Annotated in this window: 48 protein-coding genes and 1 pseudogene; 32 read left to right on the forward strand and 17 right to left on the reverse strand. The window is 66.0% G+C overall.

All coding sequences use genetic code 11. The features are described 5' to 3' along the window. Positions 1-56 precede the first annotated feature (56 nt). Positions 57-935 carry a formyltetrahydrofolate deformylase gene (gene purU / locus WA965_RS26215; protein WP_526448211.1) on the forward strand — a complete coding sequence of 293 codons (879 nt, stop codon included), beginning with the start codon at positions 57-59 and terminating at the stop codon, positions 933-935. 47 nt (positions 936-982) lie between these two features. Here purU and WA965_RS26220 read toward each other — a convergent pair whose 3' ends face one another. The 5 genes from WA965_RS26220 to WA965_RS26240 all read right to left on the reverse strand — a co-directional run bounded on the left by WA965_RS26220 (position 983) and on the right by WA965_RS26240 (position 9,624). After that, on the reverse strand, positions 983-2,059 hold the full coding sequence (locus WA965_RS26220; protein ID WP_526294286.1) for a zinc-binding metallopeptidase family protein: 1,077 nt from the start codon (positions 2,057-2,059) through the stop codon (positions 983-985). Next, on the reverse strand, positions 2,052-2,984 hold the full coding sequence (locus WA965_RS26225; protein ID WP_526294285.1) for a transglutaminase-like domain-containing protein: 933 nt from the start codon (positions 2,982-2,984) through the stop codon (positions 2,052-2,054). Before WA965_RS26225 ends, WA965_RS26220 begins: the two co-directional genes overlap by 8 nt. Beyond that, positions 2,981-5,674: a circularly permuted type 2 ATP-grasp protein gene (locus tag WA965_RS26230; RefSeq protein ID WP_526294284.1), complete on the reverse strand. Its 2,694-nt coding sequence runs from the start codon at positions 5,672-5,674 to the stop codon at positions 2,981-2,983. Before WA965_RS26230 ends, WA965_RS26225 begins: the two co-directional genes overlap by 4 nt. Beyond that, positions 5,674-9,078: a transglutaminase family protein gene (locus WA965_RS26235; RefSeq protein ID WP_526448212.1), complete on the reverse strand. Its 3,405-nt coding sequence runs from the start codon at positions 9,076-9,078 to the stop codon at positions 5,674-5,676. The genes WA965_RS26230 and WA965_RS26235 overlap by 1 nt, the downstream gene beginning before the upstream one ends. A 72-nt stretch (positions 9,079-9,150) precedes the next feature. Continuing rightward, on the reverse strand, positions 9,151-9,624 hold the full coding sequence (locus WA965_RS26240) for a winged helix-turn-helix transcriptional regulator (RefSeq protein WP_526294282.1): 474 nt from the start codon (positions 9,622-9,624) through the stop codon (positions 9,151-9,153). A gap of 95 nt (positions 9,625-9,719) precedes the next feature. On the opposite strand from WA965_RS26240, the gene WA965_RS26245 reads away from it, so the two are divergent. Continuing rightward, a complete protein-coding gene (locus WA965_RS26245; protein ID WP_526294281.1) occupies positions 9,720-10,901 on the forward strand; it encodes a thiolase family protein in 1,182 nt (393 codons plus the stop codon). A 75-nt stretch (positions 10,902-10,976) separates the two neighbouring features. On the opposite strand, the gene WA965_RS26250 is transcribed toward WA965_RS26245, so the two are convergent. Continuing rightward, entirely contained in the window at positions 10,977-11,426 is a 450-nt protein-coding gene (locus WA965_RS26250) for a nitroreductase family deazaflavin-dependent oxidoreductase (RefSeq protein ID WP_526294280.1), read from the reverse strand. A gap of 191 nt (positions 11,427-11,617) precedes the next feature. Between WA965_RS26250 and WA965_RS26255 the strand changes: the two genes are divergently transcribed. The 9 genes and pseudogenes from WA965_RS26255 to WA965_RS26295 all read left to right on the forward strand — a co-directional run bounded on the left by WA965_RS26255 (position 11,618) and on the right by WA965_RS26295 (position 23,257). Beyond that, the gene (locus WA965_RS26255; protein ID WP_526294279.1) at positions 11,618-15,895 is read left to right on the forward strand and encodes an AAA family ATPase; all 4,278 of its coding nucleotides are present in this window, start codon (positions 11,618-11,620) and stop codon (positions 15,893-15,895) included. 91 nt (positions 15,896-15,986) lie between these two features. After that, positions 15,987-16,838, forward strand: coding sequence for a hypothetical protein (locus tag WA965_RS26260; protein WP_526294278.1), 852 nt, complete (start codon positions 15,987-15,989; stop codon positions 16,836-16,838). An 18-nt stretch (positions 16,839-16,856) separates the two neighbouring features. After that, positions 16,857-18,038 (forward strand): polyprenyl synthetase family protein, encoded by a 1,182-nt coding sequence (locus WA965_RS26265; protein WP_526294277.1) that lies wholly within the window; start codon positions 16,857-16,859, stop codon positions 18,036-18,038. Next, positions 18,035-18,493 (forward strand): hypothetical protein, encoded by a 459-nt coding sequence (locus tag WA965_RS26270; RefSeq protein WP_526294276.1) that lies wholly within the window; start codon positions 18,035-18,037, stop codon positions 18,491-18,493. Before WA965_RS26265 ends, WA965_RS26270 begins: the two co-directional genes overlap by 4 nt. After that, on the forward strand, positions 18,490-18,768 hold the full coding sequence (locus WA965_RS26275) for a hypothetical protein (RefSeq protein ID WP_526294275.1): 279 nt from the start codon (positions 18,490-18,492) through the stop codon (positions 18,766-18,768). The genes WA965_RS26270 and WA965_RS26275 overlap by 4 nt, the downstream gene beginning before the upstream one ends. Further along, positions 18,765-19,787, forward strand: coding sequence for a hypothetical protein (locus WA965_RS26280; protein ID WP_526294274.1), 1,023 nt, complete (start codon positions 18,765-18,767; stop codon positions 19,785-19,787). The genes WA965_RS26275 and WA965_RS26280 overlap by 4 nt, the downstream gene beginning before the upstream one ends. Continuing rightward, entirely contained in the window at positions 19,780-20,184 is a 405-nt protein-coding gene (locus tag WA965_RS26285) for an SCP-2 sterol transfer family protein (protein ID WP_526294273.1), read from the forward strand. The genes WA965_RS26280 and WA965_RS26285 overlap by 8 nt, the downstream gene beginning before the upstream one ends. After that, positions 20,181-22,723 (forward strand): annotated as a pseudogene (locus tag WA965_RS26290) (FAD-dependent oxidoreductase); the annotation flags it as partial. The gene WA965_RS26285 and the pseudogene WA965_RS26290, both read left to right, overlap by 4 nt. Before the next feature lie 270 nt (positions 22,724-22,993). Then, positions 22,994-23,257, forward strand: a complete 264-nt coding sequence (locus WA965_RS26295; RefSeq protein ID WP_526448214.1) for a hypothetical protein — start codon at positions 22,994-22,996, stop codon at positions 23,255-23,257. Here WA965_RS26295 and aspS read toward each other — a convergent pair. Then, positions 23,254-25,035 carry an aspartate--tRNA ligase gene (gene aspS, locus WA965_RS26300; protein WP_526294272.1) on the reverse strand — a complete coding sequence of 594 codons (1,782 nt, stop codon included), beginning with the start codon at positions 25,033-25,035 and terminating at the stop codon, positions 23,254-23,256. The two genes, WA965_RS26295 and aspS, sit on opposite strands and share 4 nt — an antisense overlap. A gap of 121 nt (positions 25,036-25,156) precedes the next feature. Between aspS and WA965_RS26305 the strand changes: the two genes are divergently transcribed. Continuing rightward, positions 25,157-25,663, forward strand: a complete 507-nt coding sequence (locus WA965_RS26305; RefSeq protein ID WP_526294271.1) for an SRPBCC family protein — start codon at positions 25,157-25,159, stop codon at positions 25,661-25,663. A 5-nt stretch (positions 25,664-25,668) separates the two neighbouring features. On the opposite strand, the gene WA965_RS26310 is transcribed toward WA965_RS26305, so the two are convergent. Next, entirely contained in the window at positions 25,669-27,153 is a 1,485-nt protein-coding gene (locus WA965_RS26310) for a carboxylesterase/lipase family protein (RefSeq protein ID WP_526294270.1), read from the reverse strand. Between the two features lie 74 nt (positions 27,154-27,227). Here WA965_RS26310 and ypfJ point away from each other — a divergent pair, with 74 nt between their 5' ends. Next, on the forward strand, positions 27,228-28,121 hold the full coding sequence (gene ypfJ, locus WA965_RS26315) for a KPN_02809 family neutral zinc metallopeptidase (protein WP_526294269.1): 894 nt from the start codon (positions 27,228-27,230) through the stop codon (positions 28,119-28,121). Next, entirely contained in the window at positions 28,114-29,745 is a 1,632-nt protein-coding gene (locus tag WA965_RS26320) for a DUF885 family protein (protein WP_526294268.1), read from the forward strand. Before ypfJ ends, WA965_RS26320 begins: the two co-directional genes overlap by 8 nt. Here the strand turns inward: WA965_RS26320 and WA965_RS26325 are convergent. Then, a complete protein-coding gene (locus WA965_RS26325; RefSeq protein WP_526294267.1) occupies positions 29,742-30,626 on the reverse strand; it encodes an acyl-CoA thioesterase in 885 nt (294 codons plus the stop codon). The two genes, WA965_RS26320 and WA965_RS26325, sit on opposite strands and share 4 nt — an antisense overlap. Positions 30,627-30,733: 107 nt before the next feature. Here WA965_RS26325 and WA965_RS26330 point away from each other — a divergent pair, with 107 nt between their 5' ends. The 8 genes from WA965_RS26330 to thpD all read left to right on the forward strand — a co-directional run bounded on the left by WA965_RS26330 (position 30,734) and on the right by thpD (position 38,799). Beyond that, on the forward strand, positions 30,734-31,360 hold the full coding sequence (locus WA965_RS26330) for a TetR/AcrR family transcriptional regulator (protein WP_526294266.1): 627 nt from the start codon (positions 30,734-30,736) through the stop codon (positions 31,358-31,360). Between the two features lie 124 nt (positions 31,361-31,484). Further along, positions 31,485-32,714, forward strand: coding sequence for an amidohydrolase family protein (locus WA965_RS26335; RefSeq protein ID WP_178358461.1), 1,230 nt, complete (start codon positions 31,485-31,487; stop codon positions 32,712-32,714). A gap of 47 nt (positions 32,715-32,761) precedes the next feature. After that, positions 32,762-33,922 carry an acyl-CoA dehydrogenase family protein gene (locus WA965_RS26340; RefSeq protein ID WP_526294265.1) on the forward strand — a complete coding sequence of 387 codons (1,161 nt, stop codon included), beginning with the start codon at positions 32,762-32,764 and terminating at the stop codon, positions 33,920-33,922. Continuing rightward, positions 33,919-35,184, forward strand: coding sequence for an acyl-CoA dehydrogenase family protein (locus tag WA965_RS26345; RefSeq protein WP_526294264.1), 1,266 nt, complete (start codon positions 33,919-33,921; stop codon positions 35,182-35,184). The genes WA965_RS26340 and WA965_RS26345 overlap by 4 nt, the downstream gene beginning before the upstream one ends. Before the next feature lie 507 nt (positions 35,185-35,691). Continuing rightward, complete coding sequence (gene ectA, locus WA965_RS26350) at positions 35,692-36,165, forward strand: diaminobutyrate acetyltransferase (RefSeq protein ID WP_526294263.1); 474 nt, start codon at positions 35,692-35,694, stop codon at positions 36,163-36,165. Between the two features lie 8 nt (positions 36,166-36,173). Beyond that, on the forward strand, positions 36,174-37,463 hold the full coding sequence (gene ectB / locus WA965_RS26355) for a diaminobutyrate--2-oxoglutarate transaminase (RefSeq protein WP_526294262.1): 1,290 nt from the start codon (positions 36,174-36,176) through the stop codon (positions 37,461-37,463). A 35-nt stretch (positions 37,464-37,498) separates the two neighbouring features. Next, entirely contained in the window at positions 37,499-37,891 is a 393-nt protein-coding gene (locus tag WA965_RS26360) for an ectoine synthase (RefSeq protein WP_526294261.1), read from the forward strand. After that, on the forward strand, positions 37,888-38,799 hold the full coding sequence (gene thpD, locus WA965_RS26365; protein ID WP_526294260.1) for an ectoine hydroxylase: 912 nt from the start codon (positions 37,888-37,890) through the stop codon (positions 38,797-38,799). Before WA965_RS26360 ends, thpD begins: the two co-directional genes overlap by 4 nt. Before the next feature lie 13 nt (positions 38,800-38,812). Here the strand turns inward: thpD and WA965_RS26370 are convergent, their stop codons facing one another. Both WA965_RS26370 and WA965_RS26375 read right to left on the reverse strand, forming a co-directional pair. Continuing rightward, entirely contained in the window at positions 38,813-39,820 is a 1,008-nt protein-coding gene (locus WA965_RS26370) for an Rv2578c family radical SAM protein (protein WP_526294259.1), read from the reverse strand. A 71-nt stretch (positions 39,821-39,891) separates the two neighbouring features. Beyond that, positions 39,892-40,179 carry a hypothetical protein gene (locus WA965_RS26375; protein WP_526294258.1) on the reverse strand — a complete coding sequence of 96 codons (288 nt, stop codon included), beginning with the start codon at positions 40,177-40,179 and terminating at the stop codon, positions 39,892-39,894. Positions 40,180-40,300: 121 nt separating this feature from the next. Between WA965_RS26375 and helR the strand changes: the two genes are divergently transcribed. Further along, positions 40,301-42,475: an RNA polymerase recycling motor ATPase HelR gene (gene helR, locus WA965_RS26380; protein ID WP_526294257.1), complete on the forward strand. Its 2,175-nt coding sequence runs from the start codon at positions 40,301-40,303 to the stop codon at positions 42,473-42,475. 10 nt (positions 42,476-42,485) lie between these two features. On the opposite strand, the gene WA965_RS26385 is transcribed toward helR, so the two are convergent. After that, complete coding sequence (locus WA965_RS26385; protein WP_526294256.1) at positions 42,486-42,905, reverse strand: Rv2576c family protein; 420 nt, start codon at positions 42,903-42,905, stop codon at positions 42,486-42,488. A 268-nt stretch (positions 42,906-43,173) separates the two neighbouring features. Between WA965_RS26385 and urtA the strand changes: the two genes are divergently transcribed. From urtA to WA965_RS26415, 6 genes are all read left to right on the forward strand, one after another. Next, the gene (gene urtA / locus WA965_RS26390) at positions 43,174-44,439 is read left to right on the forward strand and encodes an urea ABC transporter substrate-binding protein (RefSeq protein ID WP_526294255.1); all 1,266 of its coding nucleotides are present in this window, start codon (positions 43,174-43,176) and stop codon (positions 44,437-44,439) included. A 58-nt stretch (positions 44,440-44,497) separates the two neighbouring features. Further along, positions 44,498-45,382: an urea ABC transporter permease subunit UrtB gene (gene urtB / locus WA965_RS26395; protein WP_526294254.1), complete on the forward strand. Its 885-nt coding sequence runs from the start codon at positions 44,498-44,500 to the stop codon at positions 45,380-45,382. Next, positions 45,379-46,503 carry an urea ABC transporter permease subunit UrtC gene (urtC, locus tag WA965_RS26400; RefSeq protein ID WP_526294253.1) on the forward strand — a complete coding sequence of 375 codons (1,125 nt, stop codon included), beginning with the start codon at positions 45,379-45,381 and terminating at the stop codon, positions 46,501-46,503. Before urtB ends, urtC begins: the two co-directional genes overlap by 4 nt. Then, entirely contained in the window at positions 46,500-47,339 is an 840-nt protein-coding gene (urtD, locus tag WA965_RS26405) for an urea ABC transporter ATP-binding protein UrtD (protein WP_526294252.1), read from the forward strand. Before urtC ends, urtD begins: the two co-directional genes overlap by 4 nt. Beyond that, entirely contained in the window at positions 47,339-48,031 is a 693-nt protein-coding gene (gene urtE, locus WA965_RS26410) for an urea ABC transporter ATP-binding subunit UrtE (RefSeq protein ID WP_526294251.1), read from the forward strand. The genes urtD and urtE overlap by 1 nt, the downstream gene beginning before the upstream one ends. Positions 48,032-48,133: 102 nt before the next feature. After that, positions 48,134-48,688, forward strand: coding sequence for a hypothetical protein (locus WA965_RS26415; RefSeq protein ID WP_526294250.1), 555 nt, complete (start codon positions 48,134-48,136; stop codon positions 48,686-48,688). Positions 48,689-48,731: 43 nt separating this feature from the next. On the opposite strand, the gene WA965_RS26420 is transcribed toward WA965_RS26415, so the two are convergent. Beyond that, on the reverse strand, positions 48,732-50,078 hold the full coding sequence (locus WA965_RS26420; RefSeq protein ID WP_526294249.1) for a cation:proton antiporter domain-containing protein: 1,347 nt from the start codon (positions 50,076-50,078) through the stop codon (positions 48,732-48,734). Between the two features lie 284 nt (positions 50,079-50,362). Between WA965_RS26420 and WA965_RS26425 the strand changes: the two genes are divergently transcribed. Next, positions 50,363-51,751: a DUF2254 family protein gene (locus WA965_RS26425; protein WP_526448213.1), complete on the forward strand. Its 1,389-nt coding sequence runs from the start codon at positions 50,363-50,365 to the stop codon at positions 51,749-51,751. A 3-nt stretch (positions 51,752-51,754) separates the two neighbouring features. Here WA965_RS26425 and WA965_RS26430 read toward each other — a convergent pair whose 3' ends face one another. From WA965_RS26430 to WA965_RS26440, 3 genes are all read right to left on the reverse strand, one after another. Beyond that, complete coding sequence (locus WA965_RS26430) at positions 51,755-52,270, reverse strand: DUF421 domain-containing protein (RefSeq protein WP_526294247.1); 516 nt, start codon at positions 52,268-52,270, stop codon at positions 51,755-51,757. 44 nt (positions 52,271-52,314) lie between these two features. After that, positions 52,315-53,136, reverse strand: coding sequence for a SigB/SigF/SigG family RNA polymerase sigma factor (locus WA965_RS26435; protein WP_526294246.1), 822 nt, complete (start codon positions 53,134-53,136; stop codon positions 52,315-52,317). Between the two features lie 248 nt (positions 53,137-53,384). Further along, positions 53,385-53,558: a hypothetical protein gene (locus WA965_RS26440; RefSeq protein ID WP_526294245.1), complete on the reverse strand. Its 174-nt coding sequence runs from the start codon at positions 53,556-53,558 to the stop codon at positions 53,385-53,387. On the opposite strand from WA965_RS26440, the gene WA965_RS26445 reads away from it, so the two are divergent. Continuing rightward, positions 53,551-54,009: a copper chaperone PCu(A)C domain-containing protein gene (locus tag WA965_RS26445; protein WP_526294244.1), complete on the forward strand. Its 459-nt coding sequence runs from the start codon at positions 53,551-53,553 to the stop codon at positions 54,007-54,009. The two genes, WA965_RS26440 and WA965_RS26445, sit on opposite strands and share 8 nt — an antisense overlap. A 15-nt stretch (positions 54,010-54,024) precedes the next feature. Here the strand turns inward: WA965_RS26445 and WA965_RS26450 are convergent, their stop codons facing one another. Next, the gene (locus WA965_RS26450; RefSeq protein WP_526294288.1) at positions 54,025-54,426 is read right to left on the reverse strand and encodes a lipoprotein LpqH; all 402 of its coding nucleotides are present in this window, start codon (positions 54,424-54,426) and stop codon (positions 54,025-54,027) included. Positions 54,427-54,617: 191 nt separating this feature from the next. On the opposite strand from WA965_RS26450, the gene WA965_RS26455 reads away from it, so the two are divergent. Beyond that, positions 54,618-54,953, forward strand: coding sequence for a hypothetical protein (locus tag WA965_RS26455; RefSeq protein ID WP_526294243.1), 336 nt, complete (start codon positions 54,618-54,620; stop codon positions 54,951-54,953). Positions 54,954-54,956 lie beyond the last annotated feature (3 nt).

Below are 54,956 nucleotides of genomic sequence, written 5' to 3' on the forward strand. Positions count from 1 at the left end.
GCCATGCCCGTGACCGAATCTAGAGTGAACTGGTTCAACTCAAGCGAGGCGACGTGGTGGATGACGACGGCGGCGAGACGGTCACCGATGTCGGCCGGTTACTTCTGCGCTGCGCCGATCGACCCGGATTGGTGGCGGCGGTCAGTGATTTCCTGGCCCGTGCAGGTGCGAACATCGTGTCCCTGGACCAGCATTCCACCGAGCAGTCCGGTGGAACCTTCGTGCAGCGCACGATTTTTCACCTCCCCGGGTTGGCAACCGCCTACGACGAGCTGACACGTGAGTTCGCTGCGCGGGTGGCCGTCCGGTTCGACATGGACTTCGCATTCACCGAGGCGTCGAACCCGAAGCGGGTGGCCATCATGGTGTCCAAGGAGGACCACTGCCTTCTCGACCTGCTGTGGCGCAAACGTCGTGGTGAACTGGACATGTCGGTTGTGATGGTCATCTCCAACCATCCCGACCTGGCCGAACAGACACGCTCTTTCGGGGTGCCGTTCATCCATGTCCCCGCGACCGAAGGTGGACGCGCAGAAGCCGAACAGCGTCAACTCGACCTGATGCGGGACAACGTCGACCTGGTCGTGCTGGCCCGCTACATGCAGATCCTCACTCCCCAGTTCCTCGAGGCAGTCGGATGCCCGTTGATCAACATCCACCACTCCTTCCTGCCGGCGTTCATCGGTGCAGCGCCCTATCGGCGGGCCAGGGAGCGGGGGGTCAAACTGGTCGGCGCGACCGCTCACTATGTCACCGAAACCCTCGACGAAGGACCCATCATCGAGCAGGACGTGGTGCGGGTGAATCACCGCCACGATGTCGGCGATCTCAAACGCCTGGGCGCCGACGTCGAGCGGGCCGTTCTGTCACGGGCGGTCCAGTGGCACTGCGAGGACCGCATCATCAGGCACGGCAACCAGACCATCGTCTTCTGAGCTGAACGTGGCGCTCATCGCGGGCAGGTGACCCCTCGGCCGCGACGCTAGCCCTGCGTTTGCTGCTGGCCACCGGAGGCCACCGCGAGTTTGGTGGGATCGGAGGTCACTTCGTCGATGACGGTGTGGATGAACCGCATCTTCTCGAGGACCGCGGGCGGCAGGACGAACGGATAGAGGTCCCCTCTGCCCATCGATCGATTCACCATGTTCAGCGCCCACGCCAGCGGCAGCCACATCTCGATGATCATGTCGAATCCACTGGGACCCAGCGTTCTACGGTCGAAGGTCGCCCCTGCCGGAGCCATTCCGAAGGCAGCTGCGGTGTCGAGGGTGTCGCGGATGTGCAGGTAGTGGGCGAACGTCTCGGCCCAATCCTCGGCGGGGTGCATCGTCGCGTAGGACGAGACGTAGTTGTTCACCCAGCCCGCAGGCGCACCCTCGCTGTAGTGCCGATCGAGCGCGGCCTGGTAGTCAGCCTCGGGGTCACCGAACAATTCGTGGTAACGCTGCAGGTAGTCGTCTGAGGTACCGATCAACCGGTACTGGTAATAATGCCCGATCTCGTGCCGAAAGTGGCCCAGCAGCGTCCGGTACGGCTCGTCCATGGAGATACGCAACTGCTCGCGGTGGACGTCGTCGCCCTCGGCGAGGTCCAGTGTGATCAAACCGTCCTCGTGGCCGGTGAACACCTTCTCGAACTGGCTCGACAGCAGGTCGAACGCCAGTCCGTACTGCGGGTCCTCGTCACGGCCGACGATCGGCAGCTTCAACTCCTGCAGCTCGGCGATCAGCCTGCGCTTGGCCTTCTCCGCGGCGGCGAACGATGCCAGCGCGACAGTGTCCGCGTCGTTGGGCCGGGTGCGGGTGAGTGCGCACGAGACACAGAGTTGCGCGACCGGACTCCGCTCCACGATCCAATTGCATTTGGCGAGGTGCAGATTCGCGCACAGCCGGTACTGGCTTGCGTCGACGGCCCCCGCATGTTCACTCTCCGCTGGGGGCGCGATGACCAGGAGCGCCATGTCGTCGAGCGAAAAACCAAGAGAGCTACCGCAGTTGAGACAGACCGAATTCTCGAACGACAACCGCTGACCACAGTTCGGACAATTGAAGTCACGCATTGAGCACTCCCCCTTCGTAGGGCGCGACATCGACGGCGACGTTGATGACGCTGCTCTCCGAGTCGGTGTAGATGATGCCACGAAGCGGTGGGACGTCCGCGTAGTCTCGCCCGAAACCGACCGTCACGTACCGCTCGTCGACCATCTGGTCGTTGGTCGGATCCAGCCCCAGCCACAGATTCTGTGGCGTCCACACTGCCGCCCAGGCGTGTGTCGCGTCGATGCCGACCATGCGTTCCTTCCCCGGTGGGGGGTCGGTCGCCAGGTAACCGGAGACATAGCTGGCGGCCAGACCGTTTGCGCGCAGACAGGCGATCGCCAGCCGCGCGAAGTCCTGACATACCCCTTCACGCGCCGCCAAAACCTCGCTGACCTGAGTGGACACCGTCGTCGAACCCGACCGATAGGTGAAGTCGGTGTAGATCCGCGATGTCAGGTCACGCAGCACCTCGATCAGCGCCCGGCCGGGGATGAAGCTCGGGGCCGCGTACGCGCGCAGTTCGTCGGTGATCTCGGGGGGCTGCAGATCGAGGGTGAACTCAGTGGCCAGAGCGCCATCGGTGCCCACCGGACGCGCGATCTCCCAGGGCGCCCGCGCCGACGGACCCTGATAGAGGTCCGGCGGGGGTGAATCCACCTCGACCACCGACCTGCTGGTGATGCTGAGCTTCCGGTGTCGCTCGGTGACGTGGAAGTACGAGCTGAGGTTGCCGTAGGCGTCGCGACTGGTGGAACTGTCGGCGGCCTCCGGCTCGATCACCAACTCGTGGAACAGGCACCGCTGGCGTGCCGAGTCCCGCGGGGTCAGGAAGCCGCGGCCATACGAGCTGGTGACCACATCGGAGTACCGGTAGACGGTTCGATGGGTTACCTCGTAGCACCGGCTCGTGCCGGAGGCGGTGGGTCCATCCGGAAACGCGGTCACGGAACCAGGCGGCGTTCGTCGGGTCCCCACAGCGGCTGCATGCCGCCCGGAAGCGACAGATGGGTCGCGGTGATGACGCCGGAAAGCTCGCGCAGATCCCGGTGGATGCCGGCGAGGAGGCCGTCCAGTTCTGCGCGCCCGCCGTCGGAGGTGACCTCTTCGAGTTCCGCCGGTTCGATGCGACGCAGCCTCATGGCGATCTCGTCGACCATCCGCTCGGTGCGCGACGAACCCGTCGCTCCGGGCAGCGACTTGAGGTTCGTCCGTAGTCGTTCCAGCTGGTAGACCAGTGACCGCGGATTCTCCGCGTCGAACAGCACCAGCTCCGCCACGCCCGCAACACTAACCATGCCCGGATTGCGCCTGCGGTAGATGACCAACGATTCGCACGCCACCAGAGTGGACTCGGTGATGGTCTGCTCGGCGTCGGGCAGCCGCGCCTTCGTCAGGGTGGCCCGCAGCAGCGCCGTCACCGCCTGGCCGCGCTCGATCCGCTTGCCGATGTCCATCATCGTCCAGCCCACGTCGTGGACCATCGATTCGGCGACCACCCCGGAGAGCGCGAGCATCCCGGCGAGGGTGAGGGTGTTCGTCGACGACAGGAACGCGTCGCCCTCGGCCTGCGAATCCGGCGGTGTGTCGGGACCGTGCAGCAGGGCGCGCTCCAAGGCGGACAACACCATCCAGGTGTCGTTGGACATTTGGTCACGAACCGATCGTGCGGCCAGGCTGAGGCGTTCCACGGACTGCGCCAGCGAGCCGGAACGGTTGCGATCGGCCGTCAACGACCACAGCGTGGTCGGGGCGGTGGCCACCATCTCGACGTAGTCACTGCCGGCGCCGGTGTCGGTTCCGGTGATCCTTCCCAGCGCGGTCAGCAGTACCGGGACGCATTCGCTGCCGGCCATCGCACGTCGGTAGCGATACTCGTGATAGCGCTCGCGGGTGACCGTCAGGAGCCGCGCCATGTTCTCGGCACGCTCGGCGTACCGACCGATCCAGAACAGATCGGACAGCACGCGCGGTGAACTGATCTCGTGGGTGGGGCTGGAGGTGACCAACGCGGGCAGCTCAGCGCTGACGTCGACCTCGGGCGGCTCCACCGACGTGGCGGTCAGAATCTTCTCCGCCGTCACGCGTGTCGGCGTACGCACCCAGATATCCTTGGCAGCAAGGGTATTGAGGCGGTACGCCGCGGTTCCCGGGGCCAGCAGATAGCCCAGACCACCGATCATCGGTGCGTAACCGCTGTGCTGGGCCACGGTGAAGAGCCGCATCCCGACGCTCGATGACGACAACCCTCCCGGCCGGTAATCCGAAGGTGCCGAGGAGAACTGGGGCAATTCCTGCCCCACCCACTGCCACGGATCGGACTCGATACGCGCCGCGAGCAGATCACGCTGCGCGGCTGACAGTTCCGGGCCGACGATGGGTTCGCTGCCGCCGACCGGTTTGATCAATAGCGACGCCAGGTTCGCCAACAGATGTGAGCGCTCCACGTCGACACCGCCCCAATACAGCGGCGCGGTCGCCAGTAACGGTGTCTCGTCGAGCAGCAGTTCGGCCAGTTTCGGTAAAAACCGAAGCAGCCCAGGGCTTTCCAGCACTCCACTGCCCAGAGTGTTGACCACCGTCACCGCGCCCCGGCGCAGCACCTCGACCAGGCCCACCACTCCCAGTCGGGAGTCGGCACGCAGGTCGAGCGGGTCGGCGAATTCGGCGTCGACTCGGCGCAGCACGACGTCCACCCGCCTGAGGGTGCCCATCGAGCGCATCCACAGTTTCCCGTCGCGCACCACCAGGTCAGCACTCTCGACCAGCGGCAGACCCAGCACGCCGGCCAGGTAGGCCTGGTCGAACGCCGTCTCCGAGTGGATGCCGGGGCTGAGTACGACGACCACCGGCTCCTCGGCCGATTCCGGAGCGGCGTCGATCAGCGCCAGTCGCAGCGCCTGCGCCCAAGGAGAGGCGGGACGGGGTCCGATCTGCTCGAAGAGGTCGGGAATGGCATGGGCGACCACGCGCCGGTCGGCCAGCGCATAGCCGGCGCCCGAGGGTGCCTGCGTCCAGTCGGCGTTGACGAGGAACTCCCCCGACGCCTCTCGACTGACGTCGCACCCGTGCAGGAACAGCTGGTGGCGGCCCGGCACCTCGATGCCTCGCGCGGCACGCACGTAGCCGGGATGGGCGAACAGCAGCTGCGGCGGGAGCACTCCGCTGGTGATCGAACGGCGTTCGCCGTAGAGGTCGGTCAGCACCGCGTCCAACACCCTGGAGCGTTGCACCAGACCGGCTTCCAGGGTGTCCCAGTCCGTCGCCGAGATCACCAACGGCAGCGCATCGAGCTGCCAGGGCCCCGGCATGGCCGCGCCATCGCCGTTGGTGATCGCATCACCGTTGTGATCGACCTGGATGTAGGTGATCCCGTCGTTGTCGACGAGGCTGCGCACCAGGGCACGCAGGCGGTCCAGGCCCCCGCGGCCACGCTCGCGTGCGCAGTCGGCCAACTCCTGCCAGGCCGGCCGGACTTCTCCTGCCGCATCGACGAATTCGTCGTAGCCGGGTGCTGATCCGTGTCCGGTGGGCTGCACATCGAAGAGCGCCTGCTGGGCTCGCATGGTGCGATACGGCGCCAGCGGGTTGTCGAAGTCGATCGCCCCGACTCCCGGACCTGTTGCGGGAAATGCCATTACTGCAGCACGGTACGCACTCGCCGCAGATCCAGGATCCCCGGCGCGCCCACATCGGTCGACTGGCGTGCCTGCTTCTCCCGCAGGCCTGCCAGGTCCACCTTTCCGGGCGTGAAACCGCTGGCCTCGAACCGGCGACCACGGCGCGATTCGGCCTCGACGGCGTTGACTGGTGGCGCGTCGTAGGACCGTCCCCCCGGATGCGACACGTGGTACGTGCAGCCTCCCCGGGACACCCCCGAGGCGGAGTCGATGAGTTCGAAGTGCAGCGGCCCGTCGACGGTGATCGTCGGGTGCAGCGCGCTGGGCGGTTGCCAGGCGCGGTACCGCACGCCACCGACCTGCACGTCGGGATTGTCGGTGGCCAGCATCGGAATCGGATGCCCATTCACGGTGACGATGTAGCGCTGCCGATCGGCACCGATGAGCCGCACCTGGATCCGCTCCACCGACGAGTCGACGTACCTGGCGGTGCCCCCCGCGGTGGATTCCTCACCCAGCACGTTCCACGGCTCGATCGCGCCGCGAAGCTCGATCTCGACCCCGCTGAAGACCGCGGTCCCGATCCGGGGGAAACGGAATTCGGTGAAGGGGTCCAGCCAGCTGGTGTCGAAGTCGATCCCGTGCGCCCGTAGGTCGGCGGCGACATCGGCGATATCGCTGATAATGAAGTGCGGCAACAGATATCGACCGTGGAGGTTCGCGCCGTGGCGGATCAGCGGGGCCCGAAGTGGTTCGTCCCAGAACCACGCCACCAGCGCGCGCACCAGCAGCGATTGCACCATCGCCATCTGGTAGTGGGGCGGCATCTCGAATCCGCGCAACTCGAGCAGTCCGAGCCGGCCGCGGGCACTGTCGGGGCTGTAGAGCTTGTCGATGCAGAACTCGGCGCGATGGGTGTTGCCGGTGATGTCGGTGAGAAGGTGCCGCAGCGCCCTGTCGACGATCCACGGAGCGGAGCTTGCGGAGCGACCATGATCCGGAGCGGAGCTTGCGGAGCGATCATGATCCGGAGCGGAGCTTGCGGAGCGATCATGTTCCGGAGCGGGCGTCTCCTCGACCTCGGAGAGGCGTGCGATCTCGGCGAAGGCGATCTCGATTTCGTAGACCGAGTCCGGGCGCCCCTCGTCGACGCGGGGCGCCTGGGAGGTGGTGCCGATGAACCGGCCGGCGAACAGGTAGGACAGCGACGGATGTCGCTGCCAGTAGGTCAGCAATGAGACGAGCAGATCCGGACGGCGCAGCAGCGGGGAATCGGCGGGGGTGATACCGCCGAGGGTGATGTGGTTGCCACCGCCGGTCCCGCTGTGGGTGCCGTCCACCTCGAACGACTCGGTGGACAAGCGTGCCTGACGGGCTTGTTCGTAGAGCGTCTCCAACTGCTCACGCTGTTCGGCGAAGCTGGCGGTCGGTGCGACGTTCACCTCGATCACACCGGGATCCGGGGTGACGGACATCGATTGCAGCCGAGCGTCCGCCGGGGGCCCGTAACCCTCGATCACCAGGGGGCAGCCGACCTTGGCTGCGGCGCTCTCGATTCGCGAGATCAGGTCGACGAAGTCGTCCAGTTCCTCGGTCGGCGGCAGGAAGACGTAGAGCAGGCCGTCGCGGATCTCGCCCACCAGCGCGGTGGTGGGCATCGGGTCGTCATCCTCCACCTCTGCGTCGTCGGCGGTGCCGGTCGACAGCGGCGGCCGACTCTGGAGCGGATCGGCGTCGAACGTCACCGGCGGCGGTTCCCAGCTGATCGATTTCAGGGGCAGTCGCAGCCCGGCCGGGGAGTCACCGTCCAACAGCACGATGCGGCCGCGGCGCAATCGCCAGTCCGCACTGGCCCAGCCCGACCCGTCGTCACGGCGATGCAGCGGCAGCACGTAGGCGGCAGGCTCGGCGACCGGCGCCTCCAGACTGGCCAGCAGCGCAGCGCGGCCGCTCGGGCTGTCCGATTCGAGGTCGTCCTCCTCGGCGACCGGATCACCCTCCGGCTGACGCACCGCGGCGGCCAACCTGCTCAGCGGGTCTTCGTACGCGGCGCGGACCTGGCTGGCAGGGAGCCCCAGCCCGTCGGCGATGGCATCGAGGAGTTGGCGGCCGGCGTCGGGGGGAAGCGCGATCGGATCGGGCTTCTCGGGCCACGGATCAGCCAGGAGCGCTTCGTCGGTCCACAGGGGTTCGCCGTCCGTGCGCCAGTGCAGCCCGATCTGCCAGCGCGGCAATGGCTCTCCGGGATACCACTTGCCCTGGTTGCGCTGTACCAACCCCTGCGGCGCCCAGATCTTCTTCAGCCGCGCCGCCAGGGCAGAGGCACGAACCCGCTTGTGCTCGCCATCGGCGTCGGTGGTCCACTCCGGGTCGACCTGGTTGTCGATCGAGACGAAGGTGGGTTCACCCCCGACCGTCAGCCGCACGTCACCGTCGGCCAATCGCTGGTCGACGACGGCGCCGAGCTCGTTGATCTGGGCCCATGATTCCTCGGTGTAGGGCAGCGTGACCCGCGGGTCCTCGTGGATCCGGGTGACGACATTGGTGAATTCCAGCGTCGTCTCACACGGCTCGGTCGCGCCGGTGATCGGCGCCGCGGATTCCGGATGCGGGGTCGCCGACAACGGGATGTGTCCCTCGCCGGCGAACAGCCCTGAGGTGGGGTCCATCCCGATCCACCCGGCGCCCGGGATGTACACCTCGGTCCAGGCGTGCAGATCGGTGAAGTCGGCGACCGGACCCGACGGGCCGTCGAGGGCCTCGACGTCTGAGGTCAGCTGAACCAGATATCCGGAGACGAAGCGCGCCGCCAGGCCAAGCTGCCGCAGGATCGACACCAGCAGCCACGCCGAGTCCCGACAGGATCCGATTCCGGTGCGCAACGTGAAATCCGGTGTCTGCACGCCGGGTTCCATGCGGACGCTGTAGCCGACGTCGGCGTTGACCGCATGGTTGAGCGCGACGAGGAAGTCGATGGTGCGGGTGCCCGGAGGGACCGAGAAGTTCTGCACCCACGCTTCGGCGAGGTCACCCGGACCCGAGCCGCCTCCGCTCTCGTCGACCGGTCTCAGGTAGGGCTTGAGATCCTCGGCCAGCGCCCGTGGGTATTCGAACCCGACACGTTCGGCGTAGTCCTCGATGAAGAAGTCGAAAGGATTGATCACCTTCAGATCGGCGATCAGTCCGACGGTGATCGTCAGGCTTCGGGTGCGCGTCGGGAAGACGAGACGGGCCATGAAGTTGCCGAAGGCGTCCTGCTGCCAGTTGACGAAGTGATCGGCGGGCTCGACCTTCAGCGAGTACGCCTCGATCGGGGTACGCGAGTGTGGCGCCGGCCGCAACCGGACGACGTGCGGAAAGACCTCGACGAGACGGTCGAATGTGTAGCTGGTGCGGTGCTCCAGCGCCACTTTGATACCCATAACGTCAAATCCCATCACACCGGCGACGGCGATGCAGATCGCACTCGCCGTAGCCGGCCCGCCAGGTGGACCCTATCGGGAGCGCGTCACCCTCATTCCGAGTTCTTCCGGCGGCACATCGTGCCCGTCGGCGCAGCGCATGACGACCGCCGCCTCCGCTCCGCAGCCCTCATGAGTCAGCCGCAGCGGCGCCGGGGCGGGCAGGTGTCGCTGACCCCATTCGAACATCGCCCACACCACCGGCATGAAGTCGGTGCCCGCCTGTGTGAGGACGTACTCGTCGCGGCTGCGCTGCCCGGGCTCCTGGTAGGGCCGACGCTGCAGCAGGCCGGCCTCGACGAGGTCGGCCAGGCGGGCGGCTGCCGCGGCCTTGGTGATGCCGACTCGGCGCCAGAAATCGTCGAAGCGGGTGGTGCCGTAGTACGCCTCGCGCAGGATCAACATCGCCGATTTGGCACCCAGCACACCCATCGTCTTCTCGATCGGGCACTGCCCCACGGCCGACCACGAGTCCCGATCGGTCAGTACGCCCTGCAGCATTGTCATGGAATTCACCCTCCCGCTGAGTTGTTGTCACTATACCTAGATGCTATAGCTGAGTATGCAAGGCAATACTCAGCGGTGAGATTCAGGAGGCAGTGATGATCGGATCCACAGGTCGCGACGCGGTGATCGTCGCGGCGGTACGGACACCCATCGGCAAGGGCAAAGCGAACGGAGCACTGCACGACGTGCTGCCCGTAGACCTGCTCGCCCACAGCCTTCGCGAGGTGGTGAACCGCACCGGCATCGATCCCGTTCTGATCGACGACGTGATCGCGGGCGCTGTCACCCAGGTCGGCGATCAGTCGGTCAACATCGCCCGCAACGCCCTGCTCGGCGCGGGGTTCCCCGAGACTGTTCCCGGCACGACCGTCGACCGTCAGTGCGGCAGCAGCCAGCAGGCGATCCACTTCGCCGCGCAGGGCGTCGTCGCCGGCGCCTACGACGTGGTCATCGCCGCCGGCGTCGAGTCGATGTCGCGGGTTCCGATGGGATCGAGCGTGCTCCCGGGAAGCGACCCGTTCGGTGCGATGGCGCAGCGATATCCGGAAGGCCTTGTGCCACAGGGCATCAGCGCTGAGCTGATCGCCGCCAGATGGGGTCTGTCGCGAACCGAACTCGACGAGTTCTCCGCGCGTAGCCACGAGAAGGCCGCGGCCGCCACCAAGGAGGGCCGTTTCGACAACGAGCTGGCGCCGATCGCCGGCCTGAGCACCGACGAGATCATCCGCCCCGGGACCACAGTCGATACGCTCGCGGGGCTCCGGCCTGCGTTCTACAACCCGGCCTACGAGTCACGCTTCCCCCAGATCAATTGGGAGATCACCCCGGGTAACAGCTCGCCGCTGTCCGACGGCAGCGCGGCGGTGATGATCACCACCAGCGAGGTCGCACAGCGCCTGGGCCTGCGGCCACTGGCCCGCATCCACACCACCACCGTGGTCGGGTCCGATCCGCTGTACATGCTGACCGGCGTGATCCCGGCGACCGAGAAGGTACTCGCCAAGGCGGGTCTGACCCTCTCGGACATCGACCTGTTCGAGGTCAACGAGGCGTTCGCCCCGGTGGTGCTGTCGTGGGCACGCGACACCGGCGCGGACCTGGCGAAGACGAATGTCAACGGCGGTGCCATCGCCATCGGTCACCCCCTCGGAGCCAGTGGTGCCCGCATCATGACCACGTTGGTCAACGCGCTCAAGCAGCGCGGTGGCCGCTACGGCCTGCAGACGATGTGTGAGGGCGGCGGAATGGCTAACGCCACCATCATCGAACGGCTCTAAACGACCGCCGAGACTGTATTCCACGCGGCCAAGACCGCCAAAAGCGCACTCGGAATACAGTTTCGGCGAAAGTCCTCAGGCGCGGGTCAGCTCGAACAACGGGATGGCCCGGTCGGTCTTCGCCTGGTAGTCGGCGAACACCGGCGCCACCTCGATCAGCTTGGGGTAGGTGGCGTCGCGCTCGTCGTCGGGCAGCTCGCGCACGTCGACGTCATAGGCCTCGGTGCCGATCTCGATGTGCGCCCGCGGATCGGCCCGGAGGTTGTGCACCCATGCCGGGTCTTTCGGCGCGCCCGCGTAGCTCCCGATGATGAGCATCTTGTCGTCGATGGTGAGGTAGGCCAGCGGCGAGAGCCGGGGCTTGCCGGACTTGGCGCCGGTGGTGTGCAGTAGCAGTAGGGTGCCGCCTTCGAACGGCCCGCCGACCTTGCCGCCGTTGGCACGGAACTCCTCCACGACGCCGCGGTTGAAATCGTCGAGCGCCGCCGTGTCGGCTACCAGCTTGTCTTTGTCGAGTTCGGTCATGCCTTCTCCAACTATTTGTGATCGACGTCTGTTCTACCCATCACTGAATCCAAAACCGAGCTGCGATCTGACGATTCAGTCAATATGATAGGCGACCTGGTCCATTTCGGAGGGGGGCCGTCGCATGCGTGACGCCTTTCCCATCATCGCGCCGCCAGTTCGACGATTCGCACAGACATGAATCGCGCACAATGACATCGCCGTTGCTGGACATCGGTGAACACGTGGTCGGACGACAACCCGAGTTCGCCGAACTCCGCGCAGCCGTTTCGACAGCCGAACGGGACGGTGGCGCATGCGTTTTGCTGAGTGGGGCTCCTGGAGTCGGGAAGTCAGCGCTCATCCAAGCCTTGGGCGGCGAGCTCTCGAAGCGCAACTGCATATTCGCGTATGGCCGATGCCGCGACGGCGCGCCCGCTCCTTACTCGGCCGTCGCAGATGCGCTGGCCTCGACACTCCGCGCGATGAAGGTCACTGCCCCCGCTGAGCGGGAACGCTGGCGAGCGGACCTCTCCGGCGAAACCTCGACACTCGCCGGCGTCCTCGGCGAGCTCGTACCGGAGCTTCGGGAGACCCTAGGCGAGGCATTACCTGTGGCAGACCTCGATGCCGCCGAGACTCGGCGCAGACTGCACCGCGCTGTCATCCGATTTCTAGCCATCACAGCGTCGTACCGGACGGTGGTGTTGGCGATCGACGACCTCCAATGGGCCGATCGGGACTCGATCTCGCTGCTGACCGAACTCTTGACGGTGGCGCCCCGAAATGTCCTGGTCCTCGGGGCCCATCGGGCGGGTGAATTCGACTCGACTGCGAACGGTATCGCCGCCACCAGCATGACGCTCAACCCGTTGACCCGCGGCGACGTGGAGTCCATGCTCGCCGACGTAGTGGGCAGCGCCAGCGAACTGCACGAGGTAGCCAACGAATTCCAGCACCGGACGGGTGGAAATCCCCTACAGATCCAACAGCTGCTCTACCGCGCCCAGCGCGAAGGCGCTCTCATCGCCACGGGCGACGACGGACGCCCGGGATGGGATCTTCGCATCCTCTCCTCGATCGAGGTCTCGGCCACGGAGGCCGAATTCCTCCATCGCTATCTCGGGCAACTACGCCCAGCCGACCGGGCGGTTCTCGGTTCGTTGTCCTGCATCGTCGGCGAGTTCGATCTTGCCGACGCCGCAGCGGCGGCTGCAGAGCCGGCCGATATTGTGGCGCAGACACTTTGGGCCTGCCTGGAACTGCGACTGCTCGATGCCGTCGACAACGGGGGTCGACGAATCGCCAACGCGATCAGCCGTGACGTCCGGTACCGCTTCAGCCACGACCGGGTCGCTGAAGCGGCGCGGTCGGGTCTCCCCGACGATTCGCAGCGGCAGGTCCACCTGCGCATCGGACGACGGCTGGTCGAGTTGGGAGAGGACCGACTGTTCGAGGCGGCTCGGCATGTGGGCATCGGAGGCCGGGTCGCTACCGACGACAACGAACGAGTCCGGTTCGTGGAAGTACTTCGGCGCGCGGCAGCGAAGGCCCGCGCGCAGGCGTCGTTTCCACTGGCACTGGACTTCAGCCTGAGCGCACTGGCGCTCCTCGGTGAGCAGCGCTGGGCCGATCGCTTTCTGCTCGCCCGGAGCCTTCAACTCGACGCCGCCGACGCCGCCCTGCTGGTCGGTGACGTGACCACCCTGCATGCGCTCCTCGACGAGGCCGAAGCAGTGCTGCAGCAGCCGACCGATCGCGCCCGTCTCGCGTACCTGCGCATCAAAGGTCGGGTGGCAGAGAACCGTCTCCGAGAGGCGCTCGAAACGGGGCTGCAGGCGCTCGACGACCTGGGCGAGCCGCTACCGCCTGAAGCCGGCAAGCCGCGCATGGCGAATGCGCTGGTCAGGATGAAGATCTCCACGCGCCGTTGGAGCGCCCAGCAACTGCTGCGCCTCCCTCAGTGTGACGACCTGCTGGTCATCGAGCTTCAGGGCATCCTCGCCGAGCTGCGCAGCTTGTCTTATCTCGTCCGGCCGAACCTCTTCCCCCTGATCGTCCGCAAACAACTCGACCTGACACTGGCCAATGGCCACACCCCCAGCTCTCCGCTGGTCCTTGCCAGCTACGGGCTGCTGCTGGTGATGACCGGTGACCGGGCCGGCAGTCAGCGATTCGGCGAGGTCGGTCTGCTCCTGACCGAACGCAAGGAGTATCTCGAAGCACGGCCGCAGACGCTGTTCATGTACCTGAACTTCATCCGTCACTGGCGTCAGCCGCTCCGCGAAGGCCTGGACCAGCTCCGCGGCGCCGTCACCGACGCACTCGACCGGGGAGATCAGGAGTACGCGGGATTCCTCGCAGCAGTTTTGCTGGCCCAGTCATTCTGGCTCGGCCGCCCACTCGAGGAAATCGACTCCCTCGCTCGATCCCTGGTCCCCGAGATCCGCTCTCAACCTGTCCCCCGCGCACTCTGCGAAGCGGTCCAACAGCTCTGCCTCAATCTGATGGGCCGCAGCGAGGACCCTTTTCTACTCGCCGGAGAAAGCGGCTACGACGAGCGTGACGCGCTGCCGGCGGCCCGTCGCGAAGGCGACGAGGTGGCTCTCAGCTCGGCCGCCACCATGAAGCTCGGCCTGCACTTCTGGTCGGGGGACTACACCGGTGCCGTCAAAGTGGCGGATGAGGCCATCGAGCATGCCGGCGGTATGGCGGGCACCGCGATCCTGCAAGTCATATATCTGACCGACGCCCTGAGCAGAATCAACGCGGCACCGAACGACCGGTCGACCGCCCGGTCCGTACGCCATGCCTTGGCCAAGCACCGCGCGTGGGCCGCGGATGCGCCGGCGAACTACGCCGCACCGTGCGCGCTTATCGAAGGGGCGTGGGCAAGGGCGCGGGGGCACCATCGGAAGGCCGAGCTGCACCTCGACCACGCGATCGAGCTCGCCGAGGAACACCGGCTCCCGCTCATCGCAGCCCTCGCCCACGAAGAGGCCGCCACTCTCTACGCCGCGTCCGGGCGGACCAGCATGCGCGATCACATGCTGCGGCAGGCATATCAACGCTGGTCGAGCGTCGGGGTGGTATTGCGCACGGATCGCCTTGCCCGAGAACATCCCTGGCTACTGAGCCGAGATCTGGTTCAGCAGGGAACGACAGGTATCGACCCCGTCGGTGCGCATCAGCTCTCACGGGCACTGTCGGGAGCACGCACCCAGGAAAGCCTGGCGAACATCATCCTGCGTTCTGTCGCAAACACCACCGGCGCGGACCGCATCCTGCTGCTCAGTACAGCTGAGCAACTCTGGCTCCAAGCCCGTTACCTACACGGCGAAGTTTCGATTGCTGATGGGCCGTGGTCCGAAACCCCCTACGACCGAGACATCGTCCGGCGCGTCATGGACAGCGGCACCCCGTGGGCGGCGATGTCCATCCTCGTTGCGCCAATACGACTGCAAGAAAACACCATCGGGGTCATCTATGCAGAGCGCATCGGGTCAGATCAGCCTTTCACATCCGGTCACGAGGAAGCGGTCACCTTCTTGTGCTCGCAGGCTGCCGCGCCACTGGGAAACTTCCAACTCGAAGCCCGCCTTCAGGCCGCCGACGAGTATCGGCACGCCCTGATCGATGCGCAGTCGAGGTTCGTCCCGAACGAACTACTACGCATCCTCGACCTCGACGACCTTCACCGCGTTCGTGCCGGCCACCGTGTGGAGCGCGAGATGACGGTTCTCATCAGTGACATCCGCGGCTACACAACCATGCTCGAGGACATGAATGTATCGGAGGCCGGCAATCTCGCCATGGGCTTCCTGCGGGCGGTCGAACTTCCGGTCATCAGCTGCAACGGATTCGTCCAGGACGTCCGCGGCGACGAGATCGTCGCCGTGTTCGACTCGGAAGCCGACGCTGTCCGGGCGGGACTGGCCATGCTGCGATCGTTGCGCGAACACAACCGTGAGCGCTCTGCCGCAGGCTCCGAGCAACTACGCGCGGGCATCGGGATCAACACCGGCACGGTGGGAGTCGGCCTCGTCGGCGGGGTGAACCGCATGGTGCTGACGATCATCGGCGATGCGGTGAATCTTGCGGCCCGGATCGAAAGTACCAACAAGCGCTACGGTTCCGCTTTGCTGATCTCCGATGCAACCCGGCTGCGGCTCACGGAATCGGACGAGTTCGATGTCCGCCGGATGGAGCGTGTCATGGTGGTCAACCGACGCCGGCCGGTGACGATCCACGAAGTCTACAACGATGATTCAGATGACCTACGCGCCTCCAAGAGGTCGGCACAGTACGCGTTCGACGAGGCCTTTGCGCTGTTCGACGCCGGAGACATCGACCAGGCACGTGCCGCATTCGAGCGGTGCCGGCTGTTGCTGCCCGATGATCCGGTCGCGCCAATGCATCTCGCACACTGTGACGCGGTGGCGCGTGGAGAGATGACGCCCGGCCAGGAGATTGTTTTACTTCAGAAATAGTTCAGAGTTGCTGCGAAAAACAGGTGGCCACAGCTCTACCCACAGATGACGTGCTCTGTCATGATTTCAAGATCATCAAGGGGGTTTGCCGATGTACCTGACTGCCGAGCGGTTGGCGATCGCCAACCAAGCAATCATGGAGACTTTCGAGAACACCAGCATCGCCTGGCAAGCCATACCGCACTGGGACACCGGAGATCCAGGGCAGACCAGGGTCCGCGACGACATCATCACCACTCCGCCGAATCCCGGCTTCTTGAACATCGAACTCGAGCAGGTTTCTTTCGAGGTGACGCTCTTCCAGACGAGCGCTCCGACACCCGAATCGCTGACCACCGAGATCATCATGGCGACAACCACACTGGCCAAGCAGTTCGACGACAAGGTGCTTGCTGAGCTTCGAGCCAAAGTGCCAGCAACGAAGGACTTCTCTGCGGGCAATGCCCAAGGACTGCTTGACAACCTGATCGAGGCACGCGCAACGGTCGAGGATGCGGGCTATCGTGCACCGTCGTGCCTGATCACGAACACCCTGGGGCTCAAGTATCTCAGTGAGCTTAGCTCCGGCTATCCCATCACCGAGGCGCTGCTCGGCGCTGCAAACGTCAACTCGTTGCACCGGACCTCGATACTTGACGAAGCCGTGCAGGCGGTAGACGCAGCCGGAGCTCTCAAAGTTGATGGAGGCGGAAAGGCGATCATGGAACCGGGAGCCGTCTTGCTGATGATCGGCCGGCGCCAACGCATCGCGCACGGAGCAGCACCGGACGCATCACCCGGAGAAGAGCCGGTCGACATCGCCGTCAGCGTGCCACCCAGCCTCGAGGTGGTCGGCGAAGCTCCGAATTCTGAGCTGGCACTGTCCGTGCGCGTCCGCTTCGCCACTCGGGTCAAAGCCATGGACGCTCTCGTCGAACGCCGCGTAGCAACAGTGGTGCCGTGACGCCAGCCGTGATCCGACATGACCTCGACTCTGCCTGACGCAGCCGCGGTCCCCAACGCGCCCAACTCGATCGACGCATACCTCGCCCTGTGCAAAGAAGCGTGCGACGGTGAGATCACCCGGATCTATGGCACTGGCGACACATCGAGCCCACTACGGGAGCTGATCCTCGACTACCCGCGCCGGGGTGGAAAGGCTTTGCGTCCCGCACTGAGCATCGCCATGTGCCTCGGGCTCGGCGGCCACCTCGACGCGATACTGCCGACGGCGGCGACGCTCGAGCTCTACCACAACGCCTTCCTCATCCACGACGACATCGAGGACGAATCCTGGTGGCGGCGCGGCAAACCCACAATGCACATCGACCACGGCGTTCCGGTCGCCGTGAACGTAGGCGACGCCATGTTGTCGTTGTCGTTGCAGCCGCTGCTCGACAACGTCGAGCGCGTCGGCCTCGGCCCCGCCCTGCGGATCCTGCGCGCCGTCTCGCACATGACCCGGCAAACCGTCGAGGGCCAGGCTCTCGAGCTCGAGTGGGTGCGGTCCAACACCTGGCGTCTCGACGACGCCGACTACCTACTCATGGTGGAGCTCAAGACCAGCTGGTATTCGTTCATCACCCCTCTGCAGGCCGGGGCGGTTGCCGCGGGCGCACGGCCCGAACAGTTGACGCTCCTGGAGACCTTCGGCCGCCACCTCGGCGCAGCGTTTCAGATCACCGACGACCTGCTGAACCTGCGCGCAGAACCGCAGGAGTACGGAAAAGAGATCGGCGGCGACCTGTGGGAGGGCAAGCGCACCCTGATGCTGCTGCATGCCCTGCGTCGCGCGGAACCCGCCGAACGAGACCGGGCCGTGCACATCCTGGCCAAGCGGCGGCCGGCCACTGCCGGTGAACTGGGACTCACCGACGTGCTGGATCGGCTCGCCGGTCGCGGCGAACTGTCCTTGGCCGGACTGGCAACGATCAGAGAGTTCCTGGATGGGCAACACATCTCGGAACCGAAGAGCCTCGACGACATCTGTTGGCTCTATGACCTGATCCGGCGTACCGGGTCCCTCACGCACGCGAGGGACATCGCAGCCCGTCACGCCCGCGACGCCGCCGCGGTGCTGGCAGACCTCGACTGGCTACCGGCCAGCCAGCACCGGACCGCGATCGCCGGGCTCGTCGACTACGTGCACGGGCGGACGAGATGAGTCCCGAAGCCCTGATCGGCATGCTGGCCGAACTCGAGCGGATCCGGGAACTCACCATCGACCTCATCGAACAGCAGGCTCCGCAGCTGCTGCCCACTCCGCCGGTGCAGGCCACCGGCACCGAGCGCACGGTGTACGACCTGCTCATCGGAGCCCGCCGTGGCGTGCTCGGCAACCCCGCCGCGGCGCGAGTTCTGCACGACCTGCTCATCGCCGAAGGCCGCCGCTACGCCGGGACGCCTGACGGGGCGCAACTGCGCGACGCGCTGATCGCATCCGAAGCAGTGGAGAATCTGCGACGCGTCTGGGAGACGTTGAGCCTCAATGTACTCGACGGCCCCGCAGGACCCGGCGCGGCTCCCGAGGCCTGGGCGGAACTGCTCGCGGACGCCGTAGTCGGGCGCGGACTCGATGACGCGATCCTCGCGCGGCTTCGCCCCGAGGGGTTCGCATGAGCCTTACCGATCCGCATGCGGCACTGGCCGAACACAGCAGCTTCGTCGGCTACCTGCTCGGCCTGGTCGGCGTTGCACGCTCGGTGCGGACGCTCGCCGGCAATGCCGACACCGGGAGAACGGTGTTGTCGGGCGAGGCCGACGATATGGTTCACCTGCTACTCGGGCTCGCCAGCCTGGGCGAAGCGATTGAGCGTCTCGCCGAAAATGCTCCGGCGCAACCTGGTTCAGCGGCAACGCCGACGCCCGACGCGACGACGAGGTGGCTGCGATGAGCGCCGTGCTCGCCGGTAGCGATTTCCTCCGTGCACCGTTGTTGGCCACCGCCCGTCCGGAAGGTTTCAAGGAGTGGCACCACTTCGTGATCCACGGCCGAGGTCGCCACATCCTCATCAATTTCAGCCTCAACAGTGGACCATCCGGCGCCGGACAGCTTCGTCTCGCTCCCCGGGTGATCGTGATAGCGCACCACGACCGGTGGTGCGGCGCCATCGAACGGTTCGACGAAGCCGCGCTCGACGTGTCCGCGGACCTCGGTGAGCTGAGAGTCGGCAGCAATCGAATGCACGTGCTGCCCGACGGCTACCGGGTGGTCGTCGATATGCCCAATCACCACATTCGGGGCGAGTTGGACTTCGTATCGGTCAGCCGGCCTTTCGTGGTCAACAACCAGCCGATCGGGGAAGGCAGGATGAGCTGGCTGTTCGTGCCCCGGCTGCGCGCAGACGGGTGGCTGCGGATCGGCGGGCAGGAGCACCGCATCGAGCATGAACTCGCCTATCACGACCACAATTGGGGCCGCTTCCGGTGGGGCGACGACTTCGGCTGGACTTGGGGCACCGTCCTGCCCCAGTCGCCGGACGACCCGTGGTCGATGGTGTTCCTGCAGATGACCGACCGGGCACGCCTGAACTATCTGTCTCAGGCACTTTATGTCTGGCACCACGACGAACCAGCCGCGATATTCCGGCATGCCGCTGTGAGAACGCGGAGCCACGGCGCTCTCCCCAACGGCCCAGACTGCACACTGCCGCCGCAGATGCGGCTGATTCTCGACGGCCAGGCCCCCGGGGTGCCCGAATGCGTGGAGATCTCGGCCGAGCGGGCCGGTGACACTGTGCATGCCGAGTTCCGCGCCAGGTCCTACGCTCGGCTGGCGCAGCCCAGCGAAGTCAGCCTCGACCGGTCGACGGTGCTCTGCGAGACGAGCGGAACCGCCCGGGTGGCAGGGACAGTGGGAGGGGAAGCTCTGGACTTCGACGGTGCCGGAATATTCGAGTTCCTCTATGGCTGAACAGGTCTCGTCGCTGTTGCGACGCTCGATCAGACACCTCGCAGACGAGGTGCCCGACAGCTACCGGCTTCTGCTCTACCGGCTAGGGCCACTGGTCGTCGCGCTCGACGTCGACCGCGAGCTCTTCTCGTTGTCAGGTGGGTCCGAACTCGAGGTTGCCGACGGCTGCGCGCTTGCCGCAAGCGTGCGGATCAACACCTCCCGCGCAACCATCCTCGAGGTGCTGGACGCGAAGGTGGGACTTGCCGAGGCGGTGGAGGAGGGCACAGTGAGCGTGCGGGGTCCGCTCGACGACGTCCAGCGTGCGCACGACACACTGGTGGCATATGTCCACGCCGCCGTCCGGGCGCCGTCACAGCCCGGACTTCTGGGTGCGCTCCGTGAGGGGGCGCCGTGAGCGGGTACATCATGACACCGGCCTCGTGCGAGCGGCGCCCCACCGTTGCGGTGCTCGGTGCCGGCATCGCGGGCCTGACCGCCGCGCACGAGCTGGCAGAGCGCGGATTCGACGTCACCGTCTACGAATTCCGCGAAGACGAACGCAACGGGCTCGGGCCCGAGCCGGCCGGCCACTACCCGCCGGTCAAGCTCGGAGGCCTCGCCGCTTCCCAGTACTCGACCGTGGGCAGCCACGGCGGCAGTCGAGCCGAGCTCCGCGCCTTCCCGGGACAGCGAGGTCGGCCACGGGTCCCGTGCCAGGCCGTCGCGGGCGAACACGGCTTCCGCTTCTTCCCCGCCTACTACCTGCACACCTGGGATCTATTCCAGCGCATCCCCGTCTATCAATGCGTGAAAGCGGCCGGCGGCGAGGCAAGTTGGCAACCGACCGCACGCACCGTGCTGGACAACGTCAGGCGGGTCATCACCCAGGGCACCACGGTGGACGGCAAGCCGTCGCTCGTTTTCCCCCGCGAAGCGCCACGCAGCCCGGCGGAGTTCCTCAGCATCGTCGGTCAGCTTGCGGAATTGGATTTCACCGTGGGCGATGTCCAGACTTTCGTCAGCCGGCTGCTGCGATACCTCGTCACCAGCCCGCTGCGGCGCTCGAAAGAACTCGAGAACATCTCCGCCTACGACTTCTTCGTCGGTCGCGACAGTGCGACCGGGCCCCCGCGCTACTCCTACACGCCGAAATTCCACGAGCTGCTGCTCGAAATGCCGAAAGTGCTGGCGGCCTTCGACGCCCGCTGGGGGGACGCTCGCACGAACCTCACCACCTATCTCCAGCTGCAGCTGCAGATGGACCGTCGCGACAACAAGGCCGACGGCGTGCTCAACGGTCCCACCACCGAGGCATGGTTCGACCATTGGCATCGACACCTGCTCACACTCGGGGTCCGCTTCGTCCGCGGTGGAGCGGATCGCCTCCTGCCCCCCACCGTCGACCTGTCACAGCAGGCCCACCTCAGGCCGCGGGTGCAGATCACGCTGACCGACGGTACCCAGCTGAACCCGGACTACACCGTGGTAGCCGTCGATGCGCCTGCAGCCGAGAGGATTACGGCAGATCTACGGGGCGCCGGCACCGGTGGCACCGTCGCGGGACTGGACGGGTTCACCACGCTCGCGCCGCCACCCGACGGACCCCTGCAACCGGAGACCACCCGTCCCCGACCCCGTCGCGACCCCTACGCCATGGCCGAGATGGGCCGGGTGCCCTGGGACCGCTTCCAGACGTTGAGCGGTATCCAGTACTACTTCGACACCGAATTCCAGTTGCTTCGCGGCCACATGTACTACTCGAAGACGGAGTGGGCGCTGTCGTCGATCAACCAGCACGGCCTGTGGGAGAACCGGCCGAGGCTGGCCCGCGACGGCCACGTGTCCGTGCTGTCGGTGGACATCGGGGATTTCAACACCCCTTCCCGTCATCTGCTGGACGAGTTGGGGCGCGGCAAGGCCGCTCGCGACTGCACCGCAGACGAGATCGCCTCGGAGGTCTGGCGTCAGATCGTCGCCTCTCTCACCAGCAACGTCGACAACGCGCCGGAGGAACTGCTGCCGTGGCCGGCCTGGTACGCACTCGACCGGGGCCTGGTCATGGAACATGGCCCCGGCCAGGGCAGCGGCCGCGTGGTGCGGAACGAAACGCCGTACCTCGTACCGATCATCGGGGATTGGGAGAACCGGCCCGGCGGCGACCCCTGGAATCCGCACAACACCTCCTGGACCTTCGTGCCGACCGACGAATCGTGGCTCGAGGACCTCGAGCAGCGACAGGTCTGGCAGGCCCGCCACGGCGGCTACCAGGTGCACCACAACTCGGTGGTGTTCGCAGGCACGTGGACCAAGACGTTCACGCGCATGACCTCGATGGAGGCGGCGTGCGAGTCGGCGCGGCACGCCGTCAACGCCATCCTCGACCACTACGTGTGGGTGGGTTCGGGCGGCACCGATCGCCGGGAGAGAACGACTCTCCCCTGGCTGTTCCCGTACGGCTTCCTCGACCAAGGCTTGTCGAGTCCGATCCGGATGCCGACGCCGGCGGGCGACTACTGCTACATCTTCGACATCGAGAACCGCGAACCGCCCGACACCCGCGCACTGCGGATCCTCGACTCGGCGTACTGCCAGCATTCGTTGCCCCATCCCGTGGACACCGTCGCCGCACCCCCTGCCCCACCGACCTACGGAGGCCGACCATGACGTACCCACCTGAGCACAACCCTCAGCTCGTTGCCTATCTCCAGGCCTGGCGGCAGGTTCTCGAACCGCTGACGCCGGGCATCACAGCGGCAATGCCGTTTCCCGGCGCGCCATGGGGCATGCCTCCGATGCCGCCTTTTACCGCGCCAATGCCGACGGCTCCCCCACCACCCATGCCGGCCGACTACACGCAGCAACTCTTCGGCTATCTACAGGCGTGGCGGCAGTATCTCGAGCAGGCGACGGGCGCACGGCCCGCCGAGGCTCAGCGTGCCGGTGCGCAGCCGACCGACATGCAGGCATCAGACACACCTGGTGCAGGCGGTTCCGCCCAAACCGCAAGGCCGGAGGGCAGTCCCACCGTCACGGTGCGGCCAGACAACCCGATTGGGGGAAGAGCCACGGAGACCAGTCCCGGTAACTCACCCACCCCTGACTTGCCCCCGAAGGTCGTCCTAAACAGGCCTAACGAGGGCGGCACACAATCGTATGGAAACGACCGTTTCCGACGAGATGACCTGCGGCGCATTCAGCCCGATCGGCAGGACCGGAGCATCCAGGTGAACCCGGATCGTTTCGGTCAGGCGGCCGCGAGGGCACGTGGCACGTTGATGGGTATGCCGCCCGGCGTGGAGTTCGGGTCGCCTATCGGAGATCCGCGCCGACTCCACCGCGCGGCCGAGGGGCCGGAACAGCGTCCGGCCAGCTCTCCTGCCGGCGCGGGCGCGCGACCGGCCGTGCCGGGCGCACAGGTGCGGGCGGGATCACTGTTCCCCGGGCTGGCCGAACGCGCCGCGGCGAGGATCCAACGAGACGTCAGTTAGCCGCTTTGCCGAGACGGGCTTTCCGGCTTGGCGTCTATTCCTGACTCTTTGCGCTGCTGCGCCGTGATGGGCGCGGGCGCGTCGGTCAGTGGGTCGACCCCGCCACCGGACTTCGGGAACGCGATGACTTCGCGAATGGAGTCGACCCCCGCGAGCAGCGCGACGATCCGGTCCCAGCCGAACGCGATGCCGCCATGCGGGGGTGCGCCGAAGGTGAACGCGTCCAACAGGAACCCGAACTTGTCGGTGGCCTCGTCGTGATCGATGCCCATCATCGCGAACACCCGCTCCTGAACGTCGCGGCGATGGATACGGATCGAGCCGCCGCCGATCTCGTTGCCGTTGCAGACGATGTCGTAGGCATCGGCCAGCGCGGATCCCGGTTCGGTGTCGAAGGTCCGCTCGGACTCGGGCTTCGGCGCGGTGAACGCGTGGTGCACCGCGGTCCAGGCCCCCGACCCCACCGCCACGTCCCCGGCGGCGGTCGCTTCGTCGGCGGCTTCGAACAGCGGCCAGTCCACCACCCAGGTGAACGCCCACGCGGCCGGATCGATCAGATCGAGGCGCTTCGCAATCTCGATGCGGGTGGCCCCGAGAAGGGCTCGGGCGGCCTTGGGCGTGCCGGCGGCGAAGAAGACACAATCCCCCGGACCGGCGCCGACGTGCGCGGCCAGACCCGCCCGTTCAGCGTCGGAGAGGTTCTTGGCGACCGGCCCGCTGAGCTCGCCGTCGTCGCCGACCAGCACATACGCCAAGCCCTTGTGACCACGCTGCTTCGCGAACTCCTGCCATCCGTCGAGGGTGCGGCGCGGTTGCGACGCCCCGCCCGGCATGACCACCGCGCCGACGTAGGCCGCCTGGAACACCCGGAACGGGGTCTCGGAGAAGTAGTCGGTGCATTCCACCAACTCCAGCGCGAACCGCAGATCGGGTTTGTCGGAGCCGAACCTGCGCATCGCGTCGGCGTAGCTGATCCGCGGCAGCGGAAGAGGCAGGTCGTAGCCGATCAGCGCCCACAGGGCCCGGAGCACTTCCTCGGACACCGCGATGACGTCGTCGGCGTCGACGAAGCTCATCTCCATATCCAGCTGGGTGAACTCGGGTTGGCGGTCGGCGCGGAAATCCTCGTCGCGGTAGCACCGCGCAATCTGGTAGTAGCGCTCCATCCCGGCGACCATCAGCAGCTGCTTGAACAGCTGCGGACTCTGCGGCAGCGCGTAGAAAGAGCCTGGTTGCAGCCGGGCGGGAACCAGGAAGTCGCGCGCGCCCTCCGGTGTCGAACGGGTCAGGGTCGGCGTCTCGATCTCGACGAAATCATGCGAGGCGAGCACACCCCGGGCCGCGGCATTGACCTTGGAGCGCAACCGAATCGCCTGCCCTGGACCCTCCCGACGCAAGTCCAGATAGCGGTACTTCAGGCGTGCTTCCTCGCCCGCGGTCTCGTCGAGCTGGAACGGCAGTGGGGCGCTCTCGCCCAGCACCGTCAGCGACGTCGCGTTGACCTCGACATCGCCGGTGGTGATCTCCGCGTTCGCATTGCCCTCCGGCCGGATCTCCACGACACCGGTCACGGCGACGCAGAACTCCGAGCGCAGCCGGTGCGCCTGGGCCAGCACGTCACCCTCGCGGAACACCACTTGGGACACCCCGGAGGCGTCGCGGAGGTCGATGAAGATGACGCCGCCGTGGTCGCGTCGACGCGCCACCCAGCCGGCCAGCGTCACAGTCTGGGCGGCGTCGGCGGCGCGCAACGATCCGGCGGTGCGGGTGCGCAGCACGAAGTACTCCTCGAGTCAGGTTCTCAAACGACTGCTCAGTCTAAGGGGCGCGCCCGGCGCTCTGACTAGACAGCTATCGTGATCTGTCCAGTGAGGCTCAAGCTGCGAAAGGGACGGGCACATGGCCAAGCGTCATCCCTGCGAACGCGTCGATCTGGAGTTCGTCGACCGGGCGCCGTACCGCTTCGTCAGCACGGTCGACCTGGCGATCACCCCGGAACAACTCTTCGAGGTGCTCGCCGACGAGACCTCGTGGCCACAGTGGGCGAGCGTCATCACCAAAGTGACCTGGACCAGCCCCCAACCGCGGGGCGTCGGCACCACCCGCACGGTCGACATGCGCGGCGGCATCATCGGCGACGAGGAGTTCCTGGCGTGGGAACCGTTCACCCGAATGGCCTTTCGCTTCAACGCATCCACCACCGGCGCCATCGCCGCCTTCGCCGAGGACTACCACGTCCTACCCACGGCGACCGGTTGTCATCTGACGTGGATCATGGCGATGAAGCCCAGCGGCCCGGCAGGGCGGTTCGGGCTCTTCGTGGGCCAACCCGTGATGGGCCGGATGTTCCAGAGTTTCCTGCACAAACTGCGCCGGTACACCGACGAACGTTTCGGCACCGGATAACCGCCCTAGTACACCCCGTCCCACGCGGTCCGCCGGACCGCGTCGGGGTCTTCGGCGACGACGTCGCGGGCGGTGGTGATCAGCCGGGTGCGTCGGCGCGGGGTTTCGTAGACGGGCCAGTCCGCCTCCCCCACCCCCTCGCCGTGGGCGAAATCCAGCCACGCGCGCTGCATCCGGCGACCTACCGGTGGCTGCAGTCGCCGGCCGAACGGATGCAGTTTGCGGCCGATGAACGACGCATAGCTGTGCTGAACATGCACGATCTCGCTGCCGTGCGTGGCACCGAGACCCAGCATGCGCAGGCTCAGCCCGAAGTGGTCGAAACGGTACACGCGGGTGTGCGCGTACGCGCTGTAAGCGTCGGCGAACGCCCAGGAAGGGGCTCCGAACATGACGTCGGATCCCAGATCGATCAGCGCGCGGCGGCGCGGATAGTCCGGGTATGCCTGCAGCACACGCTCTTTGGCCTCCGGTGCCACCCGCGCGAAGTAGGCGTCGACCGTGGGCTGCGTCGTGGGCAGCATCGGCGGTTTGGTCCAGGCGAACATCGAAGCCTCGTGGCTGTTCGTACCGATGATCAGCGGCATCCGCGCCAACTCACCGGTTCGGGCGGCCTCGACCGGATGCCGGGGAAGCAACTCCGTGCCGTGGGTCAAGCCGTAGGCCAGTGTCGGGGTGGTGGCCGCGCTCCTGAGCTGCACCATCCCGGCCGCGCGGCGTAGTTGGCGCTGCGGCAACGCCTTGACCTGGGTTGCATCCACCCCGAGACGTCCGAGGAACTCATGTGCCCGGGCTGCCCGGAGTTCGCGGTCGGCGATCAGCGGCAGCGCGGGACTCTGCGCGATCGCCCGGTGGAACAGCCCCTCGGCCGCGGGGCTGGCGAGCAAGGCCAACACCGACGTGGCCCCGGCCGACTCGCCGAACACGGTGACCTGAGACGGATCCCCGCCGAAGGCGGAGATGTTGTCCCGTACCCAGCGCAACGCGGCCATCTGATCACGCAGCGCCAGGTTGTCGTCGAAACCGTCGCCGAGGTCGCTGAGCTCGAACCCGCCGAACACCCCGATCCGGTAGGTGATGTTGACCACCACCACGTTGCCGTTGGCCGCCAGCCGCGAGCCGTTGTACAGCTGGAACTGCCCGGCGCCGTACACGAAGGCGCCCCCGGGGATCCACACCATGACCGGCAGTGCCGCGGTGGTGTCCGGCGACCACACCGTCAGGGTCAGACACGCTTCGTCACGCACCTTCGGATCGTCACGCCCGCCGCCGACGAACGACTTGGTCTGCGGCGGCAGCGGACCGTGTTCGCGCGCATCCCGCACCCCCTGCCACGACTCGAGCGGGCCCGGCCCCAGAAACCGGCGCTGCCCCACCGGTTGCGCGGCATACGGCACACCGCGCCAGACACCGATACCGCCCTCGGTATCGCCGCGCAGGGACCCCGAGGCGGTGTGCACCACCGGGGAATGTCCGACAACAACTGCCACAGGAGAAATCGTATGTGCAAAGCTTGACCGGCCTGGGTGGCAGGCGCGGCGGCGAAAGTTGATGAGGTGGCGCAATGACCTTCAACGAGGGCATGCAGATCGACACCAGCACCACGTCCAGCAGCGGCGGGGGCCGAGGTCCCGGCCGCGGCATCGCGGTCGGCGGCGGTATCGGCGGGCTGCTGATCGTGGTGGTCGCCTTGTTCCTCGGCGTCGATCCAGGCACAGTGCTCCCCCAGCAGTCACAGATGGACACCCAGGGCGTCGAGGCTCCGGGCTTCGATCTGAGCCAGTGCAGGACCGGCGCGGACGCGAACGCCATCGTGCAGTGCCGGGTCGTGGCGACGGGCAACTCACTCGACGGGGTGTGGGGGCAGCTGATGCCCGGATACACCCGACCGCGTGTCGAGTTGTTCACCGGTGGCGTCGATACCGACGGGTGCGGCTTCGCTGACAGCGCCGTGGGTCCGTTCTACTGCCCTGTCGACCAGACCGCCTACTTCGACACTAGTTTCTTCGACACACTGGTCACCCAGTTCGGCTCCAGCGGCGGACCTTTCGCTCAGGAATATGTGGTCGCCCACGAGTTCGGCCACCACGTGCAGAACCTGCAGGGCGTGCTCGGCCGCGCCCAGCAGGATCCCGAAGGCCCCACGGGTGGCGGTGTCCGCACCGAGTTGCAGGCCGACTGCTATGCGGGCGTGTGGGCACACTTCGCGGCCATCACCAAACAGGAAGGCACCGATGTGCCGTTCCTGGAGCCGTTGAGCGACCGGGACATCTCCGACGCACTGTCGGCGGCCGCAGCGGTGGGTGACGACCGGATCCAGGAGGCGGCGACGGGACGGGTCAACCCGGAGTCGTGGACACACGGTTCGTCCGAGCAGCGGCAGAAGTGGTTCACCATCGGCTACCAGACCGGCGACCCTGCCCAGTGCGACACCTTCGCCACCAACAACCTTGGCTAGGCCCACCACCGCCGTCGACGCCGTCGCCGAGCGTTACCTCACCGCATCGGCAGCACTCGATCCCTGTGCGGCAACCGAATCAGGTATCGCCGGATACGACGACCAGATCACCGACTACTCGCCCGACGGGGTGACCGCGCGGGCCGACGCGGCCCGGGTCGCGTTGCGGGAGCTGGCCGGGGCCGAACCCGTCGACGACGTCGACGTGGTCACCGTCGCCGCGATGCGCGAGCGACTCGGGGTGCTGATCGACAAGCACGAAGCAAGTCTGGACCTCGGCGAGCTGAACGTGATCGCGTCACCGCTGCAGACGATGCGCGACGTCTTCGACCTGATGGCCACCGACACCGATGACGACTGGGCGGTGATCAACCGCAGGCTGTCGGTCATCCCGAGGCGGGTCGCCGGTTATGCCGACGGCTTGCGCGCCGCAGTGTCGGCCGGTCGCGCGCCTGCTGCGCGTCAGGTGCGGAGGGCCATCGAACAATCCGGCCAGATTCAGCATCTCTTCGTCGACATGGTCGCCGCCGCCTCTGTCGGTGACGACACCCTGCGCGACGAACTGAGCCGAAGCGCCGAGGCGGCGGCCGGCGCGTACGCATCCCTGATGACGGTGTTCCGCGACGACATCGGCCCGCACGCTCGTGACGTGGACGCCTGCGGGCGCGATGCCTACAACGTGCTGTCCCGATCGTTCCTGGGAGCGGAGGTGGATCTCGACGAGGCCTATCACTGGGGCCTCGATCAATTGCAGAGCATTGTGGCCGAACAGGATTCGATCGCGGGTCGGCTCTATCCCGGCGCTTCGGCTGCCGAGGCGCTGCGGCGACTGGACGACGAACCGCGTTACCTCATCGACGGCACCGATGCGCTGCAGCAGTGGATGCAGAATCTCTCCGACCGCGTGGTCGATTCCCTGGCCGGGCACCATTTCGACATCGCCGAACCGCTGCGCAACCTCGAGTGCCGGATCGCGCCGACCCACACCGGCGGCATTTACTACACCGGGCCGTCAGAAGACCTGACCCGGCCCGGACGGATGTGGTGGTCGGTCCCCCACGGCGTGACCACGTTCCACACCTGGCAGGAGACCACCACGGTGTTCCACGAAGGTGTCCCGGGGCATCATCTGCAGATCGGGCGCGCGGTGACGCTGGCCGATCAACTCAACCGGTGGCGCAGGCTCGGGTGCTGGGTGTCCGGGCACGGGGAGGGCTGGGCGCTCTACGCCGAACGGTTGATGGCCGATCTCGGTTGGCTCGACGACGCCGGCAACCGCATGGGAATGCTTGATGCCCAACGTTTCCGGGCCGCACGAGTCGTCATCGACATCGGAGTGCACTGCGGGTTGACTGCGCCCGACGGCGGCATCTGGGACGCCGATCGTGCGTGGACCTTCCTGCAGTCGCACAGTGCGATGGCCGAGGAGAATCTTCGGTTCGAACTGGACCGCTACCTCGGCTGGCCCGGCCAGGCGCCCTCCTATGCGATCGGGCAGCGGATCTGGCAGCAGTTGCGCGACGAGGTGCAGGCCCGAGGAGTCTCGCTCAAGGAGTTCCACAGCCGAGCATTGGATCTCGGCGGTCTGCCGTTGGACGTGCTGCGCTCAGCCGTGGCGGCTTAGAGGCGCGACTGCTCCTTGATCGAGGTGTCGACCTGTCGCAGCGGACGGATGAGGGCGTCCTGGGCGAAAGATGCGATGAGCTCGCCGTCCTGGGTGTGCACCGCCCCGCGGACGTAGGACATGCCGGCACCCACCTGGGTGCTCTCGTGGGTGTACAGCAGCCAGCCGTCCCAGCGCACCGGCTCGTGAAAGCTGACCGAGACCGTCATCGGAGCGGTCGAGACGGTCAGGTGCGCCTGGCTGGTCCCGATGCCTTCGTGTGCCCGCATCGTCGTCGAAATGCCAAGGTGTCCGGTGAAATACGCTATGAGCGCCTTGGCGAGGTCGTCCCGCTCGGGGATCGGATCGTAGTGCAGCCAGGCATACAGTTCCGGTGGACCGACCTCGTCGGGACTGTTCACGTCCTCGACGTCGACCAGGCGCAACTCACGGCCGGTCATGGGCATCGGGGACAGATGGGAGTCGACGGGGCCAGACACCTCGGGCCGGGGCAGGTGATGACGGATCACATCGCCGGTCGGCACGTCGGCGAGCACCGTCGTCGTGATGCAGCGCTTGCCGTTCTGCGTCGCCGTCACGACTGCCGTTGCCGTGGAACGACCTTCGCTGACGACATCGATGCCGAGCTCTACCGGTCCGGCACCGACCATGACGGCCCGGGCGAACACCGAGTGCACCGAGCGCACCGACTTGTCCGGAAACCGCTTGGCAGCAGCCACGATCGACTGCGCGAGGACCTGGGTGCCCTCGACCACCTGCCGCTCATCCTCGCCTGCGGGTCCGGTCTGCGCGGTGAACGTGTCGGTTTCACCGGGCCTGGCGTCGAAGAGATCGAGCAATTCCTGGACCGTCCACTGCACCTGCGCCGAATCCGTCGTCATCCTCAAGCGCCTCCCTCTCGGTAACTGTCGAGGGAACAGTAACCGAGGTTCGCCGATAGCGGTAACGTCATTACCAACACCTATCCCGGAGCGAAAGGCGGTGCGGCATGTCGGCAAAGGCTCAGCCGGAACCCGCAGTGAGCGCCGAACCCGAATCCCGCGCCAGCCGTTTCATGCGGTCGGCGCTGGCGATACTCGGCGAGACGGGACGCACCGATTTCACCGTCCTCGAGGTGGTCGAGCGCTCCAAGACTTCACTGCGGGCGTTTTACCAGCATTTCGCCACCAAGGACGAGCTGCTGCTGGCCCTGGTCGAAAGGATCATGGCCGACGCCACCGAGCGGTGGCGTGCCGAGATCGGGCCGATGAACAGCGACGACGCGTTGCGCGTGCTGTTCGAGCGCATCTGCGCACCAGCCGAATCCACCACCCAGGACAGCATCAACCGGGGATTGACGTACTACAACGATCACCTGCTCGAGACCCGGCCCAAGGAATTCGCCAAGGTTCTCGCGCCACTGCACGAACTCGTCAGCGACGTGCTGCGCCGCGGTATCACCGAGGGCGTCTTTCGCGCCGACCTCGACGTCGACACCGATGCCGCGATCATGATGCAGACCGTGCTGGGAGCACTGCCGATGCGTGAACTGGGCGCGGAGCTGAACGGGATCCCGATCGACGGCGGCCACCTGTATCGGTTCTGCCTCCGCGGCCTCGCCGCTAAATCGCCCTGAACAGCGACTATGACGGCATGAGCAGTTCTGGCATCGTTACACTCAGGCGTGGTAATGTCGTTACCACTGAAGCGGTAATGCCATTACCGCTTCGCGCAAATACGACATGTCAGGAGCCCACATCATGCCGTCTCGCATCCTCGACTATCCGGTGTTCGATGCCGACAACCACTTCTACGAGCCCAAAGAGGCGCTGACACAGTTCCTGCCGGATCACCGCAAGGGGATCATCGACTACATCGAGGTGCACGGCCGCACCAAGATCATGGTTCGCAACACGATCAGCGACTACATCCCGAACCCGACGTTCGAGGTCGTCGCCAAGCCCGGCGCCCAGGAGGAGTACTTCCGGCACGGCAGCGGTGGCAAGAGTTTCCGCGAGATCATGGGCAAGCCCATGAAGGCGATCCCCGCATTCCGCAACCCCGAGGCCCGCCTCGAGGTGCTCGACGGACTCGGCCTGGACTACACGTTGATGTTCCCCACGCTGGCATCCCTGGTCGAGGAGCGCCTCAAGGACGATCCCGAAGCCATCCTCGACATCGTCCACGGGTTGAACCAATGGATGTATGAGACATGGCAGTTCAACTACGAGAATCGCATCTTCTCCACCCCGGTCATCAACCTCGCCAACGTCGACCGTGCGATCGAGGAACTCGAATGGTGCGTGGAGCGCGGCGCCAAGACCGTTCTGGTGCGGCCCGCACCGGTCCCCGGGTATCGCGGCAGCCGTTCCTTCGGCCTACCCGAGTTCGATCCCTTCTGGGACGCCTGCGTGAAGGCCGGCATCCCGGTGTCCATGCACGCGTCGGACAGCGGATATGCGGCGTACCTCAATGATTGGGAGCCCGGCGACGAGTTCAAGCCGTTCAAACCGACTTCATTCCGGATGGTCGCCATGGGTAAGCGTCCCATCGAGGACACCATGGCGGCGCTGGTGTGCCACGGTGCGCTGACCCGCAACCCGGATCTGCGCATCCTGTCGGTCGAGAACGGTGCCTCGTGGGTGCCCTACCTGTTCTATCAATTCAAAGACGTCTACTCGAAGATGCCGCAGGAGTTCCCCGAGGATCCGATCGAGGCGTTCAAGCGATGCGTCTACGTCGCCCCGTTCTGGGAGGACGACTTCAAGCAGATGGCGGATCTGTGTGGGATCGACCGCGTCATCTTCGGCTCGGACTGGCCGCACCCCGAGGGCCTGGCGGACCCCATCAACCTGGTGAGCGACCTCGAGCGGATGGGGCTCGACGACAGCGGCGTCCGAAAGGTGATGGGCGGCAACATGGTCGACCTCTTCAAGGTCCCCAGCAAGAAGGTCTACAAGCCGGATGTGCCCGCGCTCGTCCTGACCTGACCCCGACACCGAAACATCTGCGAGCGCAAAGAGGCTGGACCGATCCCATGACCGACATCGCCAATCCGGAGCGGATGCTCTTCGCCTCCACCACCCAGGCGTTCCTGGAGAAGGAAGGCTCGCTCAGCAGTGTGCGGGGACTGCACGCATCCGGTGACGCCTTCGAAAAGGACTGGTGGCAGCGGGCGGCCGAGCTGGGCTGGGCCAGTCTGCTGGTACCGGAAGAACTCGGCGGGGGCAGTGTCTCCGGCGACGGTGTCGCCGACCTGGCGTTGGTCGCCGAACAGATCGGCCACACGGTCGCGCCGGGACCCTTGCATCCGGTCAGCGTCGTGCTGACCGGACTCGTCGACGCGCCTGGCGGGCATGAGGCGTTCATCGAAGCCCTGGTGAGCGGCGAAGCGGTGGCATCCTGGGCGGTTTATGAGCCCACCCGGCCGTTTGCTCCGCTACAGCCCGGCACGACCGCCACGCGCACCGAATCCGGTTACCGGATCGACGGCGTGAAGGACCGGGTCGAAGCAGGAACCGACTGCGACGCTGTGCTCGTGGTCGCCACCTGCGACGGCCAGATCAGGCAGTTCCTGGTGCCCATCGACACCGCCGGGATCACGGTGACCCCGCAGAAGTCCGTCGACCTGGTCAAGCGTTACGCGCGAGTGCAATTCGACGCCGTCGAGGTGGACGAATCCGCCGCCGTCGGTACCGCCGAGCAGACCCCGGACATCATCGAGCGCCAGCAGCAGATCGCCGTTGTGCTCCAGTGCGCCGAGATCGTCGGAATCCTCGACGCGGTCCTGGCGATGACCAACCAGTGGCTGTTCGACCGACACAGCTTCGGCCGGCCGTTGGCGTCCTATCAGGCACTCAAGCACCGTGCGGCCGACATGAAGATGTGGTTCGAGGCGTGCCGGGCCACCACGGCGGGAGCTGTTGCGGCGGTGTCGGCTCGTTCGCCCGAGGCTCAGAAGTTCGCCAGCGTCGCCAAAGCCTATGTGGCGGAACGCGCTCCGGCGATGCTGCAGGACTGCGTGCAACTGCACGGCGGGATCGGCGTCACCTGGGAGCACGATCTTCACCTGTATCTCAGACGGGTTGCGCTGTACCGGGCGATGTTCGGTTCCCCCGAAGACCACCACCGCGCGGTGTACGCACTGAGCGCCAAGCCGCGCGCCCGCGAAGCGAAGACGCAGGAGTCGAATCCATGACCGATACCGCGATGTCAACGCAGGCGACCGAATCGGTAGCCGACTTCGCGGCACGCGCACGGGCTTGGTTGGCCGAGAACATGCCGCGGGTCGACCCCGACAATCCCCCGTTTTCGGTGCGCGCCGAGCAGTCATCATGGGACCACGCCAAGCAACTGCAGAAGCGACTCCACGACGGCGGATTCGCGGGCATCTGCTTCCCGCGCGAGTACGGCGGTCTGGGATTGGACTACGCCTACCAGAAGGCGTTCGACGCCGAGTGCCGCCGTTATGAGATGCCACTGATTCTCAACGTCCCGACCTTCACCATCTGTGCCGCCACGATTCTCGACATGGGCAGCGAAGCCCAGAAACGCGAACGCATCTCGGCCGCGATCCGCGGCGACGAGATCCTGGTGCAGCTGTTGAGCGAACCCAGCGGTGGCTCGGATCTGGCCGGTGTCATCACCAGAGCCGACCGGCGAGACGGCACCTGGGTGGTCAACGGCGCCAAGACGTGGAGCACCAGCGCATTCGCCGGCGATTACGGGCTGCTGCTGGCGCGCACCGACTGGACCGTCCCCAAACACGAAGGTCTGACGATGTTCCTGGTGCCGTTGAAGGCTGCGGGAATCACGATGCGCCGCATCAAGGAGGTCAACGGCTCCGAGGAGTTCTGCGAAGAGTTCTTCGACGGCCTCGAACTCGATGACGACGCCGTTGTGGGTGAGGTCAACAAGGGGTGGGAAGTGGCGTCCCGCCAGCTGTTCCATGAGCGGCGCGCGGTGGGCGGTGGCTCTGAGTTCGCCAGCGGAACCGGCGCTGAGAACGCCAGTGAGATGCCGCCCGACCATGTCGCGCTGGCCGAAGCCACCGGGCAGGGCGAGGACGCCCGGGTTCAGGACCTGGCCGGCCGCGCACTGGTGCGCCGGGTGGTCAAGGATCAGCTCATCCACCATGTCTCACAAGCCATCTCAGACGGCTCACTGCCGCCCAACGCCGGCACGTTGATCCGGTTGTTCCATGCCGAGACCACCGAGTTGGAGGTCGACACCGCGCTGGCGATCGCCGGCACCGCGGGCGTGGTCGACGAGGGTGGCGATCTCGCCGGCCTGATGGACGACGTCGGCGTGCGTTACCTGTCCCGACAGACGGGCTCGTTGGGCGGTGGCAGTTCGGAGATGGCCCGCAACGTCATCGGCGAACGGATTCTCGGGTTCCCGCGGGAACCCGCCGCCGATCGAGGCGTCCCCTTCAACCAGGTGAAGCGCGGCCGACAGTAACCGGCATCACCCACCGTGCCCCGCGTGGTGGCACACCACACCCGACCGGGTGCGAACTCTTTGCCCAAGATGTGACCCAGATCATATCGACGGTGACCTTGCCGTCCATGTAAGCCGTTGCCACTCAGGTGATTTCACGCGCGAACGACCATCGTCAGGACATCGTTTCATAACGATTCGGTAACAGCACCAAAAGGGTGAGCGGCCGCCGTCAGTACACCATTCGAGCAGGTGACGGCGGTTGTCGCGGCTGTCGGACGGCCGATTACAGCGACGTCACAGCTTGATTCCAGAGATTTGCTGAAATACGGTCGATACGCCGTGAAACGTAACTGACTTATTTGATGACTTGTTCGGTGGTGAACCAAAATCTCAGTGGATGTACACAAGCTGCGTGATGGACCAGAGAGTCCGATCGCAGGCTCAGGCGAGGCGAATCGCCAAGTTGGACAATCGTATTCGTGGGAGCGATCTCTCCGTCGGCCCACCGATGCCGATGCGGTCGCCATGCGGCGCCTGGTCGGCGAAACCGAAGTCCTCGACCTCAACTCCACCTACGCGTACCTGCTGATGGCAACAGACTTCGCCGACACCAGCATCGTGGCTGTTCGCGACGGCGATCTCTGTGGGCTGATCACCGGCTACCACCCGCCGACGCGGCCGGAGGTGCTGTTCGTATGGCAGGTGGCGGTTGCCGCTTCAGCGCGAGGCACCGGCTTGGCCGCCTGCATGCTCGATGCCCTCACCCGCCGGGTCCGCGAAGATCGCCATGGCCACCCTGTCACCGTGGAGGCCACGGTCGCCCCCACCAACACCGCCTCGCGCGCGCTTTTCGGAGGTTTCGCACGACGGCACGGCGTACCGATGAGCGAGCACCCACGATTTGTGGCCGCGCATCTCGACGCCGACGAGGCACACGAAGACGAACCGATATTGCGGATCGGCCCGATCGCCGCGACGCTCGCCCCCTCACATCCGTGAAAGGACCCATGTCACTCCCCACTCTCAACGCGCCCATGTCCGAGTCCGACCTTCCCGACGTGTACGAACAGGTCGAATCGGGGGTTCGCAGCTACTGCCGCAGCTGGCCCACCACTATGGAGGTCGCCCAGGGATCCTGGCTGACCGATGCCGCGGGCCGCCGATACCTCGACTTCTTCGCCGGCGCGGGAGCGCTGAACTACGGGCACAACAACCCGGCCCTCAAGAAGCCACTCCTCGACTACCTGTCCAACGACATGATCGTGCACTCGCTGGACATGGCGACATCGGCCAAGACCGACTTCCTCGAGACGTTCGAGCGGTTGATCCTGCGTCCCCGGGGCCTGGACTACAAGGTGCAGTTCCCCGGCCCCACCGGCGCCAACTCCGTCGAGGCCGCGCTGAAGCTGGCTCGCAAGGTCACCGGTCGGGAATCGATCATCAACTTCACCAACGCATTTCACGGCATGACCCTGGGAGCGTTGTCGGTCACCGGGAACTCGATGAAGCGCGCCGGCGCAGGAATCCCGCTGGTCCATTCGACTCCGATGCCCTACGACAACTACTTCGGCGGCGCGACCGAGGACTTCCACTGGTTCGAGCGGGTGCTCGACGACTCCGGCGGCGGGCTGAACCATCCTGCCGCGGTGATCGTCGAGACGGTTCAGGGCGAAGGCGGACTGAACGTGGCCCGTGCCGAATGGCTGCAAGCCCTGGCCGAACTGTGCCGCCGCCGGGACATTCTGCTGATCGTCGACGACGTGCAGATGGGCTGTGGACGCACCGGGCAGTTCTTCAGCTTCGAAGAGGCCGGGATCGTGCCTGACATCGTCACCCTGTCCAAGTCGATCAGTGGGTACGGCCTGCCGATGGCGCTGACACTTTTCCGGCGTGAGCTGGACGTGTGGACCCCCGGTGAGCACAACGGAACCTTCCGTGGCCATAATCCTGCCTTCATCACCGCGACGAAGGCTCTCGAAACGTACTGGAGCACATCGTCGTTCGCCGAGGAAACATCAGCGAAAGGTGGACAGGTCCGAGACCGCCTCGAGCAGATCGCCGCCACCCATGAGGGCATCAGTGCGCGTGGTCGCGGAATGGCGCAGGGGCTGAAGTTCGCCGACACCGCGTTGGCCTCTGAAGTCTGCCGCGCGGGATTCGATCGCGGTGTGCTGATGGAGACCAGCGGCCCCTCAGATGAGGTGGTCAAGCTGCTCCCGCCGCTGACCACCACCGCGGCCGATCTCGATTCCGGCATCGATATCCTGGCAGAAGCGGTCGCCGCGACCCTGTCCTGAGGCGGCCCCCATCTGATCTGAAAGGAGATGAGACCTTGATCGTGCGCACCACCGCCGATATCACCGGCACCGACCGCGACGTGTCGGCCGAGAACTGGCGGTCGAAAAGGATCATCCTCGCCGACGACGGCGTGGGCTTCTCATTCCATGAGACGACGATCGCGGCCGGTACGGTCAGCGAGTTCCACTACCAGCACCACGTCGAGGCCGTCTGGATCGTCGAGGGCATCGGCACCCTGACCAATCGCGAGACCGGCGAGGAGCACCCGCTGAGCCCGGGAACGATGTACCTGCTCAACGGCCATGAACGGCACCGCGTCAGCTGCACCACACAAATGCGCATGCTCTGCGTGTTCAACCCGCCCGTCACAGGGCAGGAGGTGCACGACGAGACCGGGGCATACCCACCATCGGTGGCAGTCCGATGACCGCGCCCGCAGTCGACCGGCGCCATGACCGCTACCCCACCCGGCTGGAGCATGCCGTCGAGCCGATCGCCCGCATCGAGCCGACGGTGTGGGGCCAGGAGGCCGACGGCCCGTTGACTGACGCCGAGCTGCAATCAGCCGCCGAAAACGGTTTCCTGGTCCGGCCCCGGACCGTCGAGGAGAATTGGCTCCCGCCCCTTCGTGACGAACTGCAGCAGATCGGCACGCGCGCTGACGCGTCCGACCCGCGGATCATCCGTGAGTCGTCCGGCGGCATCCGCTCGGTGTTCCAACCGCACCTGCTCAGCGACCTGATCGCCGAGGTGGTCACCCTCGACACCGTGCTGCCCGTGGCGCGCCAGCTCATGGGTTCCGACGTCTACCTGCACCAGGCGCGCATCAACATGATGCCGGGATTCACCGGTGGCGGCTTCTACTGGCACTCCGATTTCGAGACGTGGCACGCGGAGGACGGCATGCCGTTGATGCGGGCGGTGTCGTGCTCCATCGCGCTCACCGAGAACTTCCCCTACAACGGCGCCCTCATGGTGATGCCGGGCTCGCACAAGACCTTCTACCCGTGCGTCGGTGCGACGCCTCAGAACCACCACTCGGCCTCACTGGTCAAGCAGGAGATCGGCGTCCCTGATCGGGCCACCCTGACAATGGCGGCCGACCAGCACGGCATCGAGCAGGTCACCGGCCCGGCCGGCAATGCCCTGTGGTTCGACTCGAACATGATGCACGGGTCCGCGTCGAACATCACGCCGTTCCCGCGGTCCAACATCTTCCTGGTGTTCAATTCGGTGGAGAATCTTCTGGGTGATCCGTTCCGGGCGTCTGCACCCCGCCCCGAGTATCTGGCCGCGCGGTCCGACCAGCCGTTCAGCGTCGCCGACGTCACCTGAGTCGGCGGCAGGATCAGAACAGCGTCTGCTGAGCTGCCACCACCGGTTCGGGCGGGCGCGGCCGGCTGCGGACTGACACGCCCGCCAGCCGGTGCTTGGTCAATAGTGGCGCCACCCGGTTCCTCAGTTCCTCGCGGTAGTGCGGCGGCAGATAGGCGCCGTGCCGGTAGAGCCGGCGGTACTCGGCGACGAGTTCGGTGTGGGTAGCTGCCAGCCAATCCATGAACCAGCCCCGGGTCGAACCGCGGAGATGCAGGCCGAACACCGTGGCGGACGTCGCGCCGGCGGCCGCGATCCGGCCCAACAGCGCGTCGAGATGCTCTTGCGAATCGGTCAGACCCGGCAGCACCGGCGCCACCATCACGTGACAGTCGAGACCGGCATCACGAATGGCCGAGATCAGTCCGAGACGCGCCTGCGGTGACGGCGTGCCGGGCTCGACCTGGCTGTGCAAGTCGGGATCGCCGACGGCAAGCGACACCGCCACACTGACATCGACCCGGCGTGCGGCGTCGACGAGCAGCGGCAGGTCGCGTCGCAGCAATGTGCCCTTGGTCAAGATGGAGAACGGCGTGCCGGATTCCGCGAGCGCCCCGATGATGCCCGGCATCAGCGTATAGCGTCCCTCAGCCCGCTGGTACGGGTCTGTATTCGTGCCCAGCGCAACGGTTTTACGCGCCCAGGACGGACGACGGAGTTCGCGGCGCAATACATCGGCGACGTTGGTCTTCACCACCACCTGGGAATCGAAATCACGACCGCAGTCGAACTCCAGATATTCGTGGGTGGGCCGGGCGAAGCAGTACCGGCACGCGTGCGAGCACCCCCGGTAGCCGTTGACGGTGTACTCGAAAGGGAGCATCGACGCCGCGGGGATCTTGTTCAACGCCGACTTACACAACACCTCGTGGAACGTGATTCCCTCGAATTGAGGGGTCCGTACGCTGCGGACCAAGCCGATGCGTTGCAACCCCGGTAGCGCGCCGTCGTCCGCGCTGACTGCCTGCCGATCCCACCGCATGACCTATGCGAACATATGTTCGATCTCATGTCAATCGGCGGCGCGTGCGGGCATCCCCGGATGCCACCACGTCAGAGGTGTGGTGCCTCCTTGATCGTACTTTCCGGTGTGCCGACGGTCTGGCAGTACGTGGTGACAGACAACCTGGTCCCGGCGAGTTCGGTGTTGGCCGGTTCGTTCTTGCCTTCATCGGTGAGCATCTTGGTGATCGACTCGTTCTGCTCCGCCTCGTCGGCGGCCAGATAGTCCTCACAACTGGTATCGCCGCCCTGGTTGGTCACCTCCTCGACCTGCGAGCATCCACTCAGGATTGCGGCCAGTGCCGCGACGGAAAGCAGCGTCGTCGTCCCATACGTCATGACCGAGTCTGTTGCCCCTGGGCGGCGCAGCCAAACATTCGGCGCGTGGCGAACCGGACGACTTTGGCAGTGCCCGGATCGTGCCGCACAATCACTAACAACGGCAGAACATTAGGGGCACATGTCGACTGAGAAGCACGACGAGGAATTGCAGTCCGAGCGAGGCTATGTGGCCGGGTTGTACACGCGGTTGGACGCCGAACGTGCACGAGTGGTCGGCAGGTATCGCGCCGCGCTGCGGGGCACCGGCGGGACGCTGGTGGAACGCGACGCCGAGGTGCGTGTGCTCGCCAACCAGATGACCCGGTTGGACGTGGCGGACAGCGGGCTGTGCTTCGGGCGGCTGGACAGCGTGTCGGGCGAGCGTCTGTACATCGGCCGGATCGGCCTTCTCGATGCCGACGACGATTACGAACCCCTGCTGCTCGACTGGCGGGCACCCGCGGCACGGGCGTTCTACGTGGCGACCGGCGCCTCGCCGGAGGATATGCACCTGCGGCGCCAGTTCCACACCCGCGGTCGCCACATCCTGGATTTCACCGACGAGATCCTTGGCCGCCCGGGTGCCCAGGAGCGGGGCGGGCGCGGCGACGCCGCGCTGTTGGCGGCCGTCAACGCTCCCCGTGGCGACGGCATGCGCGACATCGTTTCCACGATTCAGGCCGAGCAGGACGAGATCATCCGACTCGATCACCAGGGAGTTCTGGTGATCGAAGGCGGACCGGGAACCGGGAAGACCGTCGTCGCACTGCACCGAGTGGCGTACCTGCTCTACACCCAGCGCCAGCGCATCGAACATCACGGGGTGCTCGTCATCGGGCCCAACCCGGCGTTCCTGGACCACGTCGGGAGGGTCCTGCCATCGCTCGGCGAATCCAACGTGGTGTTCATGACCACCGGTGACCTGCTCCCCGGGCTCCGCGTCACCGCGGAGGACACCGAAGACGCCATCCGGCTGAAGGGCTCACTGAAGATCCTCGATGTGCTCGGGGCGGCGATCGCCGACCGGCAGCGCGTCCCCGAACAGCCGCTGCCGATCGACCTGGCGGACACCTCGGTGCGCATCGATGCCGAGACCGCCGAATGGGCCATCCAGGAGGCTCGGGCCAGCAAGCAGTCACACAACGACGCCCGTGCCGTGTTCATCGATGTGATCACCTGGGTGCTCACCGAGCGGGCGATACCCAAGATCGGGAAGGGCTGGCTGACGCGTGATGACAAGGCGGCCTGGGAGCATCTGCGGGCCGAATTGGTCGATGAGCTCGGCGACCATGCCGGGTTCGCCGCAGCGCTGGACGAACTCTGGCCGATCCTGACGCCGGAAACCCTTCTGGCAGAGCTCTACACATCACCCGAGCGGCTGCGCGCGGCGGGCGCCGACGAGGCGCTCTGGCGCGCCCAGGGCGACGCTTGGACGGTGTCGGACGTGCCTCTGCTCGACGAACTGGTCGACCTGCTGGGCCGCGACAAACTCGCCGACCAGACCGCCGAACGCGAGAGGCAGGAGGAGGCCGCCTACGCCGCCGGTGTCCTGGACCTGATGATCAGTCGCGAAGACCTGATGGACGACGAGGACCACCTGCTCGCCCAGGACGTCATCGGTGCCGAGGATCTGGCAGACCGATTCACCCAACGCGACAACCGTGACCTCGCCGAGCGTGCCGCCGCAGATCGGGAATGGACCTACCGGCACGTGGTTGTCGACGAAGCCCAGGAGCTGTCCGCGATGGACTGGCGGGTGCTGATGCGGCGGTGCCCGAGCCGGTCGTTCACGGTCGTGGGCGATCTCGCCCAGCGGCGATCGGCGGCCGGCGCCACCTCATGGGCCGAGATGCTGGAGCCCTATGTCCCCGGCCGGTGGCTCTATCGCCCGCTGTCGACCAACTACCGCACCCCGGCCGAGATCATGTCCGTTGCCGCGACGCTGCTTGCCGAGTTGGCGCCGGGGGTGACACCGCCGGAGTCGGTGCGCGCGACCGGCGTCGCGCCCTGGTCACGACGCGTCACCGCGGACCAACTGGCCTCTGCCATCGAGGATTTCACCAGAGACGAAGACGCACGCGACGGCACCAGCATCGTGATCGGGCCGCCGGGAGTGCCCGGTGCGGTGTCACCGGCAGACATCAAGGGACTCGAGTTCGATGCCGTGCTGGTGGTCGAGCCGGAGCGCATCCTCGCCGCCGGGCCACGTGGCGCGGCCGAACTCTATGTAGCCCTGACCCGCGCCACCCAGCGTCTCGGTGTGCTGCACATCGGTCCACTGCCGTCGGCCCTGTCAGGGCTGAGCGAACAGTAGTCCGGAGTGGCTACCACTCCCCGAGTTGGCACCTGACGTTGTGCGGATCGTCGTGCTGGGTCAGCACCTGACCGTCGACCGCGATGTCGCAGTGCGCATTCGGCGCCGCCTGCCCGCCGCGCGCGGTGCTGCTCGCCGTGAGTATCGCCCACTGCGGATCCGCCATCGTCGTCTCGAACACCCAGGGCACGCCGGGCGCGAGGGTGACCTTCTCCCGCTTGGCGAACGCGTAGGCGTCGGCGTTGAACGCCTCCATGCTCGGCGGTTGTGATGTCAGGTAGAAGAGTTCGAACTCGTAGGCGCCTGCTGAGGTCACCGAGTACCGAACCTGTTGACCGGCCGGTTGGGCATTCGCGGTGACCTGGCTGACCGCAACCGATGCCGCCGCCGCCATCAGGACCGCCCCTACTTTGGCTGTAGCTGTTCGCATGTCCGTCACATCGCCGGACGCTACCGGATCGTTACCCCGAGGACAGTCCCCCGGCCCCCGAACAGGTTAACGGCAAACGACTTACGCGAATGTCGACACGTTAATTTGTTCGTCACACACAGACATTTTGCAGAAACACAGGCGCTCTAACGTCCCGATTCGACACCCACGCGGTGTTGTTGCTTCTGCGCTCTGAGCGCACTGAAGTTGCCCCCGACTCAACGCCTCATCAGGGAATGAGCGCTGTTGACACCCAGAAAGGCCGTTCATGGAACTACCTCGACGCTCTTCGTTCAAACGTTCCGCGCTAGCCGCGGGAAGTGTCGTAGCAGTCACCAGCCTGTTGTTGGCGGGCTGCGGAAGTAAGGCCAGCGACACGGAAGCAGCAAACGCCGAGTCCTGCGTCGACACCTCTGGCGAAAGCATCAAGGTCGGTGCGCTGAACTCGCTGTCGGGCACCATGGCGATCTCGGAGGTGACGGTTCGCAACGCCATCGATCTGGCGGTCGAGCAGATCAACGCCGAGGGCGGGGTGATGGGCAAGCAGATTCAGGTGGTCGCCGAGGACGGCGCCTCAGAACCCACCGTGTTCGCCGAGAAGGCCGAGAAGCTGATCAGCAGCGACTGCGTGGCTGCGGTGTTCGGCGGCTGGACGTCATCGAGCCGCAAGGCGATGCTGCCGGTGTTCGAGAGCAGCAACTCACTGCTCTACTACCCGGTGCAGTACGAGGGCCTGGAGTCATCCCCCAACATCTTCTACACCGGCGCGACCACCAACCAGCAGATCGTGCCCGCCCTCGACTACCTCAAAGAGCAGGGCGCCCAGTCCCTCTACCTGGTCGGTAGCGACTACGTCTTCCCGCAGACCGCCAACCGCATCATCAAGGCGTACGCCGAAGCCAACGGTATGGAGATCAAAGGCGAGGACTACACCCCGCTGGGCTCGACCGACTTCTCCACGATCATCAACAAGGTCCGCAGCGCCGACGCCGACGCGGTGTTCAACACCCTCAACGGCGACTCCAACGTGGCGTTCTTCCGGGAGTACAAGAACGTCGGCCTGACCCCTCAGGACATGCCGGTGGTGTCGGTGTCCATCGCCGAGGAAGAGGTCGGCGGCATCGGTGTGCAGAACATCGACGGCCAGCTGACGGCGTGGGACTACTACCAGACCATCGACAGCCCGGTGAACAACGCGTTCGTCGAGGCCTACAAGGCGAAGTTCGGCGCCGACAAGCCGACGTCCGATCCGATGGAGGCGGCCTACGTGTCGGTCTTCCTGTGGAAGAACACCGTCGAGAAGGCACAGTCGTTCGACGTCAAGGCGATTCAGGACAACGCGGACGGAGTCACCTTCGACGCGCCGGAAGGCCTGGTCACGATCGACGGCGAGAACCACCACATCACCAAGACCGCGCGCATCGGTGAGATCCGTCCGGACGGACTGATCTACACGATCTGGGAGTCCCCCGGCCCCATCGAGCCGGATCCGTTCCTGAAGTCCTACCCGTGGGCTGCCGGCCTCTCCGGCTGACGACCGGGGCTACAGCGGACATGCAGGTGGCGAGCGAAGCGACGGGAAGTCGGTACGTATGGATGTCCTGATCGGACAGCTGGCAACAGGATTGAGCCTCGGCTCGATCCTGTTGCTGGCTGCACTGGGGTTGTCATTGACGTTCGGCCAGATGGGCGTCATCAACATGGCGCACGGCGAGTTCATCATGGCCGGCTGCTACACCGCGTACGTCGTCCAGCAGATCGTGTCGAGTGCCGGTGTCTCGCTGATCATCTCGCTGGTCCTCGGGTTCTTCATCGGCGGCGCGATGGGCGCCCTGTTGGAGGTCACGCTGATCCAGCGGATGTACTCCCGACCGCTGGACACCTTGCTGGTGACCTTCGGCGTCGGCCTGATCCTGCAGCAGGTCGCACGAGACATCTTCGGTGCCCCCGCGGTCAACGTGGTGGCACCGGTGTGGTTGTCCGGCGGTGTCGACATCCTCGGTGCGGTCGTCCCCAAGACCCGCATCTTCATCCTGGTACTCGCGGTCGTCTGCGTCGCGGTGCTGGCCGCAGTCCTCAAGGTCAGCCCGATGGGACGCCGGATCCGGGCGGTCGTACAGAATCGCGATCTCGCTGAAACCAGCGGCATCTCGTCCCGCAAGACCGACATCATGACGTTCTTCATCGGATCCGGACTCGCCGCCGTGGCGGGGGTGGCGCTGACGTTGATCGGGTCCACCAGCCCGACGATCGGGCAGAGCTACCTCATCGATGCGTTCCTGGTGGTCGTCGTGGGCGGTCTCGGACAGATCAAGGGCACCGTGATCGCGGCGTTCGCACTGGGCTTCCTGAACTCGTTCATCGAGTACAACACGACAGCATCGCTGGCCAAGGTGATCGTCTTCGTCATCATCGTGATCTTCCTGCAGGTCCGCCCGCAGGGTCTGTTCACCGTCAGGACAAGGAGTTTGGTATGAGAACCCTCCTCGGTCGATGGCAGACCTGGGCCGGCTTCGGCATTGCCGCGGTGCTGCTGTTCGGGGTGGCGCCCCTGGTGTTCTCCGACTTCCGGCTCAGCCTGCTCGGCAAGTTCCTGTGCTTCGCCATCGTCGCGGTCGGCATCGGGCTGGCGTGGGGACGCGGCGGCATGCTGGTCCTGGGGCAGGGCGTCTTCTTCGGCCTCGGCGGCTACATGATGGGCATGCATCTCAAGATCGCCGACGCCGAGATCTACGGCAACGGCGTTCCGGACTTCATGCAGATCGCCGGTGTTCGCGAATTGCCCGGCTACTGGGCACCTTTCGCCTCTCCGGCGTTCACCCTGCTGGCGATCGTGCTGGTACCCACCGCGATCGCGGCTGCGCTCGGACTCGGCGTGTTCAAGCGCCGGGTCAAGGGTGCCTACTTCGCGATCTTGTCCCAGGCGCTGGCCGCGGCACTGGCCATCCTGCTCGTCGGTCAGACCAGCCTGGGTGGCAGCAACGGGCTCAACAGGTTCCGCACGTTCTTCGGTTTCGCGCTCAACGATCCGGCGAACCGGCGGATGCTGTACTTCATCGCCGCCGCGGTGCTGCTGATCGTGGTGGCCGTCGTGCGCCAACTGATGCAGAGCCGCTACGGCGAACTGCTGGTCGCCGTGCGCGACGGTGAGGAGCGGGTGCGGTTCCTGGGCTACGACCCGGCCAACATCAAGGTGGTCGCCTACACGGTCGCGGCGCTGTTCGCGAGCATCGCGGGCGCGTTGTTCGCGCCGATAGTCGGGTTCATCGCGCCGTCGCAGGTCGGCATCCTGCCGTCCATCGCCTTCCTGATCGGCGTCGCGATCGGCGGGCGTACCACGCTGCTGGGTCCCGTGCTGGGAGCCATCGGTGTGGCATGGGCGCAAACGCTGTTCTCCGAGCGCTTTCCGTCGGAGTGGACCTACGCACAGGGCCTGCTCTTCATCGTCGTCGTCGGTTTCTTCCCCGCCGGGTTCGCCGGACTGGCGGTGCTGGCCAAACGGCGCCGGAAGGCCAAGGACGGCGTCGACGGAGATTCCGAGAAGGTGTCTGAAGTCGATCCCGATCCCGATGCAGAGAAGGTGGGCGCCCGCTCATGACGGAGACCGAATCCATCACCGGCGAACGCGGCCCGAAAGTCGGCGGCAATGTCGGCATGGGTACCCAGTACCTCGAAGTACGGGGCCTGACAGTCGACTTCGACGGGTTCAAAGCCGTCACCGACGTGGACCTCACGCTGTTCCAGGGTGACCTGAGGTTCCTGATCGGCCCCAACGGTGCGGGTAAGACGACGGTGATCGATGCGATCACCGGCCTTGTGTCGGCGACCGGTTCGGTCAGCAAGTCCGGTGTCGAACTGCTGGGCAAGAAGGTGCACCAGATCGCGCGGGCGGGTGTCGGGCGGACCTTCCAGACGGCCAGCGTCTTCGAACAGCTGACCGTGCTGCAGAACCTGGACATCGCCGCCGGCGCGCGACGGTCGCCGTGGGCACTGCTGCGACGTCGCAACGGCGTGCTCCCCGCGATCGAGGAGGCCCTCGAGATCACCGGGCTCACCCACTTGGCGGAGAAACCCGCCGGGGTCCTCGCACACGGGCAGAAGCAGTGGCTCGAGATCGGCATGCTGCTGGTGCAGAACGCCGACGTGCTGCTGCTCGACGAGCCAGTCGCGGGCATGAGCCACGAAGAACGCGAGGAAACGGGAAACCTGTTGCGCCGCATCGGCGGTGAGCGGACCGTCGTCGTCGTCGAACACGACATGGACTTCATGCGGGCCTTCGCCACCTCGGTCACCGTGCTGGCCCGCGGGCATGTGATCGCCGAGGGTTCCGTTGCCGAGGTGCAAGCCAACCCGAAGGTCCAGGAGGTCTATCTGGGGACCGCGGCGGCCGGTACTGCCGGGATCGCCGACGAACTCACCGAGGAGAACTCCTGATGCTCGAACTGGTCGACGTCCGCACCGGCTACGGCCGCAGTGAAGTCATCCACGGTGCCAGCATCGAGGTTCCCTCCGACGGCGTCGCGGCAGTGATGGGCCACAACGGGGCCGGGAAGACCACACTGCTGCGCGCAGCAGTCGGGCTGCTCAAGTGCACGTCGGGCAAGGTGCTGTTCAACGGCGACGACATCACCAAGCTGCGACCCAGCGCCCGGGTGGCCCGGGGGCTGGCGTATGTGCCGCAGGGCCAGCAGTCGTTCGGACAGCTGACCACAGCGGAGAATCTGCAGGTCGTCGCCGACGGCCGTAAGAACGGCAAGCAACTCATCGACGAGCAACTCGACCTGTTCCCCGCGCTCAAGGAATTGCTGACCCGTCGGGCCGGCCTCCTCTCGGGCGGTCAGCGTCAGCAACTCGCGATCGCGCGGGCGCTCATCACGACACCGAAATGCCTGATCCTCGACGAACCGACCGAAGGCATCCAGCCGTCGGTCGTGGCCGAGATCGAGGAGGCCATCACCACATTGACCGCCCGTGGCGGCCTGGGCGTGCTGCTCGTCGAACAGCACATCGGGTTCGCGCTGGAGTCCTCGCAGCGCTACTACATCCTCGAGGCCGGCCGGGTCACCTCCAGCGGCACGGGAGGCTCGGCGTCCGAAGCCGACGTCCGCGCCGCGATGGCCATCTAGCGGCACCTCGATCTCCGGGCGAGCGAGCGTGTTTGCCCACGACACGCCGCGGATTTCTGTGCAAGCCCGCGCGCTCGCGGCCGGATTCGGCAAGCTCAACCCATGGCGACGCCGACCGAACCTGTCATCATCGCCGAGCAGGGCGGACTGGTGGTGGCCGAGCAGGGCGCCGCGGTGCTGCTCATCGACCGCGGCAACCGTGCCGTGGAGATCACCGCGTATGTGCTCGCGGTCGTCGCCGTGGTGTTCGGTGGCTTCGGATCGGTCTCGTTGGTCAGCGCCGCGACCGACGCCCGCTCGTCGGTGCCGGTCACACTCGCGGCACTGCTCCTCGCCGTCGGCGTCGCGGCGGCGGTGCTGGCCGGAGTCACGATCAGGTCCGCACGCAGGATCCGGCAGCGCCCGCTGAGCACGTTCACCCCGCTGGCGGTCCTCGACCGTGCGCAGCGGGTGTATCGCGACGGCAACGGTCACCCCGTCGCCCCACTGGACCAGGTCCGGTTCGAACGCCGGATGCAGATGACATCGAGTTCTCCGAAGCTGATCGCGTTGACGCCGTGGGGAACCCATCTGCTCAAGCGCGGCCACCCGTTCGGCGGCGGCATCGGCCGGGTCGACGACGTGCTCAACGAGATCGTCGGTACCGACCGGCCCTAGTCGGTGAGCCCACTGATTTGGCGTTTGCGCGTCGGAACCGGACCTACTCGTTCTCGTCCCTTTCGTGGTGATGAAATTCGGCACCGACGTCCTCACGTTGGGTATCACCTTGGCCGTCGCAGTAGCGATCGTGGTGGCGCAGTGGGTGACCGTCCATATGCGCGGCGCTGCGCCCACCGGGGGCTGAGCCGGCTGCGGTCCGACGATAGAGAACGCGACCGAGAACCCCCGTGACGCCGAAAGCGACCGTGCTGCATGCCACCACCAGCGACCCGGCGGCGAGCACGTCCTCATTCACGCCGAGACGTTCCGCTTCCATCGTCAGGTAGAACAACGCCGACACACCGACCGGTCCGAACCACCCCAGGTAGAGCGCGTCCGGGGTGCGCAGTTGCATGGGCCACTTCATGAGCAGCACGATCGGCACCCGGCGCAACGCAAGAACGGCGAGCACCAGTGCCACACCCTGCCAACCGAGTTCGCGCCAGTGAGGCCACGGCAACGTAGCCCCGAACAACACAAAAAGCGGCAACACCGCGAATCGATTGATCGCCTCGTCGATCGACACTTCCGATGCGCGCTCACCGCCGGTACCGACGAGGTTGAACGCAAGCCCCCCGACAAAAACCGCGAGAACCCCGTCCACGGAAAGCATTCCGGCTGCTCCGAGAATCCCCAGCGCAAGAACCACCGTGAAGAACAACGCAGGCGCGCGGTCGGTCGCTCCGTGACGAGCACCCAGGCGGAGTGCGTGCCCGCCCAGCCATCCGACCCCCATGCCCAGGGCGACACCACCGAACACCTGCCACAGCGATTCCATCAAGGCATCACCTGCACTGAGCGGCCCGGCCACGGCGACAGCCACCAGCACGAGGGGCAGCGCCAAGCCGTCGTTGGACCCCGATTCGATGGACAGCAGTTGCCGGTCGCGGGCCGGCAGATCCCGTTCGGCATCCGCTCCGGTGACCACACTGGACGCCAGAACGGGGTCGGTCGGACTGATGGCCGCACCGAAGAGAGCAGCGGCCGCGAGCGACATACCAAGAAGTGCCCAGCCCAGGCCCGCCGACACCACTGCCATCATCGGCAGCACGATCAACAGCAGCATCAGAATCACCCGACCGTGCCGGCGCACGTCGCCGAGGGGGTAGCGCAGGGCCACCGCCATCACCGAGATCGCCAGCAGAAGTCTGCTTGCTTCGTGCAGGAGCGACTGCTCGGCCACCAGCGTCGGGATCGCCAGCACACCGATGAACTGTGGACCCAACAGTATGCCGGCGATCATGCCGAGCAGCGGTTCGGAGACCGGCAAGCTGCGCATTCTCGCCGACACTGTCGCGACGATGACACCTAGCAGACCTACGACTACGAGCACGATATCCAGATCCACTCATCACGGGTTCCCAAAGGCCCGAACGCCAAGCATCGGGGATCGCTGACACGTATATCGCCACGAGACCCGGGTACCTGCACCGGGCCGGCGGTATGGTGCTGCCCTGGCACAGCACCCGAGGGAGATCTGATGAGTGATGCCGACATCCGGACCGGCACCGCCGCCGGTGTGACGATGCGGTCGCCATGCTGCCAACGCGTTGTGCGTCGAAGCACCTCGGCTGGTGGAACCGAACCGTTGGGCCCTCGATCTGGTCCGTCCCATTTCGGTTGTCTGCGCCGATGAAATCTCGAGGTGACCGATCCGGGATCGTCGAGGGCCTCCGGCGGCGGCGCGCAATATTCGTCGATGCGTGGAGAAGCCGGCTGTGGCCGGTGCCCGCACTCGGCGTGGTCACCGCCATTCTCGCCGGTGTCGCCATCCCGGAACTCGACAGCGCCCTCGACGACGAGATCCCACCCACGGTGTCGGCCTATCTGTTCGGTGGTGGTGCCGACGCGGCCAGAGAGGTTCTCGGGGCCGTCGCGACCTCGCTGATCACAGTGACGTCGTTGACGTTCTCACTGACCGTCGTCACCCTCCAACTGGCCAGCAGCCAGTACACCCCGAGGTTGTTGCGAACCTTCGCAGCGGACCGGTTCGTCCAGCGCACCCTGGCGTTGTTCCTCGCCACCTTCGTCTACGCGCTCACGGTGCTGCGCACCGTGCGCAACGACAGCGACTCCGGTGCGGAGTTCGTCCCGCAGATCGCGGTCACTGTGGCATATCTGCTGGCCATGGCCAGTGTCCTGGCACTGGTCTTTTTCCTCGGGCACCTGGTTCGGCAGATCCGGATCGAGACGATGCTCGACCACGTCGCAACCGACGTCACGGACAACATGCATCGGATGCTCGAGCCGCTCGACGACACCCCGGACCACGACTTCGCGCCGACCCCGCCCACAGGTGCGTCGGTGATTTCGGCCCGCTCGTCGGGCTTTCTCGTGGAGATCGACGAGGATGCCCTGCTGTCGGCCGCTGTTGATGCCGACGTGGTGATCTGGATCGACCGACCTGTCGGGTCGGACATCGTGGCGGGGGTTCCGGTCGCATTGTGCTGGGCCGCGGGGACGTCTGGCGGTCTCCTCGACGACGACTGTCTGGCATCGGTGGGCGACCGGGTGGGCCGGGCCCTGACTACCGGCATCGAGCGCACGTCGACCCAGGACATCGGTTACGGGCTTCGCCAGTTGACCGATGTGGTGGTCCGGGCACTGAGCCCCGGTATCAACGATCCGACCACCGCGATCCACGGACTGAACTCGTGCAGCGCGACCCTGTGCGATCTCGCCGGGTACCGCTTGGGACGCCGGATCCTGCGCGACGACGACCAAGTGCTGCGGGTGGTGGTAGCCCGACCGGACCTGTCCGACCTGCTCGACCTGGTCTGCAGCCAACCGCAGCTCTACGGCGCCAGCGACCCAGCCGTGCTGGCCCGGTTGCTGTCGTTGCTGCGCGAACTCGCATGGGTGGTGGTCCTACCCAGCCACCGGCAGGCGATCACCGATCAGCTGCGGCGGCTGGAAAATGCCGCGGCGGAACAGAGATTCGACGTGATCGACAGCCGTCGACTCGACCGGCTCGCCCATGACGTCCGGGACGCCCTCGAGAGGCGTTGGCCGGCGACCTGAGGACTACCCGGGTGCGTCCGCCACTCCGGTCAGCGCAGACCAGTCGCCGATCTTGTCGCTGCCGATGACACTGAGCGACCCGTCGGATTCCAGCACCACGGCGGCCACCTTGCTGACATCACCTTGCCCCGACGATCGGATGGCCTGGCGGATCTCGTCTGCGCTGACACGCTGGCGGCGCAATTCGTCGTCGAGCAAACGACCCTGCGACACAAGGAGAGTCGGCCGCGAAGTCAGCACCGAACGTCCGGCCTTCAGCCGCGAGGAAATGGTCGCCGCCAAGAACTGCAGGCCGGCCAGCAGTGCGAGCGCCGTCACGCCTTCCACGAACGACACGTCGGCGTTGAGCAGAATCGTGGCCAGAGTGGAGCCGACGGCGACCGTCACCACCAAATCGAACGCGTTCAGTTTGGCCAGAGTGCGCTTGCCCGAGATCCGCAATACGGCAACCAACGTGATGTAGGCGGCGGATCCGACCAACAGCACCCTTGCGATATCGGTCCAAGCGTCAAACCACATGTGGACCAACCATTTCCCACGCCATCGTCAGATAACCCCCACTCTCACGCGACCGCGGGAGCGTCGCCGAACATGCGGTGGCGAAGTCGCGCCAACGTGCCGTCGAGGAGTCGAGATACCTGCACCTGCGAGATGTTGAGCCGCACGGCGATTTCGCGCTGTGTCAGACAGTCGAAGTAGCGCATTCCGAGAATCGCCCGGCGCCGGTCATCCAATTCGGCGATCACCTCACGCAGGACGATGAGGTCCTCGACGGCCTCGAAGCCCGGATCGTGGGTCCCCTGGGTGGCGCCGACGTTGGTCTCCCCCACCCCGTCGTCACTCCGGGGCGCATCGAGGGACACGGGACGATACGCCCAGTGCGCTGACTCAGATTGGGCGACGATGTCATCGTCGACGCCGAGTTCTCGGGCCACTTCGCGGTTCGTCGGCGGCCGGTTCAACCGTTGGGAGAGCTCTTCGACCGTATGTCGCATCCGGAGTTGGGTCTCCTGGATCTTTCGGGGCACACGCATCGACCAGGTGCTGTCGCGGAAGTGCCGCCGCACCTCCCCGCGAATTGTCGGCACGGCAAATGACAGGAACCGACCCTTGCTCGACGCGTATCGGTCGACGCTTTTGACCAGACCCATTCGGGCGACCTGAATGAGGTCGTCGGACGGCTCGCCGCGCCCGACGAACCGGTAGGCGATGTGGTCGGCGAGTGGAAGGCATTCGGTGATGATGTGCAGGCGGCGACGGCGGCGCTCATCGGCGTTGTCACAATCGGCCAGGTTCACCAGTTGCTCCTCGATGTTCGTCCAGTCCGGGTCACGCGCGGAGACCTCGTGCTCTGTTTCGCTGAGATTGCGCTCCGCGACGGTCATGGCGGCCTCCTTGCTGGGGCGCAGAAGTGACTGTCGGGTCCTTCCACGTGATTACCTGCTGACCGCCTACCCGAATGAAAAGGAAAACCCTGGTCGGGCATCGATCGTTGCCGAATCGCAATAAGGCAGGGGTGAGATACGCAGCTGGGCTTCCGAGATTCACGCGATCTACACCAAAGCCACAGGCCCCTCTTAGTTCGCTGAAGTAGCGGTGTCGGATTCGTGAAACGCATTCGTCGGCCCGGGTATCAATTGCGCGCGGAGGGGAACCTGAGGCCGAGGCAACGGTTGTTGCGCACCGACAATCCGCGGCCACCGTTGAGAATGTCATCGGCAGTGCCGCGCAGAAAGGAGACAATGCGAACGTCGTCGATATGCAGGAGAGGTTCAGCGCTCCTGGGCAGCGCCACGCTGATGTTCATCGCCGGCTGCGGTGAAGATCCGGTCCTCGACTCGTCGAACCGGGGGTCGGGTTCACACACCGAGGACACCTCGGTGGAGAACGCCTACATCGTGCCGACCTACGTTCCGGGTCGGTGCGTGATTCAGCTCAACGCCGGGGGTGCGATGCGGTTCACCGTCACGAACAATCGTCCGGCCGAAACCGAGCGGCTACTGGGGTTGACCACGGATGCGGCGTCACAAGCGCGGATTCTCACCAACGTAGACATTCCGCCGAAATCGGCCATCGGCTTCGGTGAGCCGAACGCGGAACCCGGCCCCGGTGACGCAAGCGGCCCCGCAGTAATGCTGGACCAATTGGATCCGGGTCTGCTTCCTGCCACGACTGCTGATGTCACTTTCCACTTCGAACGCGCCGGGGATCTGACTATGCCGGTGCCGGTGGAGGCGTGCCCTGTTCAGGCACCGTGACGTGCTGACCGGGTATCAGCAGTCGGTACGAATCTCGAAGCTCGCGGTGGTGGTTTCGGCAGGATCGTCGTCGTAATACCCCATGGCCGTGCCGGAAATGGTGAAGGTGCCGTCCACCAACTCGGCGTCGACCCCGACTCCGCTGGGGGTGGATGGGGCGGTGGTGGCGGCATTCCAGGAGCTTCCGGTGAAGCCGCCCAAGTCATCGATCCGGACCAACCGGGCCTGCACCGTGTCGCCGGTGCTGACCTGAGCGGTGAAGCCCGGCGTCTCCCGCAACGATTCGATGAACCACACCCATTGGGATTGCTCACATCGAATCGGCGGTTGATCACCGATATCGCTGCCGTTGATCAGAACACGTGCGGTGTGCGTGCCGAGCGCTTCGTAACCGCTCGAGCATCCCGCGATTACCATCGTCACCGCGATCGTCGTCGATAACACCCGCACCCGACCGCGATGACGCCTCGCCCGGGTCGGCGTAGCAACCTTCATGCTTGGGAGTACCCAGCCGATGCCGCGCCATACTATGGCGACCTCGTGCAAGGTCACCAACACGTGTGAGACCACAACGTATGAAGCGACCACACACGGGTACGTGCCCAGTCATGAAGTTGCGATTGGTGTTGGTGTTCGTCGGGGTCGTTTCCCTGCTCGTCGGGATTGTGGGTCTCATGGTCCCCGTGTCGATTTCTGCTGACCGAACCGACGTCAGTTGTGGCAGTGCGGTCGCGCCTGACCTGTCAGAGGCGCGCGCCAACGACGACGCCAGCGCGGCCAACGTACCTGTTGCCGATGGAATCGTCACCGACGCGAATGCCACCCGGTTGTGCACCAAGGATCTCGAGGACCGAAGGCTGTGGACGATCCCGGTGGCGGCGGTGGGCGCCCTCGCCCTGCTCGCTGCCGGTGCGCAGACGGTGTTGTCACGAAAAAGAACCTAGGAG

This window comes from Mycobacterium sp. (assembly GCF_049683935.1).
Taxonomy (GTDB): domain Bacteria; phylum Actinomycetota; class Actinomycetes; order Mycobacteriales; family Mycobacteriaceae; genus Mycobacterium.

Bases quoted from the DNA above. Each gene is read 5' to 3' on its own strand.
- WA965_RS26220 (WP_526294286.1), bottom strand. From the start codon at position 2,059: ATGCGTGACTTCAATTGTCCGAACTGTGGTCAGCGGTTGTCGTTCGAG.
- WA965_RS26230 (WP_526294284.1), bottom strand. From the start codon at position 5,674: ATGGCATTTCCCGCAACAGGTCCGGGAGTCGGGGCGATCGACTTCGAC.
- WA965_RS26235 (WP_526448212.1), bottom strand. From the start codon at position 9,078: ATGGGTATCAAAGTGGCGCTGGAGCACCGCACCAGCTACACATTCGAC.
- WA965_RS26240 (WP_526294282.1), bottom strand. From the start codon at position 9,624: ATGACAATGCTGCAGGGCGTACTGACCGATCGGGACTCGTGGTCGGCC.
- WA965_RS26245 (WP_526294281.1), top strand. From the start codon at position 9,720: ATGATCGGATCCACAGGTCGCGACGCGGTGATCGTCGCGGCGGTACGG.
- WA965_RS26250 (WP_526294280.1), bottom strand. From the start codon at position 11,426: ATGACCGAACTCGACAAAGACAAGCTGGTAGCCGACACGGCGGCGCTC.
- WA965_RS26255 (WP_526294279.1), top strand. From the start codon at position 11,618: ATGACATCGCCGTTGCTGGACATCGGTGAACACGTGGTCGGACGACAA.
- WA965_RS26260 (WP_526294278.1), top strand. From the start codon at position 15,987: ATGTACCTGACTGCCGAGCGGTTGGCGATCGCCAACCAAGCAATCATG.
- WA965_RS26265 (WP_526294277.1), top strand. From the start codon at position 16,857: ATGACCTCGACTCTGCCTGACGCAGCCGCGGTCCCCAACGCGCCCAAC.
- WA965_RS26270 (WP_526294276.1), top strand. From the start codon at position 18,035: ATGAGTCCCGAAGCCCTGATCGGCATGCTGGCCGAACTCGAGCGGATC.
- WA965_RS26275 (WP_526294275.1), top strand. From the start codon at position 18,490: ATGAGCCTTACCGATCCGCATGCGGCACTGGCCGAACACAGCAGCTTC.
- WA965_RS26280 (WP_526294274.1), top strand. From the start codon at position 18,765: ATGAGCGCCGTGCTCGCCGGTAGCGATTTCCTCCGTGCACCGTTGTTG.
- WA965_RS26285 (WP_526294273.1), top strand. From the start codon at position 19,780: ATGGCTGAACAGGTCTCGTCGCTGTTGCGACGCTCGATCAGACACCTC.
- WA965_RS26305 (WP_526294271.1), top strand. From the start codon at position 25,157: ATGGCCAAGCGTCATCCCTGCGAACGCGTCGATCTGGAGTTCGTCGAC.
- ypfJ (WP_526294269.1), top strand. From the start codon at position 27,228: ATGACCTTCAACGAGGGCATGCAGATCGACACCAGCACCACGTCCAGC.
- WA965_RS26325 (WP_526294267.1), bottom strand. From the start codon at position 30,626: ATGACGACGGATTCGGCGCAGGTGCAGTGGACGGTCCAGGAATTGCTC.
- WA965_RS26330 (WP_526294266.1), top strand. From the start codon at position 30,734: ATGTCGGCAAAGGCTCAGCCGGAACCCGCAGTGAGCGCCGAACCCGAA.
- WA965_RS26335 (WP_178358461.1), top strand. From the start codon at position 31,485: ATGCCGTCTCGCATCCTCGACTATCCGGTGTTCGATGCCGACAACCAC.
- WA965_RS26340 (WP_526294265.1), top strand. From the start codon at position 32,762: ATGACCGACATCGCCAATCCGGAGCGGATGCTCTTCGCCTCCACCACC.
- WA965_RS26345 (WP_526294264.1), top strand. From the start codon at position 33,919: ATGACCGATACCGCGATGTCAACGCAGGCGACCGAATCGGTAGCCGAC.
- ectA (WP_526294263.1), top strand. From the start codon at position 35,692: ATGCGGCGCCTGGTCGGCGAAACCGAAGTCCTCGACCTCAACTCCACC.
- ectB (WP_526294262.1), top strand. From the start codon at position 36,174: ATGTCACTCCCCACTCTCAACGCGCCCATGTCCGAGTCCGACCTTCCC.
- thpD (WP_526294260.1), top strand. From the start codon at position 37,888: ATGACCGCGCCCGCAGTCGACCGGCGCCATGACCGCTACCCCACCCGG.
- WA965_RS26370 (WP_526294259.1), bottom strand. From the start codon at position 39,820: ATGCGGTGGGATCGGCAGGCAGTCAGCGCGGACGACGGCGCGCTACCG.
- WA965_RS26375 (WP_526294258.1), bottom strand. From the start codon at position 40,179: ATGACGTATGGGACGACGACGCTGCTTTCCGTCGCGGCACTGGCCGCA.
- helR (WP_526294257.1), top strand. From the start codon at position 40,301: ATGTCGACTGAGAAGCACGACGAGGAATTGCAGTCCGAGCGAGGCTAT.
- WA965_RS26385 (WP_526294256.1), bottom strand. From the start codon at position 42,905: ATGCGAACAGCTACAGCCAAAGTAGGGGCGGTCCTGATGGCGGCGGCG.
- urtA (WP_526294255.1), top strand. From the start codon at position 43,174: ATGGAACTACCTCGACGCTCTTCGTTCAAACGTTCCGCGCTAGCCGCG.
- urtB (WP_526294254.1), top strand. From the start codon at position 44,498: ATGGATGTCCTGATCGGACAGCTGGCAACAGGATTGAGCCTCGGCTCG.
- urtC (WP_526294253.1), top strand. From the start codon at position 45,379: ATGAGAACCCTCCTCGGTCGATGGCAGACCTGGGCCGGCTTCGGCATT.
- urtD (WP_526294252.1), top strand. From the start codon at position 46,500: ATGACGGAGACCGAATCCATCACCGGCGAACGCGGCCCGAAAGTCGGC.
- urtE (WP_526294251.1), top strand. From the start codon at position 47,339: ATGCTCGAACTGGTCGACGTCCGCACCGGCTACGGCCGCAGTGAAGTC.
- WA965_RS26415 (WP_526294250.1), top strand. From the start codon at position 48,134: ATGGCGACGCCGACCGAACCTGTCATCATCGCCGAGCAGGGCGGACTG.
- WA965_RS26425 (WP_526448213.1), top strand. From the start codon at position 50,363: ATGAAATCTCGAGGTGACCGATCCGGGATCGTCGAGGGCCTCCGGCGG.
- WA965_RS26430 (WP_526294247.1), bottom strand. From the start codon at position 52,270: ATGTGGTTTGACGCTTGGACCGATATCGCAAGGGTGCTGTTGGTCGGA.
- WA965_RS26435 (WP_526294246.1), bottom strand. From the start codon at position 53,136: ATGACCGTCGCGGAGCGCAATCTCAGCGAAACAGAGCACGAGGTCTCC.
- WA965_RS26445 (WP_526294244.1), top strand. From the start codon at position 53,551: ATGTTCATCGCCGGCTGCGGTGAAGATCCGGTCCTCGACTCGTCGAAC.
- WA965_RS26440 (WP_526294245.1), bottom strand. From the start codon at position 53,558: ATGAACATCAGCGTGGCGCTGCCCAGGAGCGCTGAACCTCTCCTGCAT.
- WA965_RS26450 (WP_526294288.1), bottom strand. From the start codon at position 54,426: ATGGTAATCGCGGGATGCTCGAGCGGTTACGAAGCGCTCGGCACGCAC.
- WA965_RS26455 (WP_526294243.1), top strand. From the start codon at position 54,618: ATGAAGTTGCGATTGGTGTTGGTGTTCGTCGGGGTCGTTTCCCTGCTC.